Here is a 57,671-nt window from a genome sequence, read left to right as displayed (position 1 = left end):
CGACCGTACCGATCGGATCGCTGACGAAATCGTCGTAGTCGATGTCGCAGAACTGGGCAGGATTGTGCCGTTTGCGGTCCAGCAGGAAGTGGTCCGCGCCGCGCGCCCACAGATCCAGCTGCGTCGCACCGACGACCGGTCCGCGGAACTTCTCCGACCAGCCCGCCGACGCTTGCTCGTTCAGGCTGCAGACCGAGGCGATGATGGTCCGTGGATCGCGGTGCATCTGGATGATCAACGCGTCCGGATAGACCTCGAAGAGAGCGTCGAGTGCGAACAGATGGCTCGGATTCTTCAGCACCCACCGCTTTCCGGCCTCCGGCACGCCGATCAGCTGCAGGTTACGCCGATGCCTTCGATATGCGGGTGCCCAGTCCCGGCCGCGCAACCACGCGGAGTAGCCGGGCAGATAGGCCAGGCATTCGTAGGACACCGACATGGCCGATTGCCGCAGCAACTGCCAGCACTCCTCCACTTGATCGGCCGAGATGTGGTGCACACCCATGAATTCCGGGTGCTCGACGTGATGTTGTTCGTAGGCGGCCGCCAGACGCTGATACACCGGGTTGCTCGTCCAGGTGTCGCGTGGTGGGCGCGGCTGCGGCATCTCGGTGAGCCACATCTCGAGCCCTTGGTGCGCCGGGTCGGCGTTGAGCAGCCGGTGCACCGCCGTCGTGCCCGAGCGCGGCAAGCCGGTCACGAAGATCGGCCGTTCGATCGGCACATCGGCGTGTTCCGGAAAACGCCGCCAGGCCGATTCGCTGAGCAGCCGCGCGATCAGCGCGCCGCGCAGGAAAGCGCGATGCACCTTGTTACCGAGCGGTGTGAGCTCCGCGTCGTCGGCATACGACTCGAGCAGCACCCCGAGCCCGTCGCGGTAGTCGTCGGCCCCGAAGTCGTTCAGTCCGACGACCTTGGTCGCTGACGCGTGCAGATCGTCGATGGTCCCGACGTCGTCTCTTCCGATCACGTTTCATCTCCTCGGTGTCGGTGCGGGACACCCGCACCCGGTCGGGATCGTCAGCGCTGTGCGAAGGTGACTCACGATGATCGAGTGCCCCGGACCTGGTCCGATACCAGCGACCATGACCACTTTGTCCCGCACCGAGTTCAACCGAGCATCCTCTCCGCGACCGCGACCTGCCGCGCCGCGATCCGCGCGCGCCATTGCCGGGGTGTGACGCGCGCCTGGTCATAGAACGGCACTCGCTCGGGTAGGTCGTCGACCGACACCACCTCTACAGTCGGACCGTCGTCAGGTTTCATGTCTCTGGACAGCCGCTGCCAGCGCAACTGCAGGTATCCCCGGGCGTGCCCGGTGCGTTCGATCCAGTTGGCCAGACCGGGGTCACGCTCGCTGACCACGAGGCGGATCAATCCGTCCCGGTCCACGTGTGCCTGGTCCGCGGTGAGGCTGGTCTGGTGGTTGATGTAGTCCAGCGACAGATACCACATGCTGCCGAGCTGGAACCCCTGGTACGGCGCGTCGGATTTCGGCACCGTGATGATCATCGCCTGGTCGTCGTCCAACTCGTAGTGGCCGACCGAGGAGAACTGCGTAGTGAGCCCACCCGGCGTGGAACGCGGCTCGGTCATCGTGTTGACCGGCAAGTTCAGATAGAACCATTCCGGGAAGGCCAGAAAGGTCTGCAGCCGCGCCACCAGCATTTTGCCCGCCACGCCGTACCGCTTGGTGAGCATGTCCATGGTCGGCGGCGGCGGGGTCTCGCCGATCCGGTCGATCCGCTGGATACGGAGGGCGCCCCGCTTCTCGGTCGACCAATCGCTGTGCACCTCGCGGACTACCAGCATCGCCGCGTCGGGGCCCAAGTGCACGTAGCCGGGACGCGCCGGGCCGGGACCGAATCGGAGTTCATAGCGCCCGTCGGAGCCGATCTCCAGCTCGCGGTCGTCGAAGGCGGTGAGGCTGTCGGGCACGTCCACCGGCGAGTAGTCGCCGTTGAGCACCTGAAAGCTCAGGTCCCGCGTGCTGCCGCGCGTGCCGATCACGACGTACTCCGCCTCCGGCCGCAGGTAGGCATGGAAATACAGGGTGTCGGGATTGTCCAGCCCCACCTTCGTGTACGGCCCGGTGGACTGCACGAAGAATGGGAAGTCCCGCTCATAGGCCCACGCCATCTGCAGCGAGGCGCGGATGCTGCCCGCCAGATAGTCATAGCCCTCGATGAGGTCCTGTTCGGTGCGGATATGCCTGGCTTCGGTGATGATCTGCTCGGCGGCGGCGATGGCGTCCGCGAACGGCTGTGTCAGCAAGAGGCTTCTCCAGTGTTCCAAATATGTACCACTCTGGTACATTTCATCTGAGGAAAGATTAGAACGCGTTCTAGGAGTGGTCAATGGTCGGCCGTCGGTCCGCACCCACCGCGCGAGTGGTTCAAGTACTCGATTTCTTCGTCGAGCATCGCGGCAAACGTTTCAGGCTCTCCGAGCTGGCTCGGGCGCTCGACCTGGCGAAACCGACCTGCCTGGGCATCCTCACCGAACTGACCGCAGGTGGCTACCTGGTGCGCGACGCCCACACGCTCAGCTACGGCCTCGGTCCCGCACTGATCGCCGCGGGCCGGGCAGCACAGGACAGCTTCACCATCTCGGCACTCGCCCGGGTCGAACTGGAGAAACTCACCGACCGCTACCGCACGACCTGCACCGCGTCGGCCGTGATCGGTGAGCAGATCATGGTGCTGGAAAGCACCGGGCCGGGCCCGGTCAAGGTCGGGACCACGTACCACTTCGCCCCACCGGTCGGCCTGATGTACGTGCTCTGGGACACCGATGCGGCCTTCGACGCCTGGTTGGCAAAGCCGCCCGCAGTGCCCTTGCAACAGGATGAAGCCCGATTACGCCAGGTCGTCGCCGAGTGCCGCGAGCGCGGATTCCTGGTGGAGAGCACCACCGCGGCCGGTCGCCGGTTGTATTCGCTCCTGGCCGGCGTCGCCGACCGCGATCTGCCCGACGAGCTTCGCGAACTGGTCGGCGAGCTGGTCACAAGCCTCGGCGAGCGGGTCTATCTCGGTGCGGATCTGCGTCCACGCAAAGAACACGCGGTGAGCCTGCTCGCCGCGCCGACTTATCGCGGCGACGGCAGGCAGAACATGGTGCTCACCATGCACGTCGGTGCGTCGATCACCGGCGCCGACATCGCGCGCCGAGGTGCGGCCCTGGTCGCCGCGGCCGATGCGGTGACGGCGAGCTCCGGTGGGCACAAACCATTGACCTATGACCGAAACGTGTTCTAATTTTGCGGTGTGAGCCAGTATGTGAAGTCGACGGACGGCAGCTACGAGCTACCTCACCTGGGCGCGCTCGAGGCCGAGTCGGCGCACATATTCCGGGAAGTAGCAGCGACATTCGAACGCCCGGTGTTGTTGTTCTCCGGCGGCAAGGATTCGGTGGTGATGCTGCACCTGGCGGCTAAAGCATTCTGGCCCGCGCCGCCGCCGTTCCCGGTGCTGCACATCGACACCGGGCACAATTTCGACGAGGTCATCACCTACCGCGACCAGACGGTCGCGCGCTTGGGACTGCGCCTCGTGGTCGGGCGAGTACAGGACGACATCGACGCCGGCCGGGTGGTCGAGGCGACCGGCCCGCGTACCTCCCGCAACCGCCTGCAGACCACTACCCTGCTGCGCTCGATCCAGGAGGGCTCCTTCGACGCGGTCTTCGGTGGGGCACGCCGCGATGAGGAGAAGGCCCGCGCCAAGGAGCGGGTCTTCAGCTTCCGCGACGAGTACGGCCAGTGGGATCCACGCAGCCAACGCCCCGAGTTGTGGCACCTCTACAACGGCAGACACCGGGCGGGTGAGCATATCCGGGTATTCCCGCTGTCGAACTGGACCGAGCTGGACATCTGGAGCTACGTCGCCGCCGAGGGCATCGAGCTCCCCCCGCTGTACTACGCACATCGCAGGCCGGTGGTCCAACGCGACGGAATGCTGTTGGCCTACACCCGCTTTCTGGAACTCCTCGACGGCGAACAACCCTACGACGCCACCGTTCGGTTCCGGACCGTCGGCGACGCGACCTGTACCGGCTGCGTCGAATCCACTGCGGCCACCCCGGGCGAGGTGGTGGCCGAGGTCGCGACGGCGCGCGTCACCGAGCGCGGCGCCACCCGCGCCGACGACCGTATCTCCGAGGCAGGCATGGAAGACCGGAAGCGAGAAGGCTACTTCTGATGACGACCACACTGTTGCGCCTGGCCACCGCGGGCAGCGTCGACGACGGCAAGTCCACCCTGATCGGTCGTCTGCTGTTCGACTCCAAGACCCTCTTCACCGATCAGCTCGCCGCGGTGGAGCGCACCAGCCGCGAGCGCGGCGACGACTATCCGAACCTGGCACTGCTGACCGATGGACTGCGCGCCGAACGCGAACAGGGCATCACCATCGATGTCGCGCATCGCTATTTCACCACGCCGAGAAGAAAATTCATCATCGCCGACACCCCGGGACACATCCAATACACCCGCAACATGGTGACCGGCGCCTCCACCGCCGATGTCGCGCTCATCCTGGTGGACGCCCGCAAGGGCGTGGTGGAGCAGACCCGCCGCCACGCGTTCCTCGCGAGCCTGCTCGGCATCCCGCACCTGGTGCTCTGCGTGAACAAAATGGACCTGGTCGGTTGGTCGCAGGATCGGTTCGAGCAGATCCGGTCGGAATTCGCCCGGTTCGCCTCCAAGCTGGACGTCTCCGACCTGGCGTTCGTGCCGGTGTCGGCGCTGCACGGCGATAACGTCGTGCACCGCGGTGCGAGCATGCCGTGGTATGAGGGCACTCCCCTGCTGCACCATCTCGAAGAGGTGCACATCGCCTCGGATCGCAACCTGATCGATGCACGTTTTCCGGTGCAGTACGTGACGCGCAGGCACGCTCAGGATTTCCGCGGCTATGCCGGAACCGTGGCGGGCGGGGTATTCAAGCCGGGCGACGAAGTAACCGTGCTACCTTCGGGATTCACCACGACAGTCGAGGCGATCTGGGGGCCGGGTGGCACACCGGTCGGGGAAGCCTTTCCTCCGCAGGCGGTCACGATCCAGCTCGCCGACGATCTCGACATCTCCCGCGGCGATCTGATCTGCCGCCCGAACAACCGTCCATTCGCGGGCCGTGACCTCGACGCGATGGTGTGCTGGTTCGCCGAGGACGCCCAGCTCACGCCGGGCGCCACGTACACCATCCGGCACACCACGCGCGCGGTGACCGCCGAGATCCACACCCTGGACTACCGACTCGACGTCAACACACTGCATCGCGACGAAGACGCGGAGTCGTTGTCGCTCAACGAGATCGGTCGAGTCCAACTCCGTACACGACGACCACTGCTGTTCGACCCGTATCGCCGCAATCGCGCTACTGGCAGCTTCATCCTCGTCGACGACGCCACCAACAACACCGTCGCCGCGGGCATGATCACCGGTCCGAGCCTGCCCTCCTCCCGGGTGGTCTGGCATGCCACCGCAGTCGAGCGCGACGAGCGCGCCACACGCGGACTGACGGTCTGGCTGACGGGGCTGTCCGGCTCCGGCAAGTCCACGGTCGCCGTGGAATTGGAGCGCAGATTGGTAGCGGCCGGGCGGCCGGCGTTCCTGCTCGACGGCGACAACCTCAGGCACGGGCTCAACGCCGATCTCGGGTTCAGCGCGACGGATCGCGGGGAGAACGTCCGGCGCGTCGGCGAGGTGGCCAGGCTGTTCGGCGAAGCCGGTGTGGTGGCGGTGGTCTCGCTGATCAGTCCCTATCGCGCCGACCGGGACCGGGTGCGGGCACTACACGAGGCGGCGGGGCTGCCGTTCCTCGAAGTCTTCGTCGACACCCCGTTGACGGTGTGCGAAGCCCGCGATCCCAAAGGCATGTACGCCAAGGCGCGCGCGGGTGAGGTTCGCAATTTCACCGGAATCGACGATCCCTACGAGGCGCCGACGAATGCGGACATCGTCTTGCGCCCCGACCACGGCGACCCCGCGTCGATGGCCGCGACCATTATCGCCCGGCTGACCCGATTGGACTGAGCCCGGCGGACGGAAGACCTCGTCGTCACCGAACGGGAACCCCGGCCGGGGAACGCCGACGTCATATTGTCGGGGCGATGACGACCGACAGACTCCGATGGGATGGGAAAGCCACGTTGGGGTGGAAGGAGGTGCGGTGTTCCGACGCAAGGCGCAGGCCCGGCACCTCGGAAGCCAACGCGCGCAACGCGACGCCCGCCTCCAATCTGGCTAACGCTGCCCCGACACAGTAGTGGACACCGTAGCCGAACGACAGATGCTCCTTGGCTGTCAAGCGTCGCGGGTCGAATGTGTCGGGCTCCGGGAACACCGCGGCATCACGGTTGGCGGCGCCGATCAACAGTAGGCAGCGTGCGCCGGCCGGTATGGTGGTCGACCCGACGGTAACCTCCTTGGTGGTCACGCGCAGCCAGCCGTCGATCGCCGGGCCGAATCGGAGTGTTTCCTCCACGAACGCGGAGACGTCGTCGGGATTGCGCACCAGGTGGTTCCAGCGGTCCGGGACCGAGAGCGCCTGATCGAGTCCGTGCGTGAGTAGTCCAGCGGTGGTTTCGTGCCCGGCGACCAAGAGGTTGAAGGCAAGACTGGCGACCTCGTCCAAGGTCAGCGTGGCGTCGTCTCCATCGCGGTAGCGCAGGGCCCGGCTCACGAAATCGGTACCCGTGCCCGCGTGCGGGAGTCGACCGGTCACCAGGCTGCGGCAGTATCGCCAGAATTCCAACAGCCCCTGCGCCAGCTCCACTTGCTGCCGCGGAGTGGGGAAGCCCCAGATGAGGGCGATCTGTCCATCGGACCAGCGCTTGATCCGCGGGATGTCCGCGGCCGGCACGCCCAGGATGTCGACAATTACCAATAGCGGGAGCACGGCGGTGAACTCGGGGATGAGATCCACGGTCTGCCCGGTCCGCTCGACCAGGCGGGAGACCAATTCGGTGACGCGGTGTTCCACGATCTGCCCGTACTGCTCGGCCGCCGCTTTCGCGGTCGTGCCGAAGGCCGCCCGCAGCGCCTTACGGGTGCGCGGGTGGACCGGAGCGTCCGCGGCAGCCGTGGTCGGTGGCGCCTCGATCTGCGCCACCACCTGTAATGCCTCCGGGCACATGTCGTACACGGGGGCGAGGGTCGATGCGTTGGCGAAGGTCTCACTGTCGCCGAAGATCTCCCGAACCTCACGGTATCCGGTGATCAGCCACATTCCGAGGTCGTCGGCATAATGAACGGTGCGCGCGGAATCCAGCAGTGCACGCCAGACGGACGCGGCATCGGTGCGGTACGAACCGTCGAATGCACCCAGGTCCATATTTCCTCCGGGCCAGCTCACTTCTCCTACGGTGATCCAAGAGTCAACCGTGCGCCCAGTGTATGAACCGAGTGATCGTCGTGTGGGGTGAATACGAACACCAGTGCACGACTTACCCTTCGGAGATGTGCGGCAGTTCGATGTCCGACGCAATCCGACCAACTCTCTCCGCCTCAACTCGAGCGATGCCGTCTCGAGTTTTCACGTGCAGACAGAACACACACGATTCTCGCCGCCGCCGACGCGGGTGCGTCGCCGCGGCGGCGTATCGACCAGCCGCATGACCGCGCTGCCGGACAAGGTCCGCGATCTCTGTTTCCGCCGACACCGACGGGGCGGCACGTAGACGCGTCGGATGCCGAAACCAACGCCTCCGTTGCCGCTGCGTAGGCGCGAACCGCACCTCGGTGACTTCGGCCACGACAGCGCCGTCGTCCACCAGCACCCGACGCATCACGCCGATTCGAGTCGGCCGCCGAGCGCGGAAGAAACTTCATGGATGCCGCCCCCCGCGGCCTGCTCGACTCGGAGGACCGAATTACCGACCACCACTTTCCGTAAGATACAGTGGATTATATTTGTCTCGAAAGGACGGGCTGATGCGGTCGACCTTGCTGTCCCGGCGCGATCTCGATTTCCTGCTGTACGAGTGGCTGGACGTCGAGCAGCTCACCGAACGTGAGCGGTTCGCCGAGCACTCACGGGAGACCTTCGACGCCGTGCTCGAACTCAGCGAGCAGCTCGCCACCAAGTATTTCGCGCCGCACAACAAACTCAACGACGCCAACGAGCCGACCTTCGACGGCGAACGCGTCACCATCATCCCCGAGGTGAGCACAGCGCTGACGGCATTCGCCGACGCAGGGCTCCCCTCGGCCGCGATGGATTACGAACTGGGCGGTGCGCAGTTGCCCGCGACCGTCACCCAGGCGAGCTACGCCTGGTTCCAGGCCGCCAACCCGGGCACCGCCGGCTACCCGTTCCTCACCGTGGCCAACGCGAATCTGCTTGTCGCCCATGGTAATCCAGAGCACATAGCGAGGTTCGTCCGCCCCATGCTCGCGGGGCGCTACTTCGGCACCATGTGCCTGTCCGAGCCGCAGGCGGGTTCCTCGCTGGCCGACATCGTCACCCGCGCCGAGCCGCAGGACGACGGCACCCATCGGCTGTTCGGCACCAAGATGTGGATCTCGGGCGGCGATCACGAACTCGGCGAGAACATCGTGCACCTCGTGCTCGCCAAGATCCCCGGCGGACCCGCGGGCACCAAGGGCATCTCATTGTTCGTGGTGCCGCGGTTCCTGGTCGGCGCCGACGGCGCGATCGGCGAGCGCAACGACGTGGCACTGGCCGGACTCAACCACAAGATGGGCTTCCGCGGCACGGTGAACACCGTCCTGAACTTCGGCGAGGGGCGCTGGACGCCCGGCGGCGCCGCCGGCGCCATCGGCTATCTGGTCGGCGAACCGCATCGTGGGCTGACCTACATGTTCCACATGATGAACGAGGCGCGGATCGGCGTCGGCCTGGTCGCCACGGCGCTCGGCTACACCGGGTACCTCGAGTCGCTCGACTACGCGCGCACCCGCCCGCAGGGGCGAGCGAAGCTGCCCGCCGACCCCGACGGGCCGCAGCGGCCGATCATCGAGCACGCCGATGTGCGGCGAATGCTTCTGGCGCAGAAAACTTATGCGGAAGGCGCGCTGGCGCTGGTGCTCTACTGCGCACGGCTGGTCGACGAACAGCACACCGCGGCCAGCGAAAACGACCGGCGCGCGACGACCCTCCTGCTCGACATCCTGACGCCGATCGCGAAGAGTTGGCCCTCGCAGTGGTGCCTGGAGGCGAACAGCTTGGCCATCCAGGTACTCGGCGGCTACGGCTACACCCGCGAGTACAACGTCGAGCAGCACTACCGGGACAATCGGCTCAACCCGATCCACGAAGGCACGCACGGCATCCAGGGTCTGGATCTGCTGGGGCGCAAGGTGACCCAGCATGGCGGTGCCAGCCTGCGCGCGCTGGACGGGCGAGTCCGGGCAACAGTCGCCGCCGCGCGCGCGGCGGGTGACGAAGCGGCGGCGCTCGCGGCCGATCTGGATTCGGCTTGGCAGCGTCTGGTCGAGGTGACCGCGAGCATGTTCGCCACCGGCGACCTCGAGGCCGCACTGGCCAACAGCTCGGTGTACCTGGAGACGTTCGGGCACACCGTGCTGGCGTGGATCTGGCTCCAGCAATTCCTTGCCGCCGCCGATCGGGCCGGCGACTTCTACGACGGCAAGCGGCACGCGGCGCGGTACTTCTTTCGTTTCGAATTACCCAAGACCGCACCAGCACTCGACCTGCTCGCACGCATGGATACGACTACCCTGCAGATGCGGGACGCCTGGTTCTGACCAGGAGCACCCGGTTCGATACATTTCTGAAGGATGTATCATATCGCGGTGACCGATTCCAGCCAGCGGACCACCCGACCTCCCGGCCGACCGGCCTCGGCGACCAGGGCACAGGTCATCGAACTCGCCCGGCAGGCGTTCCTGTCCGGCGAGCGGGTGGACATCCAGGCGATTGCCGGGCAACTGGGGCTCAGTCGCGCCTCGATCTACCGCTGGTTCGGCTCCCGCGACGGTGTGCTCGGCGCGGTCCTTGCCGGTGAGTTCGAGGCGCTGCTCACCCGCGCCGACGCGCGCCGCCGCTCCACCGGCGCGCGCCGCATCCTGGACGTGCTGTATCGGGTCAACCGCTGGATGACCGACAACGAACCGTTTCGTCGCTACTTCGAGAACGAGCCGCTGTCCGGTCTGCGCATTCTGACCGCGAGCGATGGACCGGTGCAGCCCCTGATCGTCGCCACCGTCCGCAAGCTGATCGCCCGCGCCGAGCAGGAGGACGGTTACCAACCGCCGCTCGAACCGGCACTGCTCGCCTACGCGCTGGTCCGGCTCGGCGAGGCATTCCTCTACAACGACAACGTCGCAGGCATCCGCGGCGACGTCGACCGATTGCACGAGGTGCAGGCGGCGCTACTCGGCATCCCCGAGGCAATCGCTCGGTAGCCGAAACGTCGCCACGTGCCGTCGTCTCCGAGCGGACCTCCGGCACGCGCGACTCGGCGCGATCGTCGCGCTGTTCGGGTTCGCGGCTGTCCTGGCAGGCGCGGACCCGGCAGCGGCGACCGGCGCAACAGCACTCACCCGCCTCTCCTCCAGCGCCGTTCGGCTGCTGCTCGTGCTGGTGCTGTCCATCGGGTTGATCGCGGTCGGCGCGACCGTCGGACGCCGCACCGACTGCGCCCGCCCGCACAGTCGTCGCCGGGCCCGACGCCCGCCGCACCGACGCCGCAGGAGGTTCCTCCGCCCGGGCGATCGTGGCGCCCTTGGTCGTGTGGCTGTTCGCGTCTCCGTTGAGATCGCCGTTAGCCGTGCGTGATTCGACGATCGTACGGGCTGTCGACAGTGTCGAACCGTCATGGCCGGCCGCCGGCGACACCGTCGGATTCGCGACGAGCCTGCCGGAGAGGTACTCGATCGCCTCGACCACGAGTGGCGATCCGATCGCCGGGTAGCCGACCGGCCCTGCACCGCCTGACTGGCGTACTCAGGACGCGTCGGCGACGATCACCACGCCTGCTGACGCATCGAGCAGAGGGATGGTGCGTCGCGCGGCGTCGTCGACGTGCACGCGTGGGTGCGGCGGCAGTCCGGTGTCGTAATAGGTTCCCGGACCGTAGAATTGGCCGTACTTCACTACCACACCGCCGATGTCGATCACGGCCGTCTCGTGCGCCTGGATCACCTCGCCCCGTCCCCCTGGGGGCGCCCAGGCAATGCTCTGCGCGAGGAACCGATTCGCTCCGGCGGCGCTCGCGGCGGTGAGGAGATTGTGGGTACCTTCGGTCCGGATCCGTGTATTCGCCATGGCACGTTCGGGCAGGAGCGCGGCGTCGTCGGGCAGATCGGTGAGCTGATGCATCACCATCTCCGGCTGGAACGCGACAACGGCAGCGGTCAGTGCTTGCGCGTCGTAGACGTCACAGACAATCGGTTCCACTCCGGCAGCGCGCAACTGGTCGACCTTCGCGGCGGACCGCGTCATTCCCGCGACAGCATGCCCCGCCTCGATCAGCAGCGGAACCAGCCGGACTCCGATGACGCCGGTCGCACCGGCCAGGAAGATACGCACCGATCCACCATAATCCGCCCCCTTCCGACCACCGGCGGCTCGGTCACGACACCCCAGGAACCCGACCACCAGCACATCCACTCCCGACCGCCCAGGGCGCGCCGGTACCACCGTTCACCGCGGTCTCGCGACCAGGACACGGATTCGAGAGGTTCTTTCAGACCGGGGTGATCGGCAGTCGCAGCGCGGCAGGGGCGGCCGCCGGGACCACCGGGTTCTTCGGCTCGATCGGTGCGAGCCGACGATAGGCCGCGCCGAGGGCCGGGCGCTGATCCTCCTCGCCCTTGTTCGGCCACAGCGCCATGGCTCGTTCGGCCTGAGCGGTGATGGTCAGCGACGGGTTCACACCGAGATTGGCCGAAATGGTCGAGCCGTCGGTGATGTGCAGGCCCGGGTGTCCGTAGACCCGGTGATAAGGGTCGACAACACCGGTTTCCGGCGTGTCCCCGATGGCGCAGCCGCCGATGAAATGGCCGGTGATCGGAATGTTCACCAGGTCGGTCCAGGCGCCTTGCGGGATGCCGTCGATCTTCTCGGCGATCCGCCGGGTCACCTCGTGTCCCACCGGGATCCAGGTCGGCGGCGCGGCGCCCGACGCAGGTCTGGTGGTCATCCGCCTGCCGAACAGTCCGCGCTCGGTGTAGGTGACGATCGAGTTGTCCACGCTCTGCATGACAAGCACGCCGACCATGCGCTCGGACCAGTGTCGCGGGTAATGCATCCGGAACAGGTTGCGACGCTGCGCGATCAGCGCCCGCACCCCGAGCAGCCATCGGGCCGTGCCGTCGCGGCCATCCACCAGGACCGTGGTCAGCAAACTCATCACGTTGCTGTCCTTGCCGTAGCGGACCGGCTCGATGTGGGTGTGCTCATCGGGGTGGATGGACGAGGTGATCGCGACGCCCTCGGTGAAGTCGGTGTCCTTGCGCAGCGAGCGCGCGGCAAGAACCTGCTCGGAGTTGGTGCGGGCCAGATGTCCGAGGCGCGGGGAAACCCGCGGCAGACTGCCGTTGTCGCGCAGCCGGTGCAACAGCTTCTGGGTGCCGAGCGCGGCCGCCGCGAAGATCACCTGGTCGGCGGTGAACATCCGCCGGCTCTTGCGCACCCATCGACCGGTGCGCACCGTCTCGACCTCGTAGCCACCGTTGGAACGCGGCCGCACGCCGGTCACCGTCGTCAGTGAATGCACGGTCGCACCCGCCTTTTCCGCGAGATAGAGATAGTTCTTCACCAAGGTGTTCTTCGCACCGTGCCGGCAGCCGGTCATGCACTCACCACAGTGCGTGCAGGTCGAACGGGTCGGTCCGACTCCGCCGAAGTAGGGGTCCTCGACCTGTTGACCCGGACGAGAGTCGTTGTCCGCGAACAGCACACCTACCGGAGTGCGTCGGTAGGTGTGACCGATCCCCATATCCTCGGCGACCTCGCGCAGGATCCGGTCGGCCGGCGTCGTTGCCGGATTCTCGGTGACGCCGAGCATCCGTGTGGCCTGGTCGTAGAACGGCGCCAGTTCCGCGCGCCAGTCGGTGATATGCGCCCACTGCACATCGCGGTAGAACTTCTCCGGCGGCTCGTAGAGCGTATTGGCGTATACCAGCGATCCGCCACCGACACCGGTGCCGCTCATGATGAAGGTGTCGTTGAGCAGGGTGAGCCGCTGGATGCCGTAGCAGCCGAATCTCGGGGCCCACAGATACTCGCGCAGATGCCAGGAGTTCTTCGCGTACTCGTCGTCGGCGAAGCGACGGCCTGCCTCCAGCACACCGACCCGGTAACCCTTCTCGGTCGACCGCAGCGCGGCGACGCTGCCGCCGAAGCCGGATCCGATCACGAGCACGTCGTAGTGGCTGTCCATGCGCTCGAGCGTAAGACGACGAATGCCCGGACCGGCGGAGATATCCGGACGCGATATCGAGATCCGCGGCCGACATCGCGGCACACGCGCCACCGACGGTGTGGGTAGAGTCCTGCGCCCGCGCCTGTCAGCCCACCTCGCGCTCGGCGACTGTCGCCAGGCGCTCGCCGAGCGCGTTGACCTGGTCGCGCAACGCGATCATGGTCTCGAACGGATACCCGACGGCGCCGAGCACAGACTCGATCATCTCCTTGGCGCGCCCCTGGAGCGCGTGTCCCGCCTGGGTCGAACTCAATTCGACCGCGCGGCGATCGCGCTCGCTGCGCACACTCTGCACCAGTCCGCGCGCCTGTAGTCGCTGGATCAGCGGCGAGACGGTGCCGTAAGCCAGGCGTAACTGCTCACCCAGTTCCTTCATGGTCATGCCCGGCCGCTGCCAGAGCGCCAGCAAGGCCAGGTATTGAGGGTAGGTGATCGCCATCGAGTCCAGGAACGGTCGATAGGCGGCGGTCATCGCGCGCGAGGTCGAGTAGAGCGCGAAGCACAGCTGATCGGCGGGCGCGAACAGGTCGTGCTCCGCGTTCAGCGCGCTGGCGGGCGCCGCGACCACATCGACACGCACCGCTGGAGAGGGATGCGCTACTTCGGGCATCAGAGCACTCTACTGTAGCGATTTCGTCCCCAGAAATGCGTCGTCGGCGTGCTGGCCATACGCGTGTCATGAGTCGATATCGCCACTCGCCTAACGCCGCTGAACCGCGCGGTGACCCAGGGTTGATGACTTCCTGATCCTTCCGACTATGTCCGCCTACCCGATTCGGATCCGGACCTCGACGATTCTGCGGGTATCCCCGACGAATTCTGTATTGCGGATACGCTATCCGCGTCGCTGAATGTGACAACCGGCCCGCTACGGCAGTCGCGCCGGGAGCCTGCTGTCAGTGCTCTACGACCAACCATTTTCTGGCGGCGGTGCATCTCGTGTCGCTGTGCACGATCGGCCGCGCGAGCCCGTATCGTCGCCACCGCGCGCCAGAGATGCATCACTTGCTCATTCTGCGATGGGTATGCCACTGAAACCCGCGCCGTGGTGAGGGGCGGCAGTCGGAATGACGGCAGCCGCACCGGTCGGCATCCGAAACGCTGTCCGGACGACACGATGTCCGGTTGGTTCCACGCATCCTGCGGCAGTCAGTGCACGTCGAACAGAACAACCGCGATGACACGGTAGGGAGAAGCAATGTTCACACATAACAAGGATCTCCAGTTCGAAGTTCGCGTCGACCGTCCCGATCCACGCTTCGCCACTCTCCTGCAGGAACAATTCGGTGGAGCCAACGGCGAGCTGAAAGCCGCGATGCAATACTTCAGCCAGGCATTTCTGCTGCGACGCAAGCATCCGAAGACCTATGACCTGTTCATGGATATCGCGACCGAGGAGTTCAGTCACCTCGAAATAGTCGGTTCCATGATCACGATGCTGCTGGACGGACTCAACGACGACTTGAAGCAGGCGAACGAGCGGTGCGACTGGATGCCGGTCATCGCGAGCTCCGACGGACGCGACCACGCGATCCACCAGGTAGCGGTGAACCCGCTGTATTTCGGCCTGACCGGGGGCGGCCCCGACGTGAGCAATTCCGCCGGCGTGCCCTGGTCGGGGGCCTACGTCAATGCCAATGGCGAGCCGTCGGTCGATTTGCGCAGCAATCTTGCCGCGGAATCCCGCGCCAAGATCGTCTACGAATACCTCAAACAATTCACCGACGACCCCGGTGTACAGGACACGCTCTCGTTCCTGATGACCCGCGAAATCGCGCACTTCCAGCAGTTCACCGCAGCCCTCAACGACCTGCCGGTCAATTTCCCGCCAGGAGCGCTCCCCGGCGACGACCGGTTCCAAAATGTCGCGTTCAACATGTCCAACGGTTCGGGTAGCGCCCGCGGCCCGTGGAACGAAGGGCGAGGCCCGTGGCCCGCGGGTACCGAGTGGCGCTACATCGACAATCCGGTCACCGACTGGCTCAGCTCGGATGAGCACACCAATCACGGCGCCGAGACCAACCCCCATGGCGGGCCGGCGGTGCACGGCACCAAGCCCTTCACCCACGAATCGCACATGCCCGACTGAGCCCGCACGGCATGCTGTGCACTGTCAACGGTGACAAAATCTGGTCGCACGCGGCGCCAAGGCACCAGCGAATTTATCGAACGGCGCGTGGCCACTGGGTCACGCACCGTGAATTCGCCCGTAGATCGGGCCGTGTTTCAAGCTGCGGCGTCGCGGTATCACCACCATGAGCTCGCTGGCACATCGTGTCGACGCGTGCCTCGAGGATTGGGATGGAGGAACCGTGATGTCGGACAACACGCGACACCAGTCGCGAATCGAACACCCGCCTGGATTTCCGGATCGGATGCGGACTACGCGCAGTCACGCCGGCGAGACAATCGAAGACGGCCATAACATCCCGGGCATCGTGTTGTGTGCATTCGGCATCATCGCCTTGGTATTGACGCTGACCGCGGCAGCGTACGGGTTCATGGGCTGGGCGGTGGTGGCCGCGGTGTGCGCCGCGGTGTGCGGCGGCACCGGAGTGATCTGGGTACTGCTGGCACACAAGCGCGTGAAAAACCGTGAGGGATTGGCGCTAAGCGATCAAATGGGTCACTGAGCGGCGAATTCTCGGGTAGACCGACAGACCCCCGGAACGAGTCCGCCGCGACGGAACGCAGCTATGTAGGAGGTGCCTCGATGCCGAAGGAATGGACCGACAAGCAAGAACGGCAATATCAACACATCGAAGCCTCGGCAGAGACCCGAGGCGAAAGCGTTCGGCGTGCGAAAGAGATCGCAGCGCGGACGGTCAACAAGAACCGCGCCCAGGCCGGGCAGACCGAAACCGCGAGCAAAACCTCGCTAGACGACATGTCGCCGCAGAAGCGCGGTGGGCAACGTTCTCATCGTGGTTCGACCGGTCCTACTCGCGACCAACTGTACAGCGAAGCCAAGAAACGGGGTATCAAAGGCCGTTCAACCATGAGCAAAAAGCAGCTGGCCGACGCGCTGGGCCGCAGCTGAATGCGCGGATAGGCGCTGTAACGGCGCACTTCGCGCTGACCCGATGCCACAACACCGAAGGAACGAGATCCGCATGAGCAGACAAGACACCACTACCTTGCTGGCGCAGCTGCGCGCTGTCCTCGACCTGACGAACACCGAAATCCAGATCGCCGAAACCCGGATCGCGCAGGCCCGGACCGAAGCTGTGCGCCGCGAGTTGTCCGCCAACGCTGACAACGCCCGAGTACGCGCCAAGGCGATCGAGGCCGCCATCCGCGAACTCGGCGGCGTCCCGGAATTGATCGGCCCCTTCCTCGGACGAGCCGCCGCCGTGGTCAAGGCGATGGTCGAACAAGCCCAGCCGTTCGATGAAGCCCTGCTCGGCGACCTCGCCCTCGAACACCAACTCCTCGACCGTGCCCGGTACATCAAGGCCCTCGCGACCACCTCCCAGCTCCCCGACGTCGTGACCTTGGCGGACCGGTTGATCATCGCGCACTCGGCGACCGTGGACTGGCTGACCACCGTCCTGGCCGAGGACGCCCTCGGCGGTCCGGCCGCACTGCGGCGCACTCCACTCCAGGCGGCCACCGGGACGGCGGTGAAGCTGGTCAACATCCCCGTCACCTGGTCCGCCCGCGGCCTCGATCGGGCGCTGGACACCGTCCGCGGGACCACACCCGCACTCGGTGAGCTCCTCGCCCAAGGTGCACACGCAGGCGACATTGCCGTCAAAACCCTCACCGCCTCGCGCGACGCCGCCCTCGAGACCGCCGAGCAGGTCACCCGCCGCGAAGGCGCCGACACCGCCGCCGACGCCTTGCATTCGTTCCGCACCACCACCGGCGTTCTCGAGCCCGACGAACTACCCGTCGACGACTACGACGAACTGAACGTCGGCCAAGCCATCGCGGCGGTCAAGGACCTGACCGAACCGGCAGACATCCGAGCGATCGTCGCCTATGAGGAAGCGAACAAGGACCGCCAAGGCGTCGTCTCAGCCGCCCAGACCCGGCTCGCGGCGATCGCGCAAGAAGTCACCGGCCTCAACTGACCTTTCCCGGGGGCCTATCCGCGGACGGGATGCCGCTCAGACAGCGACGGGCACGTCGCTGTCTGAGCGGCATCGTCTCGGTCCTGCACGACAATGAGCCGATGTCGAGGCCTGCTCGGCCGTATCGTTCTCGACCTCTCGAGTGGCGTACCTCTGGTTGGATATCCGCTCAGCGGATCCAATCCGCTGTTTTGCAGCGTTTCGGAGCGGGTCCACCGGGTATCGCGAGGGTGAATCCGACTACGAGACCGACAGAGTTCCCATGACGATCGCTCACCTGCCCCTGAAGCCGTTGCCCGCGGCGCGTGGCCCCCTTTCTGATGCTGTGAACGACGTCCTGCGCCGAACACCTGGCTCGCCGGTCCCTCCACTCGGGACGTCGGACCCGTTCGGCGAGGACATGCACGCCGCCCTGCACACCGTGTATGAGCTGCACTATCACGGCCATCCGCAGGTCGATCCCGGATGGGAGTGGGATCCGTGTCTCCTCGGATTGCGCGCCGATATGGAAAGACTCTTCACTGATGCGCTGCACAACGGTGTTGTCGGTGGCGATGATCTCGACGCCGAACTAGCGGGTCTGCTGACGCCGTCCGACGAGTCCACGAGCATCACTCGCTTCCTACGTGACGAGGGCGCCTGGTGGCAGCTGTGCGAGTATTTCGTGCACCGCTCGATCTACCACCACAAGGAAGCCGACCCTTACGCATGGGTGATTCCGCGGTTGCGTGGGCAGGCGAAGGCGTCGCTGGTCGCGGTCGAATACGACGAATTCGGTGGTGGCCGTGGTGAACGAGTGCACGCGCAGCTATACGCCGATCTGCTCGCCGCGGCGGGCCTGGATCCCGGGTACCTGCACTATTTCGACGCCGTGCCGGCTCCGATGATCGCATTGGTGAACATGATGTCGCTGTTCGGTCTGCACCGGATACATCGGGGTGCCCTGGTAGGACATTTCGCGGCGGCCGAGATCACCTCCCCACTCAGTTCCCGCAATATGGTGTACGCGCTGACACGGCACGATGCCGACCCGGCGTGCGTGCTGTTCTACCGGGAACACGTCGAGGCCGACGCCGTCCACGAACAGATCATGCGTCACGACGTAATCGGCGACCTGCTGGCACGCGAACCAGACGAACGCGCTGCCGTCGTGTTCGGCATGCAGACGACAGAATTGATGGAGGGCCGTTTCTCCGACCATCTCCGTACCGCGTGGAACGCCGGACATAGTTCGCTACGCGATGACACCTGGCACGCCGATGATGATTAGGCCGCTGCCGACCGGTCGGGTGTTGCCCTCACCCCGGCGTGTCCTCGCCGGACGGGATTTCGATCTCGTCCTCGCGGACCCGCCCTCCGTACCTGCACCACTACGAGCCGCATCCCGAAGCAGCACGGCATGGGACATGGGCGTGGACGGGCGGACCGTTCTCGACCGGTTGTGCACAACGCCCTCGGAACTACGCCATCCGCGTGGCGTTGCGTCGATCGTGCAGTCGACGATGGCCGGGGCCGATCGCATGGTGCCGTCGCAATGGCAACGCGGCCTGAAAGCCGCGGTAGTCGCACACCGGAACATACCTTCGGTCCGGTACTGCGCGGCCGCGAAACCTGGTTGCGCGCCGTTGGTTCGATCGAACGCGATCAACACACCGAGGACCTGGTGGTGACACGCGGTGACCGCCTCGGCGCGTGACCCACGGCGGGTGATCTACACCGCCGACGGACCTGCCCTCATCGAAGGTCCGGTCGAGCTGGTCACCGCCGATGGTGAAACTATCCATTGCGACCGTTTCATGGTCGCACTCTGCCTGTGCAAGCGATCGCGGAACTATCCCTTGTGCGACGCCAGCCACCGCACCCGCCGCCCACAAGGGCAATGAACCTGCTCGTCAGCGATGGGTGTCTGAGGTGTGGCTTGTCGCGCTGTGTGCGCTGCCGCCTTCACCGTATGTAGCCAAGGGCCCCGACGTAGACGTCTTGACGCTCATTTTCGCAGTTCAGGGATGAGCCGAGCGGCGTTAGGGTGGAAGGGGGAGCGTGCGAGGAGTCAAAAGATGAGCACCACCATTGTGATCGTGATCATTGTCGTCGCCATTGTGGTCATTCTGCTTGCGGCCGGCGTGTGGGTGATGATGCGCAAACAGCGCGAGCACCGGCGTTTCGAAGCTGAGGGCATCCGTGACCGCGCAGCGGAACGGGAATTCGAGGTCGGTGAGCAGAAGGCGCGGGCCGACGAGATCGCCGCCAAGAGCAGAGCGGCACAGGCCGAAAGCGAGGCCAAGGCGGCGCAGGCCGAGCAGCTTACTCAACAGGCGCAGATGCGGCGCAGCGAGGCGGCGGACGCGCGAACCGAAGTGGACAAGGAGTGGGAGCGCGCGGACAAGGTCGATCCGGACTCGAAGCCGGCTCGCACACAGCAGGAGGGTGATGCCGACCAGCCGTCGCACCGCCTCTGACGCCGACTCCGAGATGCGCCGGCTCTCCGGATCGGGATGAAATGAGCACGGCGCGTTCCCGACCTGCGTTGCGTTCAGCGGCCACCAGGGTGGGTCGAGCTGTCGGACGCCGACGGCATCGGTTGACGAGCCGTCGAACTCGACAGCCGCTGTCGCTCAGGGTCAGGGTGCAGACATGAGCTACGAGCCCTGACCCACTCTGTTCCAACTGTGCGCTCGGCGAAAAATTTCATTCGCATACGATAAAGTCCGTTTCACCTTCCGGCTCGTATCATGGCTCGCGTGACCGCCCGAGCGAGTGCGCCGAGAAGAAACAGTGGACTGCCCAACTGGATGGTATATGCGTTCGATCTGATCGGCAGGTAGACAATTGCCTCGATCGACGTTTGCCTCGATCGACGTTCCAACTTTCCGGTCCGATCGCCCATACAGCGCGCCGATCGCGGAATCCGTGGAACTCGAGGGCCGACAGCAAGATCGACCGACAGCAGGTCTTCGTATCAGTCGGCCGACCGCCGCGGCGTTATCGACATCGCTACCACCACAGGGCATTCCGCCGTGCGGCGCGTCTCGGACGCCTCCTGAGACCCGCGACGCCCGCACCTCGAGGCGAGTGAATCAGAACTACCTTCCGGTGCCCGGAGTTGTCAGCCGGGCGACACATCGAGGCCTGGGCTCCTGATTTTCCGATAGGAGATCATCGGTTTTTGCCGTACTCACGTGCAACTGTTGGAGCGTGGTGCGGCATGGCGCCAGAATCGGGCCCGACGGGATAATTTCGACGCAGCCACCCCGGGTCACGCTGCGGTCTGGAGCGATCCGGACGGAATACATCTCCGTCCGAATTCGAAACTCGGGTAACGCTACAGCGGGATTGGTAAATTAGATGAGGATATTCAGCCGTCGTTGCCACACATTCGAATACATACCGCGATGCCAGGACCGTGTGGGGTCGGCCTCGATCCGTCGAGAGTCGGAGTGCGAAGCATATTCTTCGACTGTCTGGTGCTGACGGTCGGCGTCGAACATGATGATCGTTCGCTGGCTGGTTCCGCGGTCGGGGTCCTCAAGCGTCTGGCGGCCGCAACCGACGCGGCATGCCTTGTCATCGACGGATTCCCCTGATCGGTGGGTGCCGCCGGTCGGTTCGTCTCCCTCGTCGACACCGTGGACGTGTTGTCGGAGTCGGCCGACACGCTCGATATGTTGTCGGAGCTCGCCGAACGCCTCGAAGAACGCGGAGAACGGGTCCATCTCATGCCGTTCGGATGGAATACCACCTGTCGGGCAGATGGAATACCGACCGTCGGTCCGACGCAATGGGCGCGCAGTGGGGACACCATGTGTCCCACCCGTCCGCCTTCAGCGGCGGATACATATTTCGCTATGCCAATCCTGACCGGGGGCCGACCTCCACATCCCGCACGACAGTATCCAGCCGAAGAAGCAGGCTTCACGTATTGATGTGACCGAATCGGCAGCGCGATACTCGGCCAGCCGCTGGCCACGCGACTCAACGTAATGCGGAATTTCGTTCGGTCCCGTGGGCCGATTCCTATGGCGCTTGTCTTGCGAATGTGGATGAGGAGATGCAGCGTGCTCGCGCAGGAACGTCGGTCAACCCATACCCCGGCATGACCGGGATGCCGTAGCGGTCTTCGAACTTGGTCTGCAATGCGATGTTCGTCGGCGCAACGCCGCATATGGCGAACCGCACCGACGAGGTGTTCGGCCGCACCCGGGCGGGCAGCTCGGACAGCGCCGTGTACATGGTCGGAAGCATGGAGAAGTAGGTCGCGTGGCTGCGCTCGATGCTGTCGAAGAACGTGTCGGGGCTGAACTGGCTTGCCATGGTGGCACAGCCGCCGGCCAGCAGTGGCGACAAGGTGCCCACCGCGATGCCGTTGATTTGAGACAACGGCAGAATCAGCAGGCTGCGGTCGGCATCGGTGAGGGCGAATGCCTCGATCGCCAATCGGCACATGGCGTTGAGGTTGATGTGATCGAGCATCATGCCCGTCGGGCTGCCGGCGCCACCCTTGGTATGGACGATCAGCGCCGGTGCATCGTCGCTGGGCCGTACCGCTTCGAAACCGTCGGCGGCCGTCGCGGTGAGCTCGTCGGCCATCACGACGGTCCGGACCGGCGCGTCCGAGGCGGGTCGCTGCGCGGTGACCAGGACTTTCGCACCTGCATTGACCATTTGGTAGTGGGCGTCCGGGGCGTTCAGGAACGGGTTGATCGGGGCGGCTGTGGCGCCGACACGCCAGATGGCGAACAGCGAGATGACGTGGGCGGCGGTGTCGGGCAGCATGGTCGCGACGACGTCGCCCGTCGAGATACCTGCGGCGCGCAGGGAGGTGGCGGCTCGCTGCACGGCGCCCAGAAATTCGGTGTTGTCCAGGTCGGCGCCGTCGTCGGCGATGGCGGGTGCGTGTGGTGCGGTGGCGACGCGACAGTCCGGAAGGGTCGACAAAATCATGTGAGTCCTCTGGAACGGGTCTGGGGAATGACAACTACGGTAGAAATCGCGCTGCGCTTCGACATCGTCGTACATCGATCAAATTAGTCGCCAGCTTTGTCGCCGGGCAACAATTTCGCCCACACGACGAGTCGCCCCGGTCACCGGATAGTAACTACGATCGGATTGTGACGACTTTTCGCCGCGACGGTGAAGTCGACGTGAGCGGCTGCATCGCGAAGATTGTCGCCCGTATGAACGACCGGGTGACCGATATCAGCGCGAGTATCTGCCGTGGACTCGAGGACGAGATTCCCGAGTTGCGTGCCGACGTGCACACCCTCGAACTACTCGGGGCCAGCGTGAAGGGAAATATCGACACGATGCTGCACGCGTTGCAGCATGACATCCCGGCGGCACGGATCCACCCGCCCGCGGCAGCCATCGAATACACCCGGCGTCTGGCCCAGCACGAGGTTCCGGTTACTTCCCTGGCGCGGGCCTACCACGTCGGCCAGTGGCGGATGACCGAGATGGTCTTCGCGGAGCTGCGGACAGCCGATATCGCCCCGGCGGAGCAGATGGCCGTCGCCGAATTGATAACCACCACGCTGTTCGAGTACCTCGACCGGGTCATCCCGCACGTCATCGCCGTCTACGAGCACGAGCACGAGCAGTGGCTGGACGACAGCAACAGCGTCCGCGCGGTTCGCGTCCGCGAAGTGCTGGAAGGGTCCAGACCAGTCGATATCGACGAAGCCACCGCGTCGATCCGCTACCCCCTACAGTGGCATCACCTGGCACTTGTCGTCTGGTATCCGGACGCCTACGGTGACGAACTCACCAAACTGCAGCGTTTCGTCCGCGAATCGGCCGAGGCGGCAGGTACCGACATGAACCCGCTGTTCGTCGCCGACGACCGGATGAATGCCTGGGCATGGCTACCGTTTCGATCGGCGCAGCCCGAGGCGGTAGCCAGGGTCCGTGGATTCGCGGCCGAGCACTCGGATGGGCCACGGTTGGCGATCGGCACGCTGGCCGCCGGTGTGCCGGGATTCCGCCGATCGCATCGGCTCGCGCAGGCTGCACGCTCCATCGCGCTGGCACGCCGAGACGGAGAACCCCGCATCATCGCAGCCACTGACCCGGGGGTTACGTTGGCCGCCCTGCTCGGCGGCGAGATCGCGGAGGTCAGGGAGTGGGTCGGCGAGGTACTCGGCGACTTGGGCGCCGACAACGACAACGACGCGCGACTGCGTGAGACACTCCAGGTCTTCCTGCGCACCGGAGGCAGCTACAAGGCCGCCGCCGCGGAGCTCGATCTGCACTCCAATTCGGTGAAATACCGGGTCGGGCGTGCGGTATCGCGGCGCGGCCGTCCGATCGCCGAAGACAGACTGGATGTCGAACTCGCACTTTTGGTCTGCCACTGGTACGGATCAACGGTGCTGCGCCCGGATACACCGTAACTACCGGCCTACCTCACGCAGGGCGCACCGCGCTCGGATCGGCGGCGTGATCTTCGTCCGAGTTCGGTGTCCGAGATCAGCGCACAACCGATGAATTCGAGCGACCGCGATCGTCTGCACCTGGGAACGATGACCTGTACTACCGATCGCACCGGCCGAGGACGTAGGTCGGCGACACCGCCGACCTAGCCGATTTCGCTCGAATTGGAGGAACACCGTTGGTGTCGAATGTTGTCGCTCGCGAGGCCCTGTGGGCCATGGCTCACGAAGAACGCGCTGCCCTGGTCGAGGACCTCGCCGCCCTGGAGGACAGGCAGTGGGCGCAACGATCGCTGTGCGGTCGCTGGGTGGTGGAGGAGGTCGTCGCCCACCTCACCGCGGCGGCGAGTATCGGCCGATGGCGCTGGCTGGCCAGTATGCTCGGTGCCCACTTCGACGCCGATCTGCACAATGATCGGCGACTGGCCGAGCACCGTGGCGCGACCCCGGCCGAAACCCTCGAACGGTTCCAGGCGGTTGTCACGAGCACCACAGCAGCGTCGGGGCACACGGCAGCCTGGCTCGGGGAGGTAGTCGTCCACGCCCAGGACATTCGACGCCCCCTCGGTTTGTCGCGCACCCCCTCGATCGCGGCCACCACTGAAGTCGCCCGCTTCTTCGCCACCCGCAATTTCACGGTGCCCAGCCGCACCCTCATCGAGGACTTACGTCTCGAGGCCACCGATGGCCCTTTCGCTGTCGGAACCGGCCCGCTGATACGCGGAACGACTATCGCGCTCACCATGGCGATGGCCGGACGACATGCCTATCGTGATGACCTCACCGGGCCCGGCGCACCCACACTGCTCGCTCGCTGTACACAGCGTGACGGTGGCTGAGGCCGGCGCGCGTCATCGTTGATCCGGACGCGCCGTGCTCGTGTCCGCTCGTAGCGAGTGCGGCTCGGCCCGGTCAACCGGTGACGATTCCGGCAACGAGGTTGATCGTCGTAGCGAGGATGCTCGGGCGCTCTGCTGCTGGACACGCCGCTACGCCTACCTCTACTGTCCGACACCGCCGTATCCAGCCGGCGAGACGTGATGCAGTGCAGCCCAGGCCATGAACTCCTCCCACGACGGGCTGGAAGTCCTCGCGTCGCGCGTTCGCTTCGGTTTGCGCGGCGTCGAGCAGCCACAGTGCCAGCCAGCCGACGGACACGAAAAGAGTTGCCGCAGTGGCGATGCCCGCCAGTACCCCCATCAGCGTCTCACCGAGGCCGGCGACGAGCACACCGACCACGACACCAGCAATAAGCGAACCGATCAGTCGAGCGCTTGCCGACAGCAGCAACCAGTTGCGCACTCATAAACCATACCGGCTGGTAGCCATGAAATAGCCGGACCAGGACGGCTGCTCACCTGGCCAGGAACCCGACATGGTCGACGGCGACGCCGCTCGGTGACCGACCACTGGTGACGCGGGACATCGAGCCGGTCCGATGCAGGGTCGGCGATAAGCACGCTCTGGTCGCGGACAGACGGCACCGGAGGTGGGCCGAATGCAGTTCCCGCGTTCGAGCGCGCCGGACCCCACCCCCGACGTTGCCGAGCGCGCAAACACGCCCGACGCAAAGAGGTTGGATCATGCCCGACCGACTGGTGGATATCCTGCTCGGCGTCGCCGCACCCGACCTGATCCTCGGCGAACTGCCGATATCATCGATGCAGGCCCGCCGGCGATGGTTCGATGAATGCGGTGAGTTGCCGGAGCCCCCGCCGGACCGCGGCGAACTCACAGCACACCATCGGCGGCCACGATCGCCGAGTACCGTGGGTACATCGACAAGGACGCCGAGGTCTTACGCCGCTCGGGACAGCTGGACCGCGAGACGCGAGCCGGGTCGATGAGGCGGCGCTGGATCTGCCGACCGACGACGGGCAAAGGGTTCCGGCATGCGCCAACTGCAGCGGTCCTTGCACAAAAAGGTCGAGAACAGTCTCCACCAGCCAGCAGCGGAGACCGGTAGTCGGGAATCCGTGTGGTTCCGACCGCGCGACACCCCCGATCTCAGAATCGCCGAAGGGAGAACGCCATGGCTGTTCGTCCGCAGGAAGAGTTCGATCCCGACTACGGACCGAGTGGGGCTCGCGACAAAGAAGCCGAACCGGAGTTCCACCCTTATCATCACCCGGCCGCAGGGTGGGGGGCCGCCAAGAGCGTTACTCGATTTCTGGCCCGGGAACAGGAAGCCATCGCGGGTCCACACGCGATTCTGAAAATGAATCACGAGGACGGCGGCTTCGACTGCCCTGGCTGCGCCTGGCCGGACGACATGAAGGGCCTGCACCTCGACATCTGCGAGAACGGCATCAAACACGTCGCGTGGGAGATGACGCACAAGCGGGTCGACCGGGAGTTCTTCGCCGCCCACACGGTGAGCGAACTGTCGCGGTGGAGCGAGTTCGACCTGGAGAATCAGGGCAGACTCACCGAGCCGATGAGCTACGACCCCGACACCGACAAGTACGTCCCCATCAGCTGGCAGGAAGCGTTCGAACTCGTCGGGCGCACATTGCGCGAGCTCGACGACCCGAACCAAGCCGCCTATTACACCTCGGGCAGGCTCGGGAACGAGGCGACATTCCTGTACCAACTGCTGGCGCGCGAATTGGGCACCAACAACCTGCCCGACTGCTCCAACATGTGCCACGAGGCGAGCGGACGCGCCCTGCAGGCGGCGATCGGCACCGGCAAGGGCACTGCCGATCTGGTGGACTGGGAGACCACCGACGCCCTGTTCATCCTCGGCGTCAACGCGGCATCCAACGCGCCACGCATGCTGACCGCGCTTGTGGAGGCGTCTAAGCGCGGCGCCCAGATCGTGCACATCAATCCGTTGGTCGAAGCCGCCGCGCGCCGCGCGATCATCCCACACGATTTCGCGCAGATGGCCACGTTCCATGCGACGCCGACCAGCACGTTGAATCTGCAACCGCGCATCGGCGGCGATATGGCGCTGCTGCGCGGAATGTCGAAAGTCGTTCTGGAAGAGGCACGTTCGGACCCGAAAGCGATCGACGACGAATTCATCGAGCGGCACACCAGCGGTTTCGACGACTATCGCGTCTTGTGCGAGCACACCTCGTGGACCGAGATCGAGCGGCAGTCCGGTGTCGAAGTCGCCGACATTCGGAAGGCGGCGCGGATCTATGGCGATGCCGATCGCAGCATCATCAGCTGGTGTCTGGGCGTCACCCAGCACGAGCAAGGCGTGGACACGGTGCGTGAAATCGTGAATCTGCTTCTGCTGCGCGGCAATCTGGGTCGGGAGGGTGCAGGCCCGTCACCCGTGCGCGGGCACAGCAATGTGCAGGGCAACCGGACATGCGGCATCGACCACCGCCCGACCACCGAATTCCTCGACCGGATGGCCCAGGTCTGCGAATTCGATCCGCCACGCGAACACGGCCTCGACACCGTCTCCGCGATCGATGCGATGCACGCGGGGAAGGTGAAGGTTTTCGTCGGAATGGGAGGCAACTTCGCCAGCGCCGCGCCCGACACCGCCTACACCGTCGACGCGCTGCGCAGATGCGACCTCACGGTCCAGGTCAGCACGAAACTCAACCGCAGCCACCTGGTGCACGGCGCCCGCGCGGTGATCCTGCCGTGTCTGGGCCGCACCGAGAAGGACGAGCAACGCGGCGGAATCCAGGAGACCTCGGTCGAGGACTCGATGAGCATGGTGCACCTGTCGAGGGGTATGCGGAAGCCGGCCTCCCCGCACCTGATGTCGGAACCGGCGATCATCGCGGGTATCGCGCGCGCCGCACTGCCCGACAGCGCGACCCCGTGGCAGTACTACATCGAGGACTACGACCGGATCCGCGACACAATGGCCCATGTACTCGACGGCTTCGAGGATTTCAACCGACGCGTCCGGCTGCCGCTCGGCTTCCGGATCCGCCAGCCCGCGCGAGAACTGGTGTTCCTCACCCCCTCCGGGCGCGCGGAATTCTCCACGGCCGCGCTACCCGATCTGACCAGGGACCCAGGACAACTGACATTGACGACAATGCGCTCGCATGACCAGTGGAACACCACCATCTACTCCGACAGCGATCGCTATCGGGGAGTGAAGAACCTGCGCACTCTGATCTTCATGAACGCGGAGGACATGCGCGAGCGCGGCCTCGAGCAGTTCGACGAGGTCGACATCACCAGCATCGCCCGCGACGGCAGCACCCGGTCGGTGCACAATTACAAGGTCATCCCCTACGCCATCCCGCTGGGATGCGCGGCCGGCTATATGCCGGAGATGAACGTGCTGTGCGCGATCGGCGACTACAGCACCCAGAGCGACCAGCCGATCATGAAGAACCTGACGGTCACCGTGCAGCGTTCGAACCGACTGTCCGACAAATAAATTCCGTGCCGAGGGTTCGATATCAGTACGGAATGCATTCCTATGCGAAATTCAGCCGAGATTCGATGAATTGACCGCTGCACAAAATTCCCGCTCCACCACTCGACGGCGTATATCACGATCTCGCCCGATCGGCTCGAGGACCCGCCGACACGCATTCCGATCACGCCGGGCTACAAGAAAAATCGGGTCGATATATACGCAGGTCGGAGCGTCGCCGCGACATACCGGACGAGACCGATAACAATGCAGCCCATGACTGTCACGGTCAGCGGGTTGAGAAATCGGCGGGCAGACCGGGATCACAATGCGTCGCCGCAACAAGGTTTTCGGCCCGACATCGAGGGATTGCGAGCGGTCGCGGTACTGGCCGTTATTCTTTTCCACGCGAGTGCACCCGGAGTCGCGGGCGGTTTCGTCGGCGTGGACGTCTTTTTCGTCATTTCCGGCTATCTCATCACCGGAATCCTCTACCGCGAAGCGGCGGCCACCGGCACTGTCGGGCTGGTCCGGTTCTACGGTGCGCGGGCACGGCGGCTGCTGCCCGCCGCGGGCCTGGTACTGGTGACCACCGCGATCGCCACAGCCCTGCTGCTACCACCACTGCAGGCCCGCCGGGTCCTCGGCGACGGGATCGCGAGCGCACTGTATGCCGGGAACTATCGGCTCGCGCTGCACGGCACCGATTACCTCGCCGGTGATGCTCCGGCATCACCATTCCAGCACTTCTGGTCGCTCGGTGTCGAAGAGCAGTTCTATCTGCTGTGGCCTGCGCTGATCATTGCGACAGCCTGGTTCGTGCGGCGGCGCCGAGCCGGCTCGGCCTCGCCACTGCCATACCTGATCGTCCTAGCGGTCGTCGCCGCGATCTCTTTCACGATCGCACTGATCTGGACCGACACGTTGCCGCCGTGGGCGTTCTTCTCATTGCCGGCACGGGCGTGGGAACTGGCCCTCGGCGGCGTGCTGGCACTCTCGGCCGCCGTGTGGTGCCGGATACCGAAATCAGTGGCCGCCCTCGCCGGATGGGGCGGGTTGATCGGGATCGGCGTGGCATGCGTTCACCTGGACGAGAAAGGACCGTATCCCGGCACCGCGGCACTGGCGCCCGTCCTGGGCGCGGCCCTGGTGATCGTATCCGGATGTGTCGCACCACAATTCGGTGTCGGTCGAATGCTGGCCGCGCCTGGGATGCGGGCGGTGGGCAAAGTCTCGTACTCGTGGTATCTCTGGCATTGGCCGGTGTTGGTGCTGGCACCGTATGTACTCGACCACCCGCTCGGCCCGCTCGGCTCACTCGGCGCGGTCGGCATGGCCGGCGGACTCGCGATGCTCACCCGGTGGTTGGTCGAGGATCCGGTTCGCTTCGCCGCTCCGGTGCGGCGTTCGGCCACACTCAGTCTCGCGTGTGGCGGCGCGAGCACCGCGGTCGCCGTGTCCGCCGCGCTGGTCCTGCTCGTACTCGTGCCCACTCCGGTCGGCCACGGCACGGCGGCGCAGACCCTCGCTCTCGCGGTACCCCATGCACCGGCCGCCTCCGCCGCGGACTCTCGTGACGAGGCGATCCGGCAGCTGATGGCACAAACCCACTCCGCGGTAGCGATGTCGGCCGAAATCGGCGCTGTCCCTTCGAATCTCACCCCGTCACTCGCCGACGCGCCCGGCGACAAGGCGGACGTGTTCGTCAACGGGTGTGTGCGGTCTTGGCGCGACGTGGGCCAGGGCGAGTGCGCCTCCGGCGACCCGGACTCGGCCACCACGGTCGCCTTGGTCGGCGACTCCCATGCCGCGATGTGGGATCCGGCGTTGGAACAGATCGCCACCCAGCGACACTGGCGGCTGGAAACCATGGCCAAGGTCACCTGCCCACTGCTCGACTTGCCCATCACCAGCCCCTATCTGGGCCGGAAGTACGCCGAATGTGAGCAATGGCGCGGCCAAGTCCTCGCCCGGCTGGGCATCGAACGCCCGCGGCTGATCGTGGTGAGTATGTCCAGACGCTACGGGGGCGACTTCGGCTTCGTGTCCTATGACCGGGCATGGATCGACAGTCTCAACCGCTTGGTCGCCCAGCTGCGAACGACCGGATCAGCCGTCCTCGTCCTCGGCGGGATTCCCGATCCGCACGCCACGGTGTCGACGTGCCTGTCCGCGCACATCGATGACGCGTCAGCATGCACTCCCACGCGGTCGGAGGCGGTGAACGACGGGGGTATCGCGGCCGAGCGGGCGGCCGCCACCGTCGACGGAGCGCAGTATGCCGACCTGACCTCGCTGTTCTGCACCGAAGCGCGCTGCCCCCTGATAGTCGGAAACAACCTGGTGTACCGCGACGACAACCACCTCACCGTCAGCTACGCTCGGACACTCGCACCGGTCATCGGCATGCTGGCCGACCGCGCGCTCGCCATGACCGAGCCTTAGCGCGGTGCGTCCGGCGTTATCCGCCATCGATCCGGATCAACCCCGCATCACGATGGTGAGTGCGGTGGGACCGGAAGCATCTCCATCGTCTGCCAGCCGTCGCCGGGAACCGTGGCGATGATGAGCTTCGGTGTGTCGACCAGCGCTTGCGGCCATTCTCGCTGAATCTTGCGGATGAGTGGCGAGGCGAGATGGTCTTCGACCCCGGCCTCCCGATGACCTTCCAGCAGAAAGAAGACGCAAGGGTCGTCAACGCTTCGCGACCACCAGCACCACGCGTTGCCCTCCTCGGCACGAGTCGCTTCGGTGAATTCCTCGACCAAGTCCAGCCACCGTGTCGTCCACTCCGGGCGAACCCGAAAGCGGATGGCGATCGTCAGCACGATGCTCCTTCGGCGTTGGCACGGACGAACCAGGTGTCGAGCCGATCGCTGAGCGCAATGGATTCGTCGGCGACGGCGGCGACATATGCGTCCGGCCTGATCAGCAGAAAGCCTGGTTGCGCACGGAGATCGGCCGCGATGTCCGCGTCGTGTACACGCAGCTCCGGTTGGTTGGGGGCGACCGCTACATGACGGATGGTGAAAACGGCGCGCCACGGACCCAATCGCTCGGCCAAGATGGCCGTGTCGATGCCGAGATCGGTGACGACCAGGGTGAGCTTGCCGAGGTCGAGGAGTTCATACAGGCGCGCCGACACCGGTCGGCGATCACCGATGACAACGACCTCGACATCGGGTATTCGGTCGCCGCTGCGCAACCTGCCGACGCGCCCGCCGCCGTGGGCGATCGGGCTGTCGCGATAGTTTGCGCTCACCTCCCCCAGTACGGCGGTCGCCATATTCTGCACTCGGTCGGTGCCCAGGGCGATCGGTGCGATATGGGTGAGCAGGTGGTAGACGATCGGGTTGGTGGAGTTGAACACCTTGGTCGCGGTCTCGGTAGCACGGACCAGTTTGCTGATGACCGGGAGCCGTTCGGTCTGGTAGGTATCCAGCAGCGACGGCTTGGCGTCGCCGGTGCGCACCAACGCGAGTTTCCAGCAGAGATTGATCATGTCCTGGATGCCGGTGTTCATGCCCTGCCCGCCTGCGGGACTGTGCACGTGGGCGGCGTCCCCGCCGAGGAATACGTTGCCGACGCGCAAGGTCGACAAGTGGCGGCTGTTGATGACGAACCAGGAACTCCAGTTCATCTCACGCAACCGAGCCGGCATCGACACAACGCCATCGCAAACGCTCTGCAGGTCCTGCAGTGTCGGTGCGTCGGAATCGCGCGACAGTGTGTCGGGGGCTGTGGCCATGAAGCGACATCGATGCTCGGTGATCGGGAAGATCGCGACGAACCCTTTGGCGGACAGGAAGATCGATATCTCGTCCTTCGGTATGTCACCGTCGAGGTGCAGATCAGCCAGGAGATAGCGCTGTGCCAACGAGGTGCCCGCGAACGGAAGTCCGAGAGCGTGCCGGATGCTGCTGTGCGCGCCGTCGGCACCGATGAGATAGGGCGCATCGAGTATCTCCCGAGCGCCATTGCTGTTCTCGAGCACGGCACGGACCCCGCCGCGCGGGTCGGACTCGTCCTGGGTGAAGGAGACGAGTTCGACACCGCGCTCGACCTCGGCGCCCTGCCGGTGGAGCTGCTCGGTCAGCAGGCGTTCGGTCTCCGACTGCGGCAGCAGGAGAACGGCTTTGAAGCGCCCCGGTATGCGCTCGAACTCGACCGTCGCCAGCTTCCTGCCTCGACCATAGATCGAGGTCGAGGTGCATTGCTTACCTGCCCGCAGCATCGCCTCGCCCACCCCCCGTGGTTGCAGCAATTCCACCGTGCGAGCCTGTACCGCCAGCGCCTTGGACGTGGTCGACGGTGCGGCCGACCGATCGATGATGCGAATATCCACGCCGAGTCTCGACAACTCGACGGCCGCGGTCAGCCCGGTCGGCCCGGCACCGACGATCAGGACGGGACGAGTGAGTCTCGATTGATTCATGGTCAGGCTCCCTGCCGGAAATCAACAGCCGGTGGCTTCGACGGTAGCGCGAGGAGCCGGACCTCGGCTTTCCGCGAGCACGGTCCGACAGTCCACGAGCGGTCCGGTCCGATCCGCTCGGCAACCGTCAAGGCGGTGGACAGCTCCGTCGCCGGGCAATCCATGTCTGCATCAGGAGACGAACTGCTGTCCGCCGTCGATGTCGTACGTCGCGCCGGTGAGTGCCGTATTGCTCATGATGTGGACGGCGAGCGCGGCGACATCGGCCGGCCCGACGACCCGGCCGATCGGTAGCGTTGTCCGTAGTTCATTGCGGCGCTCTTCGAGCCGATCTCCGAGCAGCGATGCCGACAACGGGGTGTCGACGAATCCGGCGGCGATCAGGTTGACCCGAACGGGCGCGAGCTCGAGTGCGAGTGCCGCGGTGAACGGCGGCAGCGCGGCGGTGGCCGCGGAGACGATCCCGAGGCCGTGACCGATGCGCCGCCCGCCTGTGCCGCCCATGAGTAGCAGCGTGCCGCCGGGCCGCATCTTGCCGACGGCATTGCGTGCGACCTCGAGCGCCAGCACCACGTGCCCACTGAGTACCTCACGCACTTGGGCCGAATCCATCTCGAGCAGCGGCCCGTATTTCGGGCCGCCGGCCGTGACCATCACATGGTCGATCTGTTCTGGCAGGTCCTGGAAAAACCGTTGCAGCGAACCCGCGTCATTGGCATCGAACGCCGCGAAGCGCTCAGCGCCCAGCTCCAGCGCCGCGCGCTCGAGCCGGTCGGCATCGCGGCCGGTGAGAATGACCTCGGCACCTTCCGCCCGGGCGCGTCGAGCTGTCTCGAGTCCGATCCCCGCACTGCCGCCGATGACGACGACGGTCTGTCCGACCAGATCCGGTTCGTGTCGGGTGGAAACCGAAGAGGGTGCCCTGGTCATGATTCCTCCGATGAGTGCCAGCGGCTGATCACCGGCCGTCGGCGACGCTTGCGAGTGGAAATCTCACATTGCCCTGTTCATCCTCATCCCGACAGGCGCGCCATCAGCGTGTCCACCGGTCCGACCTGCCGCTGCTCAGGGCAACAGATCGAGGGTCGACCTATGGAATCGATGGTAGGTGCGGTGGACGGTGACCGCCTAGCGAAATAGCCGCGACCTGCGTGTCCCAAACGGGCAGCGAGGAATTTCTGTCGTGGATTCGCGGTGATCCAGGCGAGCGACAGATGCGAAGCCGCCAATGCGGCGGTTGCGCCGGACCGCGACGTGGTGGAAGTGCTGGCTTACGCCCACTTCCACCACGTTGCGGCGAGGCGTCGAGAACCCGACTTCAGTCGTTTACGGCCACGTCGGGAACCTTTTCCGGAGATGCCGCTTTGGACAGCGGATCCGCAATGTCCTCGAGTGCACGGCCTTCGGCGTTCACGCCGAAGAACCAGGCAACCAAGCCACCGAAGACCATGGCCACAGCGCCGATGATGTATCCCACCGTGAGCGGGAAACGGTCGGGGCTCGGGTTGTCGGCGCCTCCCACCAGGTGACCGAAGAGGAACGGTGCGATGACGCCACCCGTGCCCTGGGATATGGCGAAGAAGAACGAGATAGCTTGACCGCGCAGTTCGAGTGGGAAGATCTCACTGACGGTGAGATAGGCCGAGGACGCGCCGGCCGAGGCGAAGAAGAAGATCGCACACCATACGGCGGTCTGCGTGGTGGCGTTGAGCATGCCCGCCGAGAACATCCATGCGGAGATGAACAGCAGCACCCCGGACCCGACATATGTCGCGCAGATCATCTTCCGCCGACCGATGGTGTCGAAGAGCGGGCCGAGTACCAACGGGCCGATCAGATTACCCAAGGCAAACGGGAAGAAATAGTAGCCGGTGTGATCGGACGGCACGTCGTAGAAATTGATCAGTACCAGGCCAACGGTAAAGAAGATCGCGTTGTACAAGAAGGCCTGGGTGGCCATCATCGTGAATCCGAGGAAGGAACGGGATGGATATTGTCCGAAGAATATCCGGGCCATCTGCCGATACGAAAGTCGCACTTCTTCGACGATATCGAGAGCCTTTTTCTCGTCCACCGGGGGCAGTTCGACGCCCTGACTGCGAACCTGCGCTTCGATTTCGTCGACGGTTCGTTCGGCTTCGGCTGCCCGACCATGCGTCAGAAGCCAGCGGGGGCTTTCGGGGATGTGCCGACGCAGGAAGATGATGATGAGCCCGAGCACCGGACCGATGAAGAACCCGACACGCCATCCCCAATGGGCCGGAATGAGGTCCTCATTGAACAGGAACAGGCTGGCTACCGCACCCAACGCCGCCCCACCCCAGTAGGTGCCATTGATCGCGATGTCGACCCGGCCCCGATATTTCGACGGCATGATCTCGTCGATCGCCGAATTGATCGCCGCGTATTCCCCACCGATCCCGGTGCCTGCGATGAATCGGAACAGGTACAGCGACCAACTGTTCCAGGAGAAACCCGCCAATCCGCTGCCGATCAGATAGATCGCCAAGGTCAGGATGAACAGCTTCTTCCGGCCGAGTTTGTCGGTGAGCCGACCGAACACGAGTGCACCGACGACCTGACCGGCCAGGTACCAAGACGCCGTCGCGCCGACCTGACCGCTCGTCAAGTGCAGACTGTCGACGCTCTGCAGGGCGCCACCCATGCTACTGACGATCTGGATCTCGATCCCGTCCAGGATCCAGGACACGCCGAGACCTACCACGATGAGCCAGTGGAATTTCGTCCATGGAAGCCGGTCCATCCGAGCGGGGACCAGACTTCGAATGACTTCAGGTTGCATTGCTGTCAATTTGCGATCACCTCAGTTGTCGAAAATGCTATTTCATCCATGCGCCTATATGGGTCTCGGAAACGACCATATCGATATTCAAGCCCTATTCTTGATCCTCTCCGCTTCGGCCAGATTTTCGCTCGGACGGGTCCATCGAATTACGTGTGGCCGTTCGATTCGACCACGCTGTGGCGCCGCAATCGATACATCTGCGCATGGCATGGCCGGCCAGCTTCGATGGGTGGAGATCTCGAACAGCATCGCCGAGTTCCGATGCGGCGGCGGCCCTTGCCGGCCGGAAGTACTTCACCGAATATTCTCCGACCGCTGCCGCGCCCCCCAGGGCAGCCAGGGACTCGGGCTCAGAGAATCCCGCCACTCCAGCGGGCGCGTCGCACGTATTCCCGCTTCGGGTGCGCCGCCCCATCCCGGCGGTCTCGATCGGGGCAGCTTCGCCCCGGTCCAGGCACCACCTCGGCAGGACTCGCGGCGCCACCAGGCTCGGTCCATACGGACCTACCCCGGACTCGAGTCGCGACACGCGCACTGATATCGCCTCTCACCGGTGCTGTGGGACCGAGGTTGCGTTCGGGTTACATGGACGTTGGCTCGCTGTGAATTGTGCCACCGTTTGACGGCACGATACAAGTGTGTCGAGCAGTAACATCTACACCGAGAGCGGGTCGACGGAAGGGCACGAGATCCGTGAGCGTGCGAACTGCCGAACTCGACCGACTTGTGATGAAAGGTCATGTGGCGTAGGGATGCCCCGCAATCCGTCGGAGACGGGCGCCGACACTCGTCGCGCCCGTGCGCGAGGTGATCGAGGGGGAGCGGCCCCATCCCGTCGACGTTGCCGCTGGTGCGCGGACCGAGGAATGCTGCTCGGCGCCTCGAGGCCGAGCGGGAGACCGATACTCGACCGCGACAGTATGTGGTCCGGCGTGGTGGTGCGGCTCCTTGAGCCGCCGCTACGAGATCTCCGCCGCTGAGCACCATCTCCGTGCAACTACGGGTTGGTGCGGCGGCCGGCGGATGGACCGCGGGCCGTTACAGGCCCGTTGCCACACCGAGTTCCGTTGCCAGCGCGCGGCCGTCCTCGTCGGCGAGTGCCGCGGCCCGCAGACGTGCCAAACGTCCGACCGCGTCCGGTTTTCCGGCGAGTTCCTCGGCCGCGCGCATGAGTTCGGCGAAGCTGTCGCTGCCATGCTCGTACGTCGCGCCGTAGCCCTTCAACACCCGCTGACATTCGACGATTTCGCACGCCAGGTCCGCGTCGGCCGCGGCGACGGACAACGCCCTGGCCATCCACTCCTCGATGGCCGCCTGTTCCCGCACGAACCGCAGCGAGCGTGGGCGCAGCGGGCGCATGCGCGCCATGACCGACAGCGCCGTGTTACCGGTGATCGAGCTGGTGTTGACGATCATGCCCTTGTGCGTCACCTTGCGCACCAGGCGTTGGAATGCGGTCGAGCGGCGCAGTGTCGCGCCGAGCCAGGTCGGCAGGGTATCGGTGATCTCGTCGATTTGCGGGTGCAGGTACTCGCGAACCTGGATGAGCTGATCGGGCTCGGCGCGCGCCTCCGCACGGATACGAGACATACGATGCTGTCGGATCTTCTGCTGCGCGACCTGGATTGTGTCCTGATAGCACATCCAGAGGGCGAGGTGCCGGGCGCCCTCGGTGGTCAGCCGGGCCGCACCGTCGGCGTCCGGGTCGACGACGGCGAACTTCCGGACCCGCGCCAAGTACCGCCGCGCGTACGCCGGATTCTGGTACACCGCGGTCCGAACCAGGCCGTGCAAAATCATCGACCGCGCCGCGGCGGGCAGGTCGGCGACGTCGGCGGCGAGCGGTCGAAGTTTCCGGCCGACGAGGGCGCCCGGATCGGTGGCCGCGATGTCGTTGCGGCGCTTCTCCTCTCGCGCTTTGCGCTCCTGCGCCGACAGCGGCCTCGGCGTGAGGGTGAGTTCCACCGGCTGGGATGTGCGCGGGGTATCGGACGGGCGTGCGGCGGCGAAGCCGTCGGCGAACGCCTTCAGCGACTGGTCGACACCTTTGCCGAAGTCACGGATGGGCTGCTCGAACTGCTCCCTGGTGAAGGGCAGCGCACCCGATCCGGCCAGTGCTCCGAACAGTGCCGCACTGATCACGCTGCGCGCATCCTCGGCCATCGCCATGAACTCGGCGGAGATCAACCGCTTCGATCCGGTGCGGGCAGCAGAAAGCAACGCCTCGTTGTCGACCCGGCCGTCGCCGAGCGCCATACGCTCGGTGATCGAATACACCCGGTGTGTCGACGTGATCAGGGTGGTCCGGTCCGGTGTGGCGAAGCCGCGCTGGACAGCGCGCCCGGCCTCCATCAGCTCCGAGGCGATGACGACATCCACCTCACCCGGTGTGGGGAACACGCTGAGAACGGGCTCGGCACGCCGGTCGCCGGCGGCCGTGCCGGATTCGGACTCGAACGGCGCCGGGGGGAAGAGTTCGACGTAGTACACCGTGGAACCGGTGCGCTGGGCGACACCGGGCACCGATGTGGTCTGCGCGAAGTAGCCGGCCCGCTCCGCGACGGCCACGACCCAGTCGGCGAGGACGCCGCCACCCTCGCCGCCCATCGCCAGGATCGCCAGTGTCAGTGGGCGTTGCCCGTCATACCAGCTCGACATCACAGACCTCCAACTCGGCCGCGCGCCGTTCGATTCCCCGCACGAGCAGTCCGATCCACCAGGTGCGCAGTCGCGCCAGCAGGCGGTCCCTGCGGGTGGGGTTGTAGACCACATCGGTGCGATAGAACGACGGGCACAGCACGGCAGCGTGCGCGTTCGCGCCGCAAACCCCGCAGCCGACGCAGCTGTCCAGCACGGTCGCGATGGGGTCGGTGCGCATCGGGTCGGGGTTGTCGCTGATGGTCAGTGACGGGCAACCGGAGACGCGGATACAGGCGTGGTCACCGGTGCAGGTCTCGGGATCGACGCCGAAGCGTTCCCGGACGACCCGTTTACCGTCCTCGAGTGCCTTCGCGCGCTTCGTCTTCTCCCGACGTTGCGCGTTGAGCTGGCACTCACTCTGCATCACCAGGACCTTGGGCCCCGGTTCGTCGGTGGTGAGCGCCTCGATGAAGGTGTCCCGGACTGTAGTGACGTCATAGGTGTGGTCGATCGTCTTGGCCCACTTCACCCCGATCGCGCGGACCGCCTTCTCGATCGGGTGCCTGGTAGACCTCATGGGGAGGTCGGCGTGCGAGGACAGAATGTCCTGCCCGCCGGTGGCCGCGGCATAGTCGTTGTCCACGACAACCGTCAACTGGTCGTTCTTGTTGAACACCGCATTGCCGATTCCGCTGGTCAGCCCGTTGTGCCAGAAGCCGCCATCGCCCATCACCGCGATCGTTCTCCGGTCGGCGCCGGTTGAGTTCAGCGCGGCCGCGCCGGCCGACCCGAGTCCGTAACCCATGGTTGTGGCGCCCAGGTTGAACGGTTCGTTGATCGCGAAGAGGTGACAGCCGATATCCGCGCTGATGTGGTGCTGACCGGTTTCGCGTTCGGCAAGCTTGAGCCCGGCGAAGATCGGCCGTTCCGGACAGCCGGTACACAGGCCGGGTGGGCGCGGCTGCACGATCTGTGGCTCGACTCGGGTGGCGAACGGGCTGGTCGGATCGTCGACCGGGCGCAGGAGTGCGGGTTCGGCGGTGATGACCTCCGGCAGGTACTCGCCGAGAAAGGCGTGCAGTCCTCGGGTGACGACCAGGGAGGTGTATTCGCCCCCAGCAGCCAGCAAGTCCTTGCCGTGCAATGCGGTTCGCACATCCGCGCGGCGCAGGATGGTGTTGATGTTCTGCTCGATGTAGTCGGGCTGGCCCTCCTCGACCAAGAGCACGGCGCGCTTGTCCCGGCAGAAGTCGATGACCTCGGAGTCGATCACCGGGTAGGCCACGTTCATCACGTACATGGGCACCTGCGTGCGGCCGAACGCATCCGAGCAGCCGAGCAACTCCATCGACCGGTTGACCGTGTTGTAGAGGCCGCCCTGCACGATGATTCCGACATCAGCGAGATCGTTGCCGAACACCTCGTTGAGCTTGCGCTCGGTGATGTACTTCACCGCCGCCGGCCAGCGGTCTTCGATCTTTTCCCGCTCATGCTGGAAACTGGCCGGCGGCAGGACGATGCGGCTGACATCCCGCGTGGGCCGCTGCGCCGCCTCGGTCACTGTCATCGGCGGCCGCTGGTTGTCCTTGGCCTCGAAACCGCCGTGCAGGTGGCATGAGCGTAACCGCAGTAGCAGGAAGACCGGGGTGTTGCTGGCTTCGGAGAGTTCGAATCCGGCCTCGACCGCATCGACGATCGCCGCGACGTTGGGCCGCGGATCCAGCAACCACATCTGGGATTTCATGGCGAACGCGTGCGAACGTTCCTGCATGATGCTGGAGCCCTCGCCGTAGTCCTCACCGAGGATCACCAGCGCACCACCCGTCACGCCGCCGCTCGACAGGTTGGCCAGCGCGTCGGCGGCCACATTCGTACCGACCGTCGACTTGAAGGTGATCGCGCCGCGCAGCGGGTAGTGCACCGACGCGGCCAGCATCGCCGCCGCCGTGGCCTCGGAGGCACTGTTCTCGAAATAGACGCCGAGTTCGTCGAGGACTTCCTTGGCGTCGCCGAGCACATCCATCAGATGGGAGATCGGGGCGCCCTGGTAGCCGCCGACGTAGGCGACTCCCGACTGCAGCAGCGCCTTGGTGACCGCCAGAATGCCCTCGACATGCAAGGTGCTCCCTGCGCCCTGCCGTAGCTTGCCGACCTCGTTGGCGAATGACCGTTCGGCCATGGTTGTCCTCCTTGCGGTGGCTTATTTCTCGATCTGGCCGAGCACGCGCGCTGGGCTACCGGGAACTGCCGACGATCGGCAGCGCAGGCACCCGCGTCGGTACCAACGGTCGCGACGCCGAACCCGGTCGGCGACAACTGCTCGACAGGCCACGTCGCGCAGTCGACGGACACCGAAGTGCGACCTTCGTTGTCCTCAGGCGCGCCGGTATCCCTCGAGGATCGAGTCGTCGACGTCCGGCAGGTTGACGACGATATTGTCGGGCGTGCGGCAGGTCAGCCACACCAACTTCTCGGTGGTGCTCATATTCACTTCGACGTGCGGCATGAACGGCGGCACGAACACGAAGTCGCCTTCGCTCATGTCGACGTATTCCTCGTAGTTCTCGCCGAAGTAGATTCGTGCTACCCCGGTGAGCACGTAGCCGCCGGTCTCCGCCTCGCCGTGGTGGTGCGGCAGCGACCGGTAGCCGGGATCGTTGGTCACCTTGCCGTACCAGATCCTGGTGGCCGGCGTGTGCTGCGGGCTGACGCCCGATATCCGGACGGCGCCGCCGGACTGGGCGGTTCCGGTGTCTTCCTGTCCGGCCCGGGTGACGATGGGAACCACGCGGGTGTTGGCGACGTCGGTCATCGGGTTTCCTTTCCGTTCCGCTCTGCGGAGTCGATCTCGGTGCGATGCGGGGTGATGTGATTGCGGAGTAAGCCGATTCCTTCGATCTCTGTCTCCACCACGTCACCTGCGCGCAGGAACCGGGGCGGGTCGGCGGCGATGCCGACGCCCCCCGGCGTTCCGGTCAGCACGACGTCACCAGGTCGGAGCGTGGTGAATTCGGAGATGTAGGACAGCAGAACTGCTGGAGCGAAGACGAGGTCATCGGTGGATCCGACCTGTTCGATCTCGCCGTTGACCCGGCAGGTGATGCGCAGACCGGCGCTGGGATCGATCTCGTCGGGCGTGACCAGATCCGGACCGAGCGGCGTGGTCGCGTCGAAGGCCTTGCCCTGCAACCACTGCGAGGTCCGGCGCTGCCAGCCGCGCACGGAGAAGTCGTTGGCGACGGTGTACCCGGCGATGCCCGCCGACGCGGTCTCGGGATCGGCATCCCTGAGCACCGCTCCGACGACCACCGCGAGTTCGGCTTCCCAGTCGAGCCGGACGGCGTCGGCCGGGCCCGGAAGAGCGATGTCGGCGTCCCAGGCGGTGAGGGTGTCCGCGAATTTCGCGAAGAGGGTGGGGAATTGCGGGCTCGACGCGCCCATCTCGGCGATGTGGGCCCGATAGTTGTGGCCGCAGCACACGATCTTGGTCGGCGCGGTCACCAAGGGCGCGGAGCGTCCCTCGCTCGCGGGCTGGCGGTCCGCGAGTGTCGGCCCGGACCGCCAGTTCGGTGCGGTGAGCAGTGTGCCGACATCACGAGCAATGGTCGCGCGCCACCTCCCGTCGATCTGTACTTCGGCGCGACTGCCACCGTCGTCGGAAAGAACTGTGCGCAAACGCATCGCTGGTGCACTCCAGGGGTCGATCAGGAGCACGTAATATAGCGCTCAATTGACGGCAGTCAGGATATCACCATATCCTGCTCGGACCAACCCTTCGAAGAATCAACTCGCCCTGTGCGGGTCCGCTCGAGAAAGAGGCGCCATGACCGTTGCACGGATCAACCCGCCCACCTTGGCGAAGCCTTCGGGATTCGCGCATGCCACGCGCTATCGCGACATCGTTCACCTGGCCGGTCAGACAGCCCTCACGCCCGAGGGGAAGATCGTCGAAGGTGGACTGCTCGCACAGTTCCGTCAGGCGTTGTCCAACGTGCTCACCGCGCTACAGGCAGCCGGCGGAACGCCCGAGAACCTACTCAGCGTTACGATCTACCTGGTGGACATTCCGGAGTATCAGGCCAACGGCAAGGAGATCGGCCGTATCTGGCGTGAGCTGGCCGGTACCGAATATCCGGCGATGGCCGGCATCGGCGTCACGTCGCTGTGGCAGCCCGAGGCGCTGGTCGAGATCCAAGCCGTAGCCGCGTTGACCACCGCGTCGGACTGAACCGGTCCAGGTTCCGGCGCGGCAGCCGAGTCGGGTCGCAACCGTTGTCGGGCGACCAGGTCGGCGAGCGCGTGACCGGGATCGATACGGCGCAGCGCGGCCGCGCCGCCGGCCATCGGATGTCGGCCCGAGACGCCGCGCCAGGGCCGCAGATGCCCGTATCAACGGAATATGTCCGCCAACCTCAATACTGCGCCCTACCCCTGACATCCCGGACTAATCCGAGGAAGCGACATCCCGACCATGCGACGGTCGTCGACAAATTGCGATGCCAATGGGAGCCTTCCCTGGTTCCACAGCTCCGAAAGGGCTGACCCTATGCTCACACCTTCCGCCCACACGGATACCTTTTGCCGGGACAATCTCCCGCCCGCCACAGATTGGCCCGAGTTCGTCTTCGACCTGCCCGGGTTGCACTATCCGGACCGGCTCAACTGCGCGACCGCCCTGCTCGATTCCACGGTGGCCACCTACGGACGGGAACAGCCTTGCCTGTACACCGCCGAGGAAACATGGACCTACGGCGACCTGCTCGACCGCGCCAACCAGATCGCGCACGTGCTCACCGGCGACTACGGCCTGGTTCCCGGTAATCGGGTGCTGCTGCGCGCCCCGAACAGCGCGTGGCTGATCGCCTGCTGGTTCGGGGTAGTGAAAGCGGGCGGAGTGGTGGTGACAACCATGCCGCTGCTGCGTGCACCCGAGTTGACGAAGCTGATCGAGTTGACGCGCCCCGTGCTCGCACTCTGCGACAGCCGGTTACTAGACGAATTGTCCACCGCAGATCCCGCACTGCCGGTGGTTCCGGTCGGCGGACCGACCACCGACGACCTCACCGCCCGCGCCGCGACCAAACCCGCATCGTTCACCGATGTCGAGACCGCCGCCGACGATGTCGTACTCCTCGCGCCGACCTCCGGCACAACGGGCGTTCCCAAGGCGACAATGCATTTTCACCGCGACGTGCTCGCCAATGCCGACACGTTCTCGGAGCATGTGGTGGCGCCGCGGCGCGACGACGTCTTCATCGGAACTCCCCCGCTGGCGTTCACCTTCGGTCTCGGTGGGCTGATGGTCTTCCCGTTCCGCGTCGGAGCATCGGTGGTGCTACCCGAGAAGACCGACCCGGACACGCTCGTCGACGCTATCGAGAAGTTCGCGGTCACCATGCTCTTCACCGCGCCGACCACCTACAAGGCGCTGCTCAAACGTGATGACCTCGGAAGGGTGAAGTCCCTGCGCCGCTGTGTCTCGGCGGGTGAACACCTCCCGGAGGTCGTGTACACGAACTTCCACGAGCGCACCGGCCTGCGGATCATCAACGGGATCGGTGGCACCGAGTTGCTGCATGTCTTCATCTCCGCTGCGGACGACGACATCCGGCCCGGTTCCACCGGCCGAGTGGTTCCCGGCTACCGAGCCGAGATCCAGGATGAGCAGGGACATCCGGTCCCGGATGGCACACCCGGGCTGCTGGCGGTCAAGGGACCGACCGGATGCCGGTACCTCGCGGATCCGCGTCAGCGCGACTACGTCCGCAACGGCTGGAACATGACCGGGGACAGCTACACCCGTGATGCCGACGGATACTTCTGGTATCACTCGCGCAGCGACGACATGATCGTCTCGGCCGGATACAACATCGGCGCCCCGGAAGTCGAGGCCGTCCTCGACCAACACCCGGACGTAGTCGAAAGTGGCGTTATCGGGATACCGGATGCCGATCGCGGCATGATCGTGCATGCCGCGATCGTGCTGCGGCCCGGCGTGCTCCCCGATCCGGACAAGGCACGCGAATTACAGGGCTTCTTCAAAGCCACCGCGGCACCCTACAAGTATCCCCGCAGCATCGAGTTCGTCGACAGCCTGCCGCGCAATCCGAGCGGCAAGGTACAGCGGTTCAAGATCCGCGACCGCTGGAGCGGCACGCGATGACCCGGGTTGTAATCGAACGCCTGGTCGACTGGCAGGACACCGACGCGGCTGGACATTATCACCACAGCACCGTTATTCGCTGGGTCGAGGCCGCGGAGGCCGCGCTGCTGAACCGCTTCGGCCTCCAGTGGCTCTTCGGTCAGATCCCTCGGGTTCGCTACGAGGTCGACTATGTCGACCGGTTGTGGTTCGGCGACACCGCGTCGATCGAATTGACCGTGGGCAAATTAGGCACTTCATCGGTGCGGTACGACTTCGTCGTCACCAGAATTCCGGCTGCGGGACAGGCTGAGTCGAGCCCCGCGACAATCGCGGCGCGGGGCACTCTGACGGCAGTCCATGCACCCGACCCCACCGCCGGTGCCCAACCATGGCCGACGAATGTCGCTACCGCGCTCCAGGAAACGTGGACGCCGCACACCGGATGAAAGACCGGTGCTCACCCGACCGAAATTCGACCGAATTCCATCCCACAAGCGTGAGGCTCCCATGCGCATCGCAGTAATCGGCGGAGGACCCGCGGGTCTGTATTTCTCCGCCCTCATGAAACAGCTCGACCCCACCCACGACATCACGATCTGGGAGCGCAATGCGCCCGGCGACACCTTCGGGTTCGGTGTCGTGTTCTCCGACGAGACACTCGGCGGCATCGAACACGCCGATGAGCACATCTACCGGACGATGGCCGACCAGTTCGCCCGCTGGAGCGACATCGACATCCACTTCCGCGGTGCGGTCCGCACCTCCGGCGGCCAAGGCTTCGCGGCGATGAGCCGCAAGGAACTGCTGCACATACTTCAGCAGCGATGCGCCGATCTCGGTGTCACGATCCATTTCCGTACGGCCGCACCGGATGTCGAGGATCTCGCGGCCACGCATGATCTCGTACTCGCCGCTGATGGAATCAATTCCGCGGTGCGCGCGCGCTTCAGTGAGGTCTTCGGTCCGAATGTGGATCCCCGGCCCAACAAATACATGTGGCTGGGCATCGATCGGGTGTCGGAGGCGTTCGAGTTCTTCGTCAAGCACACCCCGTACGGGATCATGCAGGTCCATGCGTACCCGTTCAGCGCGGGCCAGAGCACGTTCATCGTCGAGATGCACGAATCGGTGTGGCGCAGCGCAGGTCTGCACGATTTCGCCGACCGCGACTATGCCCCCGGGGAGAGCGACGAGAAGTCGATCGCGCTACTGGCGGAGATCTTCGCCGATGAACTGGACGGGCACACGCTGCACGCCAACAATTCCAAATGGATCAACTTCACCACCGTCCGTAACGAAACCTGGCGGCACGGCAACATCGTGCTGATCGGAGACGCGGCGCACACGGCACACTTCTCCATCGGGTCGGGCACCAAACTGGCCATGGAGGACGCGCTCGCGCTCGTCGCGTGCCTGCACGAAAACCAGTCCGTCGCCGCCGGACTCGAAGCCTATGAAACCGAGCGTCGACCGGTTGTCGAATCGGTGCAGCGCGCGGCACAGGCCAGCCTGGAATGGTTCGAATCCATCGCCCAGTACACCGATCAACACCCCGACCAATTCGCCTTCAACCTCCTCACCCGCAGCCGCCGGATCACCTACGACAACCTGAGACTGCGCGACGACAATTTCGTCGACGCGATCGACGGATGGTACCTGTCGGCGCAAGCCGCCGATGTCGAGTCCGCTCGCCCGCCGATGTTCTATCCGCTACGGCTCAAAGATGTCGAATTACCCAACCGCATCCTGGTCTCGCCGATGGACATGTATTCCGCAGTCGACGGGGTGCCGACGGATTTCCACCTCGTTCACCTGGGCAGCAAGGCGCTCGGCGGCGCGGGCCTGGTGATGACCGAAATGGTGTGCGTATCGGCCGAAGGCCGCATCACGCTGGGATGCGCTGGTCTCTACACCGAGGAGCAGGAGCAGTCCTGGGCCCGCATCGTCGATTTCGTCCATACCACGACACGCTCGAAGATCGGTGTGCAGCTGGGGCACTCCGGTCGTAAGGGCGCCACCAAACTGATGTGGGAAGGTATCGATGAGCCCTTGGAGACCGGTGAGTGGGAGACCGTGGCTCCATCGGCCATTCCATACGGACCCGACAGCCGCACGCCCCGTGAGATCACGGTCGCCGAGCTGGACGAGATTACTACGCAATTCGTCGAATCGGCCAGGGCAGCAGCGCGCGCCGGTTTCGATCTGCTCGAATTACACTGCGCCCACGGGTATCTGCTGTCGTCGTTCCTGTCGCCGCTGACCAACCAGCGCACGGATGAGTTCGGCGGGTCGCTGCAGAACCGGTTGCGTTTCCCGCTGCGAGTCTTCGACGCGATCAAACAGGTCTGGCCCGCGGACCGACCTCTGTCGGTGCGTATTTCGGCCATGGACTGGGCGGCCGGTGGCAACACGATCGACGACGCCGTCGAGATCGCGCGCGCCTTCGCCGAACACGGCGTGGACGTCTTGCACGTGTCGTCCGGGCAGGTGGTCAAGCACGAGAAGCCCGCCTACGGCCGGAGTTATCAGACGCCGTTCGCGGACCGGATCCGGCAGGAGATCGGCGTGCGGCACGGCATCGCGGTTGTCGCCGTCGGTGCGATCTCCTCCTACGACGACGTCAACTCGGTGCTGTTGGCCGGGCGCGCCGACCTGGTCGCCATCGGCCGCGGGCACCTGTGGGATCCGCAGTGGACGCTGCACGCGGCGGTGGAGCAGGGCTACCGCGGCGAGGCCGCCGAGTGGCCGCTCGCCTTCCGCGCCGGTAACCGGAAGCCGCCGACCGGCCGCACCGACGGCCCGCCGCCGCGCCTTCAGCTGGTGCGCGACACCGCCCACCCGAGCGCGCCGAGCCAGCGGTGGCAGCCGAGGAAAGCCGTCGCCAGCCGCTGAATCGAACCGAGAACCGCTGAGGGGCCGCCCGAATCGCCGTCGCGAAGTGGCCCCCAGCGGTTCGGCCACGGCCGCAGGAGTTCTACGTGCGCTTCCCATGGATCACGGCGAGGGCGTGTTGCTGCGCGAGCGAATTCAGTGCCTCGTTCAGCTGGTCGAACAGCGCGCCCGCGGCCTCCCCGTTCCAGGCCGGTGGCAGCAGCGTCAGCGGGATACCGGGATCGCGGTAAGGGAGCCGTCGCCATTGGGTGAGCATCGGAACGTAGATCTGGAACGCCTCCAGCGGTGTCATCCGGCCGGCCGTCGTCTGGTAGAGCACCGGGCGGTAGGTCGTCAAGAAGTCCGCGTACAACGCGGTGAGTTCGTCCAGGTCCCACCACATGTGGATTTTCGAGCGTAGATCGCCGAAGGCGATGTGCTGGCCGGTGAACATGTCCACGTAGGTGGACAGGCCGAGTCGTTCCAGTGTGTGCCGCGCCTCCCGGGCCAGGTTCCCCGGTGCCACCCAGACGCCGGGGGCGGCCGTCCCGAAGCCGAGGCGCGTCAGGCTCGACCGCAGCGCGTGCCGCTTGTCGCGCTCGGACTCCGGGACCGAGAAGACCGCCACCACCCAGCCGTCCTCCTCTGTTGCGCGGGCACGGTGGAAGATGCGCACGTCGCCTTCGGCGAGCACCTCTAATGTCGGGTCGGACAGCGAGTAGCCGGCGGCGCCGGCGTGGCGCCCGCTGGTGAGCACGCCGCGGCGCTTCAGTCGGGAGATCGACGATCGCACGGCCTGCCCCTCCGACCCGAGGTCGGCCATCAGCGCCACGAGAGAGGCCACCGAGAGCCAATTGCCTTCTGCCCGTGCGCACACGCCGAACAGCGTGATGATCAACTGAGCGAGGCGAGTGTCCCGGCCGACCTGCGACGCTGCGAGCTCTGTCGTCATATTTGCACCATACGTCACGCTAGTCGTCCCGAGGAAAGGCCACTCATCGGCCGGAATCGCGGTACACGATCGGAGTCTTGGAACCGGAAGCGCGGCTCCCGTGTTCGATCGAACGTGTACCGCGATCGCCGAAACCGATCCGCAGCAGGGCGCTACTCGACCGTCACCGGCTGCCTTCGTGTCGCTTGCACGGGGGAGCGATGCCGCGGCACCGAGATCGCCACCAACGCACCGAGGACCGCCACCGCGGCGAACACATAGAAGTTCACCTCGAAGCCCAACTTCCGCGCCGCGATCAAACCGCCGAGCGTCGGACCCGTGATCGCCCCGATTCGCCCGATGCCGAGCGACCAAGCCAGCGCCGTCGCCGCCAGATGCTGCGGATAGTGCGTGGCGCAGAATCCTCCGTTGAGTATCTGGGTGCCGACGCTACCCAGACCGGCCAGCGCGACCAGCCCGAACAGCACCCCCTGCGGCATATGCAGCGCAAGCATGAAGACCGCCACCGCTGCCAGTAGGAAGCAGGCTACGACCACGCGCTTGATCCCGACCCGATCCGCGATGAACGATGCTCCGATCGCGCCGAGCACCGCACCGGCATTGAGTACCAGAAGGAAAGCCAGCGACGAGCCGAGTGCGTATCCGGCGCTGCGCATGATCTGCGGCAACCAGGTGTTCAACCCGTAGACCAGCAGCAGTCCACAGAAGTTCAGGCCGGCGAAGAGCAGGGTAGACAGCAGCCAACGCGCCCGGAACAGCTGCACGAACGCATGTTCCGAGCCGACACCGGCTGCGGAATCACGCGGCGTGGATTCCACGACGTCGTCGTACACCACGCCGTAGCGGGCCGCGGTTGCTCGGGCTTCGGCTGTTCGTCCGTGCGCAGCGAGGTAGGAGATCGACTCGGGGAGCAGCCGATACGCCACCGGCAGGAGGGTGATGAGGGGAAGTCCTCCGATGGCGTAGAGGACCCGGAAATCGGTCTCGGGCAGCAGTGCGATGGCCGTAATCGCCGCGATCACTCCGCCGACGGAGTATCCGCTGAACATCACCGCGTTCGCGATCTGGCGGCGCGACCTGGGTGCGAACTCGATGGTGAGTGCGATACAGGTGGGGACAACACCGCCCAGACCGATGCCGGTCAGAAACCGCAGCACACCGAACACGATCTCGTTCGGCGCCGCCGCCGTGGCGAGCATGCAGGCCGAAAACCAGGCGATGGAACCGAGCAGGATGCGCCTGCGTCCGAGTCGCTCGGTGATCGCCCCTACCGTCAACGTCCCCAGCAGCATTCCCACGAGCGCCGCGCTGCCGATCACGCCCGCGGTGGACGCATCGAGATCCCACCTGTCGTACGCGATCAGGGTGGGCAGCGTCGAGCCGTATACCACCAGGTCGTACCCATCGAACAAGATGGTGGCGAAGCACAGCACGAGTATCGGTAAGCCGGTGCGGCGCTTGGTGTTGTCGTTCATGATTTCCCTGAGATCGAAGTGTTCGCCTGCGATCGTCGCGATGAAGGCGAGGGTCTGGCTGCGGGCTGACGGCGCGACTACGCGGCGACGGTGCCGAAGGCGAGGGTGGAGCTGGATGCGGATAGTATTGCGCATCCTTTACCAACGTAAGAGATACGCAATAGACATTTAACACACCGGCCGCTCGACGCGGGGCGGAATCCGAGAATTCCCGCCGGCGACAGCGTTCGCCAGTGCTGTCCACAATCGCGGGATGTGCACGGTCGGCAATCCCGGAGCCTCCGGGCCTTCACCGACAGGACGGCGAACGTCAACGCTGGAGTCGACCACACCCATAGGGCGCCGGACCGGTTCGACATCATCCCCGCCGTCGCCGCCATAACATTGACTATATTTTACGATCGTGAAGAATGCGTGATAAGTGCGGCGCGTTCTGCCCGACCTGCCATGACCGAACGGAGCCGAACCATGGACCCTGAGTTCAGCAAGAATCTTCTCGACAACGACCATTCCCAAGGCACGCGGCCCGACGGCCGCACCCCGCACGACCAGCTGGAGCGCTGATGATCGACACCACGGTGAGCTCCACAATCTTTACCGCCGCCCTCGCGCTGACCCCGACGGAGCCGCAACACTTCGATCTTGCCTTCACCGCCACGACCCAACCGTGCCCGTGGCCCAAGGCATACGGCGGTGACCTGGTCGCCCAGGCGGCAGCAGCGGCGATGCGGTCGGTGACCGACGGCAAGACCCTGCATTCGATGCACAGTTACTTCTTGCGTCCGGCGGACATCGGAGCGAACATCCGCTATGAGGTCGAGTTACTGCGGGACGGCCGCGGCTACAGCACGCGGCAGGTCCGCGGTTTCCAGAATGGCAAGCCGATCTACACCTGTCTGGCCAACTTCGCCGCCGGCGAGCCCGGCGCAACGTTCACGGCCGAGTTCGACCGGACCATTCCCGGGCCCGAAGAGCTGCCCAGCACGGAGGACTACCTCGCGGACCGCACCGGTGGATCGATGACCGAGGAGTCGAAGGCCTATTGGTCCCGCGGTCGCAGCTTCGACATGCGGCATGTGCCCGGCCCCGTCTATCTCGCCGTCGAGGGGGAACAGGTCGCGCACCAGGCGGTATGGGTGAAGCCGTTCGATCCGTTGCGGCCCGTCGACGGTCTGACCGACGCTCAGCGGGACCAAGCCGCGCTCGCCTATGTCTGTGACTACACGATCCTGGAACCAGTGCTGCGCGTGCTCGACCTCCCCTGGGCCCAGCCCGACCTGGTCACCGCCAGCCTCGACCACGCCATGTGGTTCCACCGCCCGGGACCGGTCGACGATTGGCTCCTCTACGTCCAGGAAGCGGTCACCGCCGACGCGGGCCGCGGCCTGGCTTCCGGCCGCTTCTTCACTCGCGACCAGCGACACCTCGCCACGGTGCTCCAGGAGGGAATGATCCGCACCCCCTGAACGACCGCAACTCGGCTGACCCACCGGAGATAGTGTCGGAACTCGCCGATCGATAACGTTCAGGCGACCACCAATTGATCGCCCGAGCGGTTGGCCGCCGGAAGCCCTCGGTCCGACTCCGGGCGGGCGACAAATTTCCGGATGCCTGGTCGAGGACAGTCTTCTCGCAGCCGACGGCGGTGAGCGCGCCAATGTGGTCATCACCTGGAGGGCAGCGGAGTACCGGCTGTCGGAGCGGTCACCGCATCAGCGCGGACGACGCGTCCACATACTACATCGACCCGGCGGAGGCAAAGCCCGCCGGGTCGATGGTCCCGCGTCCGCGCCGCGGATCAGCCGATGATGGCGTTCATGATCGTGCCCGCACTGGTCGCCACCGCGCCGCCCGCCATGGCGCCCGCGACCATCTTGGGCGACTGCAGGCCGCCGCCATTCCACTTCTCCCACGCGAATCGGCCGCCGCCGTACGTGATCGCGGTGATACCGGACAACTGGACCATCCAGGTGAAGTACCGGCCCATCTGCTCCAGCTTGTCGGCCAGCGGCGGCGCTTCCGCAGTCGGATCTTCGAACTGCGCGATCACTGTGTCGTGTAGCGCGGCGAGAATCATGCTCACGTTCGTACTCCTTTTCGCATGCTCAGGTGATGCCGGAGGCAGTTCGAGCGAAAGATCGCGCAGCCGGAATTCGGCGCGCCACGGGTACTGCGACGCTATCTACGGACTCGACAGTCCCGTGTCATGGGCGTCTCCTGCTTTCCACATGGCCCCTGGGAAAACTCGTGACAGGCTCGATTGAACCTCATCAGCAGGGAGTAAGCCCGGCGACACACCGCTCTCCCCCACGACTCGAGGCACAGCCGCAGCCCCTGCCGACTCCGATCGCCCCGAATACGCTGCACTCAGGCAGATCCTGACCGCACGTCGGTGCAGTGCGGCGCCGAATCTTCCGCCGACAGCACCATGACCGCGAGGAGGACACCGCACTGCGCTTCCTCGATTCCGCTGCTCATCACAGTGCCGATCATCGCGGCGACCGCGGTCGCCGCGGCTACGTCACGACTCCACGGAGACGGCGGGAGCCTCCGACGGCACGAATCGGGCCCGCCGAGAGGCAACCGATCGGCGACACACCGAGCGTTCGCCGGACTAGCATTAGAGAGGAAACTTATAGTGCAAAGTCGATAGTCGGGACGGCTCAGGTGACGCGCGGGCAGCACACGCGACGCCACTCAGGAGGAAACCGCGATGCCGAACAGCGATGTACAGGTCACTAACGGGTCACCGCCCAGAATCGATACGAGCGTCGCCCACGAGGCACGTGTTTTCGACTACTGGCTCGGCGGCAAGGACAACTATCCCGCCGATCGCACACTTGGTGACGCAATCGCCACGCATATTCCCGCCATCCGCGATATAGCCCGCGCCAATCGCGCATTCCTCGGGCGGGCGACCCGTCATCTGGTCGACGCGGCGGGGGTCGACCAGTTCCTCGACATCGGAACCGGTATGCCGTCCGCGGGCAACACCCATGAGATCGCCCAGCGCGTCGATCCGTCCGCACGCGTCGTCTACGTCGACAACGATCCGGTCGTGCTCGCGCACGCGCGCGCCTTGATGGCGAGCCATCCCCGAGGCAAAACCGCTTTCATGCAAGCAGACTTGAACGATCCGCGTTCCATCCTGGACAACGCCACCCTGACCGGCACCCTCGACCTCGACCGGCCGATCGCGATCATGCTGGTAGCGATCATGATGTACCTCCGCGACAGCGACGATCCGCACGGCATCATCCGCACACTCCTGAACGCGGCGCCCTCCGGCAGCTATCTGGTGATCACCCATCCCACCGCCGATTTCGACGAGCGTGTCATGGCGCGGGTGGTGGCCACCATCGAGCAGGCGGGTATCACTTTCCGGCCGCGCACCCGCGCCGAGACCGAATCCCTGTTCGCCGGAACGGACATCATCGAGCCGGGTGTCGTACCGGTGACCACGTGGCGTCCGGACTCCTGCGACCACGTCGATCCGGATCCGGCCTGGTTCTGGGCAGGTATCGGCCGCAAGCCTTGATCGTCGCGCGGCGGGCGACGCTCCGGATCATCGATCATCCTGCTGATCGGTGGTGTCAGAGCAGTCGTCGAGCAGCGGACCGGACCGATCGATCCAGACGAACAAGTCCTTCAGTCCGCGACTTTCACGACGAGTTTGCCGAAGTTGCGGCCCTCGAGCATGCCGATGAACGCCTCGGGCGCGGCGGCCAAACCGTCCACCACGTCCTCGAGATAGCGAACACGGCCGGCGGTGACCCATTCACCCATCTCGCGCAGGAAGTCCGGATACAGCTCGTCGACGAACTCCGACTGGATGAATCCACGCACGGTCAGGCTCTTGGTCAAAATGCGGCTGTAGTAGGCGGGGAGCCGATCCGGCCCTTCCGCGGCCCCCGACGCGTTGTAGTTGGCGATCAGGCCGCAGACCGGCACGCGTGCATAGGTATTCAGCAGTGGATAGACCGCGTCGGCCACCGCGCCGCCGACATTCTCGAAGTAGACATCGATTCCGTCGGGAACAGCCGCCGTCAACTGCTGCACGAAATCAGGGGCGCGATGGTCCAACGCGCTGTCGAAGCCGAGCTCGTTCAGGTAGGCGACCTTGCGCGGCCCGCCCGCGATACCGACGGTACGCGCGCCTTGGATCTTGGCCATCTGGCCGACGGTCGCCCCCACCGGTCCGGTGGCGGCGGCGACCACCAGCGTCTCACCGGGCTTCAGTCGGCCGATCTTGCGCAGGCCCGCGTACGCGGTGAATCCCGGCATGCCGAGCACGCCGAGCGCCGTCGAGACCGGAGCCGTCTCGGGGTCGAGCTTGCGCACACGGCGAGCCGATACGACATCATAGGTCTGCCACCCCGAATAGGACAGCACCATATCGCCTTTCGCCAGCGCGGCGGCACGGGATTCGAGCACTTCGGCCACGGTCGCCCCGACCATCACGGCACCGACCTCGACCGGTTCGGCGTAGGACTTCGCCGAACTCATCCGGCCGCGCATGTAAGGATCGAGTGACAGGTACCGCGTGCGCAGCAGAACCTCGCCCTCGGCCGGAGCCGGAAGCCGGGTGGTCTCGATACGGAAGTTCTCCGGGGTAGGCGCACCCACCGGCCGGGAAGCAAGCACGATTCGCGTCGACTCGACCATGCAGGTCACCCTAGTCGGTGCGGCGGGCACATATCGCACCCCGCACGCGCTCGCGCGTCGGGCGATCACCACGACGGCGCCTTCGGCCCGAGAACCAGGCCCGCCGTCGCCTCCAACGGCCGACCGGTAGCCGACCGCTGTCGCCGCGAGATCGTCTCGCGCGCAACACCTCCGTACCCGAGGGCGGCCAGCGGAATCGGCATGAGCGTCCGGGACATCGTGATGAGTTGTCCGAGCATTGGCACACTCGCGCGACGTTCGTAGCGTCGAGGACATGACCCTGGAAATCGGCGCCATGCTGCCCACCTCGACCCCTGACCCGGCGCATCCCATTCTCGGCGACGTGCGGGCGAGCGCCCGGTTCGCCGAGCAGATCGGGCTCGACTCGGTGTGGTCAGCCGATCACCTCGTCGCCAGCGCACCGATCCTGGACAGCACCGTGGTGCTGGCCACCGCCGCCGCCGCAACCGAGCACATCCGTATCGGCTACAGCGTCTTGCTGCTCGCGCTGCGCCCGACCGCCTGGGCCGCCAAACAGATCGCCACCTTGCAGTACGTCTCCGACAACCGCCTGTTTCTCGGCATCGGCACCGGCAATCCGGCACACGGGGATATCGGGTGGCGGGCAGCTGGGGCACCGTTCGCCGAGCGGGGCCGGCGCACCGACGAGGCGCTACGGGTGCTGCCCGACCTCGTCGCAGGGCTGCCGACGACGTTGCCGGACGGGACCGAGGTCACCCTGTCGCCCGGGGCGGTCATGCCGCCGATATTGGTGGCTGGCAACGGACACCGGGCAAAGCGTCGCGCCGCCGCCAACGGTAGCGGCTGGGTCGCCGTCGGCCTCGAGCCGCAACAGGTACCCGCGTGCGTGGTCGAACTGGCGGCGCTGGCCGACGAGTACGGGCGACACCCAGCTGCTGTCACGATCGTCGCACCCCCGCTGGCGACCGATCCCGGCCACGCGGCCGAACGGCTGGCCGCGTACGCGGACGCGGGCGCTACGCGAGTCATTCTCGCCCCGTCCGGCGCGGACTGGCGCGCCGACTACGAATTCGCGGCTGAGGTCAAAGAGCAGCTCTGAACGCGCCGATCACACGCTGCACAACAGCCCGATGCCGAGGGCCAGCAGTGTCATAGCGATCACCGAATCCAGCACCCGCCAGGCGAACGGACTGGCGAACAGCGGTCGGAGTAATCGAGCGCCGAAACCCAGCGCGGTGAACCAGAGCGCGCTGGCCAGCATCGCCCCCGCGCCGAGAAACCAGCGATCCGGACTGGCATAAGTGTTGGCAAAGGAGCCGAGCAGTACCACGGTGTCCAGGTAGACGTGCGGATTGAGCCACGTCAGCGCCAGGCAGGTGACCACGGTCGCATCGAACGCGACGGTGGCCCTGGCGGATTCGGCGACCACTGTGGCAGAGGTAAACACCCGCCGCGCGGCCAGCGCCGCGTACCCGATCAGAAACGCCGCACCCGCGTAGTGGGCCACGGCGACAACTTGCGGAGCAGATTCGACAATGAGACCGAACCCACCGACCCCGGCCGCGATCAGCACGATGTCCGACACCACGCACACCGTGACCACCGCGGAGACATGCCTGCCGCTGATTCCCTGGCGCAGCACGAAGATATTCTGTGCACCTATCGCCACGATCAGCGAGAGGCCGAAGCCCAAACCGGACGCGGCCGCGACCGCCGCGGAAGAAACACTCACGCGCATGGACGTTAAAGCTGGGCAGATACCCAGACAAGCTGATGATTATTCCCAATCGTTACAATTTCTTAGCTTCGTCATTACGAATACTTACTGTGCACCTTCGGCTCGACCCACCCCGCACTCGATGTCGCGATCACCGACGGGACCTTCGAGACGGCCGCTCGCCGAGTGACACCTAGTTGCGGCCGCGCCCATACCAGGATGGCAATGCCATCCAGGGAACAGCCGTCGCGATCCGTGTCCGTCCGCGCAACAGTCCGACATACCTACCGCACGTAGTCCCCACCGGCCCGAGTGCGCACCGTCGATGCCGCACGGCCCGCCGGTGGTCCCACTCATGAGTGGGACCACCGTGGCCGAACCAGTCAGTGCCCGAGTCGATCCTCAGACCCCGACCTCGAAAGAGATACTGCCACATCGGCTCCACCACGTCGCATCGGTGAACGCACATCTGCGCGTACATGCGCTTTGTGCACGTGTACGCACACTGCCCGCCGGCGACAATCACGAAATCGGGAAGTGAAAACGCCCCCGGAATCCGGGGTGACGACGTCTTTTCGAAAAGGCGGCCACCGATGACGCAGCGCTGCTCGAATCAAACCCTCCCACACCCAAACATCGTCGGCGGCAATCACATTCACAATTCGCCAGGCGGTGGATGCGCGGTTGGGCCGCACACCCGTCTGCATCACCCTGCCGTCTGCGATCGCTTCCGCACGATCCACCCGAGAGCCGGATGCCGGCTTCCACCGACGTGGCGGTCCGCACCGCGGCGTCGAGGGTCGTCGGGCCGCAGTAGTCACACTCCCGTATCCGGCCAGCGGACGACGACTCAGGCGATCCCCTCGCCCGAGCGCATTTCCGAGAGCAACTCCCTGAGGAATTCCACGCTCCTGGCCGGTGACAACGACTCCACGCTGAGCCTGTTCATCACCGACATATACAGCTCGACATCGCGGCGCTTGTCCAAATAGAGCGAGCTGGTGAGTTGCTCGGTATAGACGATGTCGAGCAGTTCGGTTTCCGGAAAGCGCAGGATACTGAAGGGTCCACCCGCGGCGGAGTGTCCTCCTGCCGAGTACGGCAGCACCTGGATTCGGACATTGGCACGTTCGGCCACCTGGACCAGATGCTCGATCTGCTCCCGGAGCACCAACATCCCGCCGACCGGCCTGCGCAGCGCGTTCTCGTCGATGACCGCCCACAGGGTCGGAGCGGCCACCCGGCTGAGAATCTGCTGGCGGCGTATCCGGATGGCGACCCGGCGCTCGGTCTCGTCGGTGTTACCGAGCTGGATCACCGCACGCGCGTAGTCGGCGGTCTGCAACAGACCCGGAATGAATTGCGCCTCGTAGGTGCGGATCGTGGTCGCGGCTTGTTCGAGTCCGATATAGGTCTCGAACCAGGCCGGAAGCAAGTCGCTGTAGTGCTGCCACCAGCCGGGGTCGTTGGCACGGCGAGCCAGCTCGAGGTAGGTTTCGCGTTCAGCGGGGTCGACAACGCCGTAGAGGCTCAACAGATCGTTCAGGTCGCGTTCTTTGAATCCGGTCCGCCCCAGCTCCAGACGGCTGATCTTGGCGTGCGATCCGCGAATGGCGTCACCCGCCGCCTCCCTGGTGATCGCACTACCCTCGCGCAACTGACGCAGCCGACTACCGAGCGCGATCCGCAGCACGGTCGGACCACGCTCTGCCGCAAGGAAT

46 protein-coding genes (2 of these 46 running past the window's edge) are annotated in these 57,671 nt (G+C 65.5%); 24 read left to right on the top strand and 22 right to left on the bottom strand.

Annotation, left to right across the window (positions count from 1 at the left end):
• Together AB0B25_RS19540 and AB0B25_RS19535 are read right to left on the bottom strand one after the other, a co-directional pair.
• Positions 1-970, bottom strand: partial view of a sulfotransferase gene (locus AB0B25_RS19540; protein WP_357181191.1) — the 5' portion only. The gene continues 194 nt to the left of window position 1, outside the view; 970 of the gene's 1,164 nt are visible here — the first part of the coding sequence; the start codon lies at positions 968-970; its stop codon lies beyond the left edge, outside the window.
• A gap of 140 nt (positions 971-1,110) precedes the next feature.
• Entirely contained in the window at positions 1,111-2,274 is a 1,164-nt protein-coding gene (locus tag AB0B25_RS19535) for a hypothetical protein (RefSeq protein WP_357181188.1), read from the bottom strand.
• Between the two features lie 83 nt (positions 2,275-2,357).
• Here AB0B25_RS19535 and AB0B25_RS19530 point away from each other — a divergent pair, with 83 nt between their 5' ends.
• Genes AB0B25_RS19530 through cysC form a run of 3 tightly spaced genes read left to right on the top strand, consistent with a single transcriptional unit; the run spans position 2,358 to position 6,034 of the window.
• Complete coding sequence (locus AB0B25_RS19530) at positions 2,358-3,257, top strand: helix-turn-helix domain-containing protein (protein WP_357181186.1); 900 nt, start codon at positions 2,358-2,360, stop codon at positions 3,255-3,257.
• Positions 3,258-3,266: 9 nt separating this feature from the next.
• Positions 3,267-4,199, top strand: a complete 933-nt coding sequence (cysD, locus tag AB0B25_RS19525; RefSeq protein ID WP_357181183.1) for a sulfate adenylyltransferase subunit CysD — start codon at positions 3,267-3,269, stop codon at positions 4,197-4,199.
• On the top strand, positions 4,199-6,034 hold the full coding sequence (cysC, locus tag AB0B25_RS19520; protein ID WP_357181181.1) for an adenylyl-sulfate kinase: 1,836 nt from the start codon (positions 4,199-4,201) through the stop codon (positions 6,032-6,034). The genes cysD and cysC overlap by 1 nt, the downstream gene beginning before the upstream one ends.
• Positions 6,035-6,095: 61 nt before the next feature.
• Here cysC and AB0B25_RS19515 read toward each other — a convergent pair whose 3' ends face one another.
• Positions 6,096-7,334, bottom strand: a complete 1,239-nt coding sequence (locus AB0B25_RS19515) for a cytochrome P450 (protein WP_357181178.1) — start codon at positions 7,332-7,334, stop codon at positions 6,096-6,098.
• A gap of 599 nt (positions 7,335-7,933) precedes the next feature.
• On the opposite strand from AB0B25_RS19515, the gene AB0B25_RS19510 reads away from it, so the two are divergent.
• On the top strand, positions 7,934-9,730 hold the full coding sequence (locus AB0B25_RS19510; RefSeq protein ID WP_357181175.1) for an acyl-CoA dehydrogenase: 1,797 nt from the start codon (positions 7,934-7,936) through the stop codon (positions 9,728-9,730).
• Between the two features lie 48 nt (positions 9,731-9,778).
• Positions 9,779-10,390 (top strand): QsdR family transcriptional regulator, encoded by a 612-nt coding sequence (locus tag AB0B25_RS19505; RefSeq protein ID WP_357181173.1) that lies wholly within the window; start codon positions 9,779-9,781, stop codon positions 10,388-10,390.
• A gap of 541 nt (positions 10,391-10,931) precedes the next feature.
• On the opposite strand, the gene AB0B25_RS19500 is transcribed toward AB0B25_RS19505, so the two are convergent.
• From AB0B25_RS19500 to AB0B25_RS19490, 3 genes are all read right to left on the bottom strand, one after another.
• The gene (locus AB0B25_RS19500) at positions 10,932-11,516 is read right to left on the bottom strand and encodes an NAD-dependent epimerase/dehydratase family protein (RefSeq protein WP_357181170.1); all 585 of its coding nucleotides are present in this window, start codon (positions 11,514-11,516) and stop codon (positions 10,932-10,934) included.
• 157 nt (positions 11,517-11,673) lie between these two features.
• Positions 11,674-13,371 (bottom strand): GMC family oxidoreductase, encoded by a 1,698-nt coding sequence (locus tag AB0B25_RS19495; RefSeq protein ID WP_357181167.1) that lies wholly within the window; start codon positions 13,369-13,371, stop codon positions 11,674-11,676.
• Positions 13,372-13,498: 127 nt separating this feature from the next.
• A complete protein-coding gene (locus AB0B25_RS19490) occupies positions 13,499-14,023 on the bottom strand; it encodes a MarR family transcriptional regulator (protein ID WP_357181164.1) in 525 nt (174 codons plus the stop codon).
• Between the two features lie 588 nt (positions 14,024-14,611).
• Here AB0B25_RS19490 and AB0B25_RS19485 point away from each other — a divergent pair.
• The 8 genes from AB0B25_RS19485 to AB0B25_RS19450 all read left to right on the top strand — a co-directional run bounded on the left by AB0B25_RS19485 (position 14,612) and on the right by AB0B25_RS19450 (position 19,948).
• The gene (locus AB0B25_RS19485) at positions 14,612-15,502 is read left to right on the top strand and encodes a manganese catalase family protein (protein WP_357181161.1); all 891 of its coding nucleotides are present in this window, start codon (positions 14,612-14,614) and stop codon (positions 15,500-15,502) included.
• Between the two features lie 226 nt (positions 15,503-15,728).
• Positions 15,729-16,046: a hypothetical protein gene (locus AB0B25_RS19480; protein ID WP_357181158.1), complete on the top strand. Its 318-nt coding sequence runs from the start codon at positions 15,729-15,731 to the stop codon at positions 16,044-16,046.
• An 80-nt stretch (positions 16,047-16,126) separates the two neighbouring features.
• A complete protein-coding gene (locus AB0B25_RS19475) occupies positions 16,127-16,453 on the top strand; it encodes a plasmid stabilization protein (protein WP_357181155.1) in 327 nt (108 codons plus the stop codon).
• A gap of 73 nt (positions 16,454-16,526) precedes the next feature.
• The gene (locus AB0B25_RS19470; protein WP_357181153.1) at positions 16,527-17,489 is read left to right on the top strand and encodes a ferritin-like domain-containing protein; all 963 of its coding nucleotides are present in this window, start codon (positions 16,527-16,529) and stop codon (positions 17,487-17,489) included.
• A 262-nt stretch (positions 17,490-17,751) separates the two neighbouring features.
• Positions 17,752-18,759, top strand: a complete 1,008-nt coding sequence (locus AB0B25_RS19465) for an iron-containing redox enzyme family protein (RefSeq protein ID WP_357181150.1) — start codon at positions 17,752-17,754, stop codon at positions 18,757-18,759.
• Positions 18,760-19,023: 264 nt separating this feature from the next.
• Positions 19,024-19,185, top strand: coding sequence for a hypothetical protein (locus AB0B25_RS19460; protein WP_357181148.1), 162 nt, complete (start codon positions 19,024-19,026; stop codon positions 19,183-19,185).
• Positions 19,166-19,372 carry a CDGSH iron-sulfur domain-containing protein gene (locus AB0B25_RS19455; RefSeq protein WP_357181145.1) on the top strand — a complete coding sequence of 69 codons (207 nt, stop codon included), beginning with the start codon at positions 19,166-19,168 and terminating at the stop codon, positions 19,370-19,372. Before AB0B25_RS19460 ends, AB0B25_RS19455 begins: the two co-directional genes overlap by 20 nt.
• Before the next feature lie 174 nt (positions 19,373-19,546).
• The gene (locus tag AB0B25_RS19450; protein ID WP_357181141.1) at positions 19,547-19,948 is read left to right on the top strand and encodes a hypothetical protein; all 402 of its coding nucleotides are present in this window, start codon (positions 19,547-19,549) and stop codon (positions 19,946-19,948) included.
• A gap of 1,555 nt (positions 19,949-21,503) precedes the next feature.
• Here the strand turns inward: AB0B25_RS19450 and AB0B25_RS19445 are convergent.
• The gene (locus tag AB0B25_RS19445; RefSeq protein ID WP_357181139.1) at positions 21,504-22,430 is read right to left on the bottom strand and encodes an AMP-binding protein; all 927 of its coding nucleotides are present in this window, start codon (positions 22,428-22,430) and stop codon (positions 21,504-21,506) included.
• Between the two features lie 167 nt (positions 22,431-22,597).
• Between AB0B25_RS19445 and AB0B25_RS19440 the strand changes: the two genes are divergently transcribed.
• Positions 22,598-23,878: a helix-turn-helix domain-containing protein gene (locus tag AB0B25_RS19440; RefSeq protein ID WP_357181136.1), complete on the top strand. Its 1,281-nt coding sequence runs from the start codon at positions 22,598-22,600 to the stop codon at positions 23,876-23,878.
• 221 nt (positions 23,879-24,099) lie between these two features.
• Entirely contained in the window at positions 24,100-24,756 is a 657-nt protein-coding gene (locus tag AB0B25_RS19435; RefSeq protein ID WP_357181133.1) for a maleylpyruvate isomerase family mycothiol-dependent enzyme, read from the top strand.
• Positions 24,757-24,829: 73 nt separating this feature from the next.
• Here the strand turns inward: AB0B25_RS19435 and AB0B25_RS19430 are convergent, their stop codons facing one another.
• Positions 24,830-25,219, bottom strand: a complete 390-nt coding sequence (locus AB0B25_RS19430) for a hypothetical protein (RefSeq protein WP_357181131.1) — start codon at positions 25,217-25,219, stop codon at positions 24,830-24,832.
• 730 nt (positions 25,220-25,949) lie between these two features.
• Between AB0B25_RS19430 and AB0B25_RS19425 the strand changes: the two genes are divergently transcribed.
• The gene (locus AB0B25_RS19425; RefSeq protein WP_357181128.1) at positions 25,950-28,283 is read left to right on the top strand and encodes an FdhF/YdeP family oxidoreductase; all 2,334 of its coding nucleotides are present in this window, start codon (positions 25,950-25,952) and stop codon (positions 28,281-28,283) included.
• A 255-nt stretch (positions 28,284-28,538) separates the two neighbouring features.
• A complete protein-coding gene (locus tag AB0B25_RS19420) occupies positions 28,539-30,707 on the top strand; it encodes an acyltransferase family protein (protein WP_357181125.1) in 2,169 nt (722 codons plus the stop codon).
• Positions 30,708-30,754: 47 nt separating this feature from the next.
• Here the strand turns inward: AB0B25_RS19420 and AB0B25_RS19415 are convergent, their stop codons facing one another.
• The 8 genes from AB0B25_RS19415 to AB0B25_RS19380 all read right to left on the bottom strand — a co-directional run bounded on the left by AB0B25_RS19415 (position 30,755) and on the right by AB0B25_RS19380 (position 41,824).
• The gene (locus AB0B25_RS19415; protein ID WP_357181122.1) at positions 30,755-31,090 is read right to left on the bottom strand and encodes a putative quinol monooxygenase; all 336 of its coding nucleotides are present in this window, start codon (positions 31,088-31,090) and stop codon (positions 30,755-30,757) included.
• Positions 31,084-32,697: an FAD-dependent monooxygenase gene (locus tag AB0B25_RS19410; RefSeq protein WP_357181120.1), complete on the bottom strand. Its 1,614-nt coding sequence runs from the start codon at positions 32,695-32,697 to the stop codon at positions 31,084-31,086. Before AB0B25_RS19410 ends, AB0B25_RS19415 begins: the two co-directional genes overlap by 7 nt.
• Before the next feature lie 171 nt (positions 32,698-32,868).
• Entirely contained in the window at positions 32,869-33,627 is a 759-nt protein-coding gene (locus AB0B25_RS19405; RefSeq protein WP_357181117.1) for an SDR family oxidoreductase, read from the bottom strand.
• Positions 33,628-34,015: 388 nt separating this feature from the next.
• Complete coding sequence (locus tag AB0B25_RS19400; RefSeq protein ID WP_357181115.1) at positions 34,016-35,500, bottom strand: MFS transporter; 1,485 nt, start codon at positions 35,498-35,500, stop codon at positions 34,016-34,018.
• A 1,041-nt stretch (positions 35,501-36,541) separates the two neighbouring features.
• On the bottom strand, positions 36,542-38,161 hold the full coding sequence (locus AB0B25_RS19395; protein ID WP_357181112.1) for an indolepyruvate oxidoreductase subunit beta family protein: 1,620 nt from the start codon (positions 38,159-38,161) through the stop codon (positions 36,542-36,544).
• On the bottom strand, positions 38,145-40,322 hold the full coding sequence (locus tag AB0B25_RS19390; protein WP_357181109.1) for an indolepyruvate ferredoxin oxidoreductase subunit alpha: 2,178 nt from the start codon (positions 40,320-40,322) through the stop codon (positions 38,145-38,147). Before AB0B25_RS19390 ends, AB0B25_RS19395 begins: the two co-directional genes overlap by 17 nt.
• A gap of 195 nt (positions 40,323-40,517) precedes the next feature.
• On the bottom strand, positions 40,518-40,955 hold the full coding sequence (locus AB0B25_RS19385; RefSeq protein ID WP_357074574.1) for a cupin domain-containing protein: 438 nt from the start codon (positions 40,953-40,955) through the stop codon (positions 40,518-40,520).
• Positions 40,952-41,824, bottom strand: a complete 873-nt coding sequence (locus AB0B25_RS19380; RefSeq protein ID WP_357181106.1) for a fumarylacetoacetate hydrolase family protein — start codon at positions 41,822-41,824, stop codon at positions 40,952-40,954. The genes AB0B25_RS19385 and AB0B25_RS19380 overlap by 4 nt, the downstream gene beginning before the upstream one ends.
• 142 nt (positions 41,825-41,966) lie before the next feature.
• Here AB0B25_RS19380 and AB0B25_RS19375 point away from each other — a divergent pair, with 142 nt between their 5' ends.
• The 4 genes from AB0B25_RS19375 (at position 41,967) to AB0B25_RS19360 (ending at position 47,180) form a co-directional block, all read left to right on the top strand.
• Positions 41,967-42,371 carry a RidA family protein gene (locus tag AB0B25_RS19375; RefSeq protein WP_357181103.1) on the top strand — a complete coding sequence of 135 codons (405 nt, stop codon included), beginning with the start codon at positions 41,967-41,969 and terminating at the stop codon, positions 42,369-42,371.
• A 318-nt stretch (positions 42,372-42,689) separates the two neighbouring features.
• A complete protein-coding gene (locus AB0B25_RS19370; RefSeq protein ID WP_357181100.1) occupies positions 42,690-44,306 on the top strand; it encodes an AMP-binding protein in 1,617 nt (538 codons plus the stop codon).
• Positions 44,303-44,734 (top strand): acyl-CoA thioesterase, encoded by a 432-nt coding sequence (locus AB0B25_RS19365; protein WP_357181097.1) that lies wholly within the window; start codon positions 44,303-44,305, stop codon positions 44,732-44,734. Before AB0B25_RS19370 ends, AB0B25_RS19365 begins: the two co-directional genes overlap by 4 nt.
• A gap of 61 nt (positions 44,735-44,795) precedes the next feature.
• The gene (locus AB0B25_RS19360; RefSeq protein ID WP_357181094.1) at positions 44,796-47,180 is read left to right on the top strand and encodes a bifunctional salicylyl-CoA 5-hydroxylase/oxidoreductase; all 2,385 of its coding nucleotides are present in this window, start codon (positions 44,796-44,798) and stop codon (positions 47,178-47,180) included.
• An 82-nt stretch (positions 47,181-47,262) separates the two neighbouring features.
• Here AB0B25_RS19360 and AB0B25_RS19355 read toward each other — a convergent pair whose 3' ends face one another.
• Together AB0B25_RS19355 and AB0B25_RS19350 are read right to left on the bottom strand one after the other, a co-directional pair.
• Positions 47,263-48,111, bottom strand: coding sequence for a PaaX family transcriptional regulator C-terminal domain-containing protein (locus tag AB0B25_RS19355; protein WP_357181091.1), 849 nt, complete (start codon positions 48,109-48,111; stop codon positions 47,263-47,265).
• A 152-nt stretch (positions 48,112-48,263) separates the two neighbouring features.
• Complete coding sequence (locus AB0B25_RS19350) at positions 48,264-49,721, bottom strand: aromatic acid/H+ symport family MFS transporter (RefSeq protein WP_357181088.1); 1,458 nt, start codon at positions 49,719-49,721, stop codon at positions 48,264-48,266.
• A gap of 428 nt (positions 49,722-50,149) precedes the next feature.
• Between AB0B25_RS19350 and AB0B25_RS19345 the strand changes: the two genes are divergently transcribed.
• Positions 50,150-51,052, top strand: a complete 903-nt coding sequence (locus tag AB0B25_RS19345; RefSeq protein WP_357181086.1) for an acyl-CoA thioesterase domain-containing protein — start codon at positions 50,150-50,152, stop codon at positions 51,050-51,052.
• A 332-nt stretch (positions 51,053-51,384) separates the two neighbouring features.
• Here AB0B25_RS19345 and AB0B25_RS19340 read toward each other — a convergent pair whose 3' ends face one another.
• A complete protein-coding gene (locus AB0B25_RS19340) occupies positions 51,385-51,663 on the bottom strand; it encodes a hypothetical protein (protein WP_357074724.1) in 279 nt (92 codons plus the stop codon).
• Positions 51,664-52,299: 636 nt separating this feature from the next.
• Between AB0B25_RS19340 and AB0B25_RS19335 the strand changes: the two genes are divergently transcribed.
• Entirely contained in the window at positions 52,300-53,124 is an 825-nt protein-coding gene (locus tag AB0B25_RS19335; protein WP_357181083.1) for an SAM-dependent methyltransferase, read from the top strand.
• 110 nt (positions 53,125-53,234) lie between these two features.
• Here the strand turns inward: AB0B25_RS19335 and AB0B25_RS19330 are convergent, their stop codons facing one another.
• Complete coding sequence (locus AB0B25_RS19330) at positions 53,235-54,251, bottom strand: NADP-dependent oxidoreductase (RefSeq protein ID WP_357181080.1); 1,017 nt, start codon at positions 54,249-54,251, stop codon at positions 53,235-53,237.
• A 274-nt stretch (positions 54,252-54,525) separates the two neighbouring features.
• Here AB0B25_RS19330 and AB0B25_RS19325 point away from each other — a divergent pair, with 274 nt between their 5' ends.
• Positions 54,526-55,332 carry an LLM class flavin-dependent oxidoreductase gene (locus AB0B25_RS19325; RefSeq protein ID WP_357181078.1) on the top strand — a complete coding sequence of 269 codons (807 nt, stop codon included), beginning with the start codon at positions 54,526-54,528 and terminating at the stop codon, positions 55,330-55,332.
• 9 nt (positions 55,333-55,341) lie between these two features.
• Here the strand turns inward: AB0B25_RS19325 and AB0B25_RS19320 are convergent, their stop codons facing one another.
• A complete protein-coding gene (locus AB0B25_RS19320; RefSeq protein WP_357181076.1) occupies positions 55,342-55,971 on the bottom strand; it encodes a LysE/ArgO family amino acid transporter in 630 nt (209 codons plus the stop codon).
• An 829-nt stretch (positions 55,972-56,800) separates the two neighbouring features.
• Positions 56,801-57,671 carry the 3' portion of a helix-turn-helix transcriptional regulator gene (locus AB0B25_RS19315; protein WP_357181075.1) on the bottom strand. 35 nt of this gene lie beyond the right edge of the window, so only the last 871 of its 906 coding nucleotides appear in the window; its start codon lies beyond the right edge, outside the window; its stop codon occupies positions 56,801-56,803.

Source organism: Nocardia sp. NPDC049190 (assembly GCF_040648115.1).
Lineage (GTDB): Bacteria > Actinomycetota > Actinomycetes > Mycobacteriales > Mycobacteriaceae > Nocardia.
The sequence above is the reverse complement of the archived record's forward strand: the minus strand, read 5'-3'. Positions and strand labels throughout refer to the sequence as shown.

Excerpts from the sequence above, each read along its gene's own strand:
- AB0B25_RS19400 (WP_357181115.1), bottom strand. The coding sequence starts at position 35,500 with ATGCAACCTGAAGTCATTCGAAGTCTGGTCCCCGCTCGGATGGACCGG.
- AB0B25_RS19340 (WP_357074724.1), bottom strand. The coding sequence starts at position 51,663 with ATGATTCTCGCCGCGCTACACGACACAGTGATCGCGCAGTTCGAAGAT.
- AB0B25_RS19380 (WP_357181106.1), bottom strand. The coding sequence starts at position 41,824 with ATGCGTTTGCGCACAGTTCTTTCCGACGACGGTGGCAGTCGCGCCGAA.
- AB0B25_RS19405 (WP_357181117.1), bottom strand. The coding sequence starts at position 33,627 with ATGACCAGGGCACCCTCTTCGGTTTCCACCCGACACGAACCGGATCTG.
- AB0B25_RS19345 (WP_357181086.1), top strand. The coding sequence starts at position 50,150 with ATGATCGACACCACGGTGAGCTCCACAATCTTTACCGCCGCCCTCGCG.
- AB0B25_RS19510 (WP_357181175.1), top strand. The coding sequence starts at position 7,934 with ATGCGGTCGACCTTGCTGTCCCGGCGCGATCTCGATTTCCTGCTGTAC.
- AB0B25_RS19465 (WP_357181150.1), top strand. The coding sequence starts at position 17,752 with ATGACGATCGCTCACCTGCCCCTGAAGCCGTTGCCCGCGGCGCGTGGC.
- AB0B25_RS19320 (WP_357181076.1), bottom strand. The coding sequence starts at position 55,971 with ATGCGCGTGAGTGTTTCTTCCGCGGCGGTCGCGGCCGCGTCCGGTTTG.
- AB0B25_RS19475 (WP_357181155.1), top strand. The coding sequence starts at position 16,127 with ATGCCGAAGGAATGGACCGACAAGCAAGAACGGCAATATCAACACATC.
- AB0B25_RS19495 (WP_357181167.1), bottom strand. The coding sequence starts at position 13,371 with ATGGACAGCCACTACGACGTGCTCGTGATCGGATCCGGCTTCGGCGGC.
- AB0B25_RS19515 (WP_357181178.1), bottom strand. The coding sequence starts at position 7,334 with ATGGACCTGGGTGCATTCGACGGTTCGTACCGCACCGATGCCGCGTCC.
- AB0B25_RS19450 (WP_357181141.1), top strand. The coding sequence starts at position 19,547 with ATGAGCACCACCATTGTGATCGTGATCATTGTCGTCGCCATTGTGGTC.
- AB0B25_RS19350 (WP_357181088.1), bottom strand. The coding sequence starts at position 49,721 with ATGCGCAATACTATCCGCATCCAGCTCCACCCTCGCCTTCGGCACCGT.
- AB0B25_RS19385 (WP_357074574.1), bottom strand. The coding sequence starts at position 40,955 with ATGACCGACGTCGCCAACACCCGCGTGGTTCCCATCGTCACCCGGGCC.
- AB0B25_RS19360 (WP_357181094.1), top strand. The coding sequence starts at position 44,796 with ATGCGCATCGCAGTAATCGGCGGAGGACCCGCGGGTCTGTATTTCTCC.
- AB0B25_RS19460 (WP_357181148.1), top strand. The coding sequence starts at position 19,024 with ATGGCAACGCGGCCTGAAAGCCGCGGTAGTCGCACACCGGAACATACC.
- AB0B25_RS19470 (WP_357181153.1), top strand. The coding sequence starts at position 16,527 with ATGAGCAGACAAGACACCACTACCTTGCTGGCGCAGCTGCGCGCTGTC.
- AB0B25_RS19395 (WP_357181112.1), bottom strand. The coding sequence starts at position 38,161 with ATGTCGAGCTGGTATGACGGGCAACGCCCACTGACACTGGCGATCCTG.
- AB0B25_RS19485 (WP_357181161.1), top strand. The coding sequence starts at position 14,612 with ATGTTCACACATAACAAGGATCTCCAGTTCGAAGTTCGCGTCGACCGT.
- AB0B25_RS19420 (WP_357181125.1), top strand. The coding sequence starts at position 28,539 with ATGACTGTCACGGTCAGCGGGTTGAGAAATCGGCGGGCAGACCGGGAT.
- cysC (WP_357181181.1), top strand. The coding sequence starts at position 4,199 with ATGACGACCACACTGTTGCGCCTGGCCACCGCGGGCAGCGTCGACGAC.
- AB0B25_RS19365 (WP_357181097.1), top strand. The coding sequence starts at position 44,303 with ATGACCCGGGTTGTAATCGAACGCCTGGTCGACTGGCAGGACACCGAC.
- AB0B25_RS19325 (WP_357181078.1), top strand. The coding sequence starts at position 54,526 with ATGACCCTGGAAATCGGCGCCATGCTGCCCACCTCGACCCCTGACCCG.
- AB0B25_RS19445 (WP_357181139.1), bottom strand. The coding sequence starts at position 22,430 with ATGATTTTGTCGACCCTTCCGGACTGTCGCGTCGCCACCGCACCACAC.
- AB0B25_RS19355 (WP_357181091.1), bottom strand. The coding sequence starts at position 48,111 with ATGACGACAGAGCTCGCAGCGTCGCAGGTCGGCCGGGACACTCGCCTC.
- AB0B25_RS19490 (WP_357181164.1), bottom strand. The coding sequence starts at position 14,023 with ATGCCCGAAGTAGCGCATCCCTCTCCAGCGGTGCGTGTCGATGTGGTC.
- AB0B25_RS19410 (WP_357181120.1), bottom strand. The coding sequence starts at position 32,697 with ATGAATCAATCGAGACTCACTCGTCCCGTCCTGATCGTCGGTGCCGGG.
- AB0B25_RS19330 (WP_357181080.1), bottom strand. The coding sequence starts at position 54,251 with ATGGTCGAGTCGACGCGAATCGTGCTTGCTTCCCGGCCGGTGGGTGCG.
- AB0B25_RS19480 (WP_357181158.1), top strand. The coding sequence starts at position 15,729 with ATGTCGGACAACACGCGACACCAGTCGCGAATCGAACACCCGCCTGGA.
- AB0B25_RS19335 (WP_357181083.1), top strand. The coding sequence starts at position 52,300 with ATGCCGAACAGCGATGTACAGGTCACTAACGGGTCACCGCCCAGAATC.
- AB0B25_RS19425 (WP_357181128.1), top strand. The coding sequence starts at position 25,950 with ATGGCTGTTCGTCCGCAGGAAGAGTTCGATCCCGACTACGGACCGAGT.
- AB0B25_RS19530 (WP_357181186.1), top strand. The coding sequence starts at position 2,358 with ATGGTCGGCCGTCGGTCCGCACCCACCGCGCGAGTGGTTCAAGTACTC.
- AB0B25_RS19390 (WP_357181109.1), bottom strand. The coding sequence starts at position 40,322 with ATGGCCGAACGGTCATTCGCCAACGAGGTCGGCAAGCTACGGCAGGGC.
- AB0B25_RS19370 (WP_357181100.1), top strand. The coding sequence starts at position 42,690 with ATGCTCACACCTTCCGCCCACACGGATACCTTTTGCCGGGACAATCTC.
- AB0B25_RS19375 (WP_357181103.1), top strand. The coding sequence starts at position 41,967 with ATGACCGTTGCACGGATCAACCCGCCCACCTTGGCGAAGCCTTCGGGA.